Below are 53,946 nucleotides of genomic sequence, written 5' to 3'. Positions count from 1 at the left end.
GATGTTGGGTTGCTCCGCAACCCTCTTGAAGACGTTGAGAGTTGAACGTTACTCTCTGTTGTCTTTGTCCCGTGGTCTCGGGTGCCGGCCTCGGGTGGGTCACCGTGTCGGCGGGGTGTGGCTCCCGGCCTGGGGGGCGGGCCTGATCTTCTATTTTCCCTGGTCAGAGGCTTAATACCTCTGGTTTGAGGGGGTTTGCGTCTCTGGTCCGGGTGGGTCCGGGGCGCCCTCCGGGCTTCCCTGCCCCGGTCCATTGTGGTTACAGTATGGCAGCAACGAGGGGAGGTTGGCAACTGGTGCCGCATCGTTGCTGTCTGACGGTACATCAGATAATCGCCCATCGCTTGGTTCTGGATGGACTAGACCTCTCTGGAATTGGTACGTATTCCGTTACGGGTTGCATGGCATCAGAAACGGATTCCGTTTGAATTGAGGGGGCGTCAGTCCCAAGGGAATCCCATTAGAGGTTTGTTACGGGTTCCGGAAAGGATGCGTAACACGTAACGGAGTTGCGGGGAGAGAAAGACAACCCGTAACAGGGTAGGGCACGGAAAGGAATTAGGGAATTGAGCGCCACGAATTCAGCAACCGCCGTAGTCGACGGTACGCGCGGGACGGGTGAGGAGCGGGCGGCGGGAGGTGCCGCTGCTGCGGACGGGATCGGTGCGGCGGTCGCGGCGGCTGAGGTCCGGAGGTACGAGCGCTGGAGCGACGTTCCCGCCGGGCTGGTCACCCGGACCCGGCTGGCCGACGCCGACCCGCCCCGGCGTCCCGGCGGTCCCGTCCGCGCCCGCGTCCGCGACTACAACTGGCGAGGCAAGCTGCAGACGTTCGACCTGTACGCCATCGCCGAGTCCGTCCCCACCGCGGCCACCGGCCGCCAGCTGGCCGCCGCGGCGCAGCGGCGGGCGGTCGGGCGGGGGTGTGAGGGGTGCGGGGCCGTGGGTCAGCTGCCGCTGCTCGATCATGACGGGCGGCGGGTGTGCGCGGCGTGCCGGCATGTGGCGCGGCTGGCCGAGACACAGGAGGCGCTGCGGGTGCGCAGGGCTGAACTGGGCCGGTGGGCTGGGGTGTTGCTGTCGGAGCGGCTGGCGGTGGTGTGGGTGGAGCTGACCGCGGCTGAGCTGACGGGGGCGGGGAGGGCGCGGCCGCCGCTGGCCGGGCGGGTCCAGGTCGCGGATGAGACGGGCCTCGTCCTGGAGGACGTCCTGGTCCGTCTCGCCGGGCCGCGGACGGGCGGGGCGCCGGCGGAGGCGGTCTCGGCGGGTGAGGGGGCGGGGCGGATCACGCGGGCGCTGCAGGGACGCCGGCGGCTGGTGTGGGGGCCGCTTGGGGACGTTGTGGCGCGGCTGGCGGTGCTGGGGCATCCCGCGGACCTCGACCGCGCCTTGGCCGTGCCCTCCGGTCACGGGATCCTCTGGCCGGACGATGCCGCCTCGCGGTACGCGCAGTGGTGCGGTGAACTCGACCCCGCCACGGGGAAGTTGCGTACGCCGTGGCCGCCGGGGAGCGCCGACCGGCTCTGGTACGTCCTCGCCCAGATGGCCGGCACCAACGAAGCGGGGGCCGTGGACGAGGCGGCGCAGCCCGGCGGGTGAGGGCCGGGCGCCCGCGGCGGGGTGCAGGGCGGGCGTGACCTTTCGGGGCGCGGCTCGTTGTGGGGGTTGGGGTGGCCTGTGCCTTCGTGGGGGCCGGCTTGGTGCTCGGGGTGCGCGTCGGCCCGGGCGCGGCGGTCGCGTCCGCGCTGGCAGGGATTCAGATAATCACCCGGTTCGGACATCCGGGCCCTCGGACCGGCATACATGTACGGGAAGTACATGTCCTGTCGGTTCACGGCCGTGCGGTGGCGCAGGTAATCGCGCAGACGCCTCACCCTGCGGGAAACTCAGCCCTCCAACACCGCACACCCGGACCCGGCAGACACCCCATCAGACCCGCCCCGAGGCCACACCCAGCTCTCCCGCACCAACGCCCGCCCTGTCGGAGGCCGCGTGCGGGGCGGGTCCGGGTCTCTTCCGGGACCCTGGTCGGTCGGGCACAGGACAGGGGGCCGGCTACGCCCCTCGCAGCAGGTGGGCCCCCGGCACCGTCTTCCCGGTGCAGGGGCCCACATGTGTTTCCGGTGTCGCCCGTGGTTTCGGCCGGCCGGGTGTCAGGTGCGTCAGCGCGGGATGCGCGTCCGGTGCACGAGCGGGATGCCGAGGCGGGCGGCCACGGTTTTCTCCACGGCGGAGACGACGTGGTCTGGGGTGGCGTCACGGAGCGGGATCACCCAGTACTCGACCCACTCGTCCCGCTTCGACGTGCTGCGGTTGATGTGCTGGCTGAGCCTGGTCGCGGCGGCCCCCCGGTTCAGGGCCCGGGTGGGGCGGGTCTTTCCGCAGTAGCAGGCGTTGCCGTTGCGGTTGACCGCGATGTAGACGGCCTTGCCACTGGCCCGCGAGCCGGGCGAGCATGTCGTACCGGTCGTCGGTGATGGCAACGACGCCGGTCCAGGTGGTGTCGGTCATCAGCGCGGCTCGGCCTCGGAGATGCCGCCGAGGTCGCTGCCCATGTAGCGGAGCTGCTTGACGGACGGCTCCACGGCGATCCAGGGGAGTTTGGTGTCGGTGCCGTTCTCCTTGCGCAGGGCGATCAGGTCGTCGAGTTCGGCGGCGGCCGTGGTGAGGGAGCCCTGGAAGGCCGTGAGGGCCTTGTCCTCGAGTTCGGTGGCGGTGGGGTCGTTCTGGTAGCCCTCGGGGGCGAATCCGTGGTTGGCGGCGCGGCGCAGGTGGGCGTTGAAGTCGCTGCCCTTCCAGCCGTCGCGCTCGACGAGGTGGCCGTCGGCCCACCACCGCGGGCTCTGGTTGGCCCGGATCCGCTTGATTGCGTCGGCGAGTACCTGTCGGCCCTCCTTAGTGTCGAGGATGGTCTTGATGACCGTGCCAACGCCGGCGCGCATAACCTTGATGTTGCCGACGATCTGCTCGGCGGAGCCGCCGGGGGCGAGGAGGTAGCCGCTGGTGACGAGGGTGACCATGGCGATTACGCCGAGGAGCAGCCGGGCGGGGATGTCGCCGTTGTCGGCGCGCTGAAGGAGGTCGTCCACGGCCTGGTTGTTGTCGATGTTCTCGACGGTCCACTCGTGGTCGGTGAGGGCCTGCCACAGGCAGCCGGTGTCCAGCGCGGTGCGTACGGGCGCCAGCTTCTCCTTGGGGAGGCTGGAGTAGGAGCGCAGGCCGAGTTCGACGATCGGGCCGCTGCGGTGGGTGACCTGGAGGCGACGCTTGTCGAGCTTCGCGGCCATGATCGTCCTCAGCCGGGGTTCCTTGCGGGTGAGCTGCTGGACGACGAACGTGAACCTCAGGTCGCGGAAGGCGGGGTTGAGGCTGAGGGACTTCATGGCGTCGGTGACATCTGCGCGGCCGAGGAGGACGTCCCGCACGGTCTGGGCGTCGTCGCCGAGCTCGCCAGCGTCGAACAGGGCGGTGACGATCTCCTCGGCGGTGACGCCGTTCTGCGAGGACGGCTCGAACGACTTCACCCCGACGTTCATGCGCATCAGCAGCGAGCGGACCGCGACGGGGAAGCGTCCCATGCCCATGGACGGGTTGTCGTCGGTGTAGCCGACGATGACCTGCACCGGGACGGTCATCGCATTGAGGAGCCTGGCGGCCTGGTCGCGCTTGGCACGGGCCGCCCTGCTCGTGCCGGTGGCGGCGTTGATGTCGCGGTGGGCGTTCTTGACGATCTCCCGGACGAGATCCCGCCGCTCGGCGAGGGGAAGCCGCATGAGGTGGGACGGAAGCAGACTGTCGGGGTCCTTGGCGTTGGTGGGGCGGATCGAGCTGGCCGGGACCGTGATGCCGGCGGTGCAGGACGCCCAGCGGCTGTTGCCGTCGACGATGCTCAGGTCGTCGCTGGGGTGGCGTCCGGGGTTGAGGAAGGTGACGGGGACGGCCGTCAGGGGCCGTTCCACGATGCGCCGGCCGACTTCCTGCGGGTTGTTCTTCCTCACGCCCTTGGACGCCCGGTCGATGGCGGCGAGGAGGTCGTCCATGGCGTCGGCGTAGACGAGGGCGGCGTCGGTGTCGTGCGCGGTGGGCATGGCCAGGACCCGCTGCTGGTCGTTGGTGTCCGGGTCGGCCGCGTAGTGGGCCTCGTCCAGGAGCCGGTCGTTCTCGATCGCGGGGGACAGCATCAGCGTGTACGCGCGGTAGGTGATGACGCTCAGCCAGCCGGTCTCGACGCGGTGGCGCTCCAGGCGGGCGCCTTCGAGGAGGCCGGGCTCGACCGCTCCGAACGCGATCCGGCGGACCGCGGCGGGGGAGATTTGGAGGTCGGGGTGGTTCTTCTCGAGGAACTTGATCGCCTTGGTGGTCTTGCTGACCGGCTCGACGCGGTGCTCGAACGGCGTCGAGCGGTTGCCGGAGCGGATGTCGATGACCTCGATGCCGTCGATGTCGTCGTGCTCGTCGGGGATGTCGATGGTGCTCATTAGAGGACCATCCCTTCTGCAACCCTCTTCGGTAGGGCTGTGACCTCTCGGTCCCGGCGGGTGCATGGCTTGTGGCGCGAGCCATTCGATGGCCACTGTGAGTTGTGCCAGCCCCGCCGGGCCGAGGCCGTCTGATCGGCATCAGGGACACGCCCCGCAGAGGGCCGATTAATGAGCTCCCGGCAGACGTCCTCACCACCGGGCAGGTGCTCCGCGCACGACACAGGAGTACTTTTTCCGTGTACATCGGATGGGACTGGGCGACCGAGACCCACGACGTGACGGTCATGGACAACACCGGTGCCCGGGTGGCCCGTTGGGAGTTCACGCACACCGAGGAAGGCATCGCCAGGACGCTGGCCAAGCTCGCGAAGTACGGCAGCCCGGCGGACCTGCCGGTGGCTATCGAGACCACCCGCGGCCTGGTCGTGGACCGGCTGCTCCAGGCCGGCCACCCGGTCGTGCCGGTGCACCCGAACGCCTTCCACGCGATGCGGCCACGCTGGGGCGCCTCCAAGGCCAAGACCGATGCGGGTGACAGCCTCAAGCTCGCCGACTACCTGCGCACCGACGGGCACTTCCTGCCCCGTCTGGAGCCGACCGAGCAGGCCACAATGGAGCTGCAGGCCCTGACCCGGCAGCGGGCCGACCATGTCGCGGCCCGCATCGCGGCTGTCAACCAGCTCGCTGCCCTGCTGGACATGCACTGGCCCGGAGGCAAGGCCGTCTTCGCCAGCCTCGACAGCGACATCGCCCTGGCCTTCCTGGACCGCTACCCGACGCCGGCCTCGGCCGCCAAGCTCACCGCCGGTCGGCTGGAAACCTGGTGCAAGCGCCACAGCTACACCGGCAAGCGGCCTGGCAGCGTCCTGATCGAACGCCTTCGCTCCGCTCCCCGGCCCGCCTCTCGGCTCGGCGAGAGCGTGATCGAGCAGCTCGTCGGGGTCCAGGTCCAGCTGGTCAGGAGCATCAGGGCGACGATCCGGGTGCTGGATGCGGCCATCGCCGATGCCGTCGCCTCGCACCCCTACGCGCCGCTCCTCGCGACCATGCCCCGGATCGGCACGACCAACCTCGGGCAGATCATCGGCGAGATCGGCCCGATCCTGGAACGCTCTCGCACCAGCGAGCAGTTCATCGCCGAGACCGGCGTCGTTCCCGTGACCCGGGCGTCGGGCAAGTCCCGCGTGGTGAGCTTCCGCCACGCGGCCAACCGTCGTGCCCGGCTGGCCATCGTCGGCTACGCCGACGAGCCGGCACGCCAGCGACTGGGCAGCGAAGATCTACAACGACGCGCGAGCGGACCGCAAACGCCATCCCCACGCCGCCCGCATCCTCGCCCGCGCCTGGCTGCGCGTGATGTGGGCCTGCTGGCGCGACGGAACCTGCTACGACCCCGACACCCACCGAGCCAACAACAAGATCAAACCCGATCCCGAGGCGACTCTGGCGGCATAGAGGTTGACTCAGGGAACTCACAGGGCCTCATTCGCATGGGCCGGCGCGAGGCGGGCTCGCGGCCGGTGGTCGGCGTACGCGAGCAGAGCGCCATTGGAGCGCAACGCACCCGTGCCCGCTCGGTGAGGACCGCGGTCCGTCACGGGGCTGACCCGGCGTCGCTTCGGTGACCTGCGGGCGGATCCGGGTACCCGCCCCGTGATGTGCAGGCGGCGTACTCAGGTCTTGCCGGTGGATACCGCGGTGTCCACCGGCTGCGCGACAGGCCGCCCTCGGCGGCGGCGATGACACGAGGGTACGGCCATCCGGGCGGGCCCAGCACGCGAGTTGACGGTCCGTCCGATCTGATCGGCTGTGACCTGCACGATCTCGCCCGACGGCCCGTCAGTGGGCTGGGGGGCATGCCGTGCGGCCTGGCCACCTCGACGTCCGCTCCGCCGGGACGCAGCGGACGACACCCTCGTACGGCCTCGCCGCGGCGCGGTACAGCGCGCGGCGGGTGACGAGCAGCAGGCCGGACCCGTTCCACGACGTCCCGGGACCCACGCGTCCCCCGGCTCCGGGAGCGCGGCGCCGTACGGCGCTCGCGTCCGACCTGAAGGCCTCCAACCGCTCCGGCCGGTCACCCATACCCCGATTTCGACCAAAAAAGCAGGTCAACCACCGTACGGGGCGGGGCAGTTGCCTCATGGAGGGCGGGGCGGGGCAGACGTGGGCAGGGCGGGTACAGAGCGCATGCCGACCGGCAGGGCCGGCCGGGGGGCGTGCCCCCTGTCGGGGGCAGCGCGGTGGTGGGGGCCGGGTCCCTTTCAGGACCCGGGTGTCGGTCGGGCGCGGGACCGGGGCCGTTGGCCCCGGCGGTGAACGGGGGGGTGGCGGGGGCGAGTTGTTCGCGGGGGCGGGGCGGTGGTGTCACGGGGCCGCTTCGCGGTACTGACAACAGGCCCTGGTCAGGGCGTTGTTGGTACGGACGTCCCATTGTCAGACCCAGCCGGTAGCGTCGTTGATGTCACGGGCCCACAACACGCCGAAGAGCCCCTGAAAACACGGTCCTTGCTTGGCGGCTGGCCGTGTCCCAGGAGCTCCCCGGCGTCGTGGTCCCCCAACCCCCTCGTACCGGCAGCAGGAGGAACCTTGACTGACACCTGTGAAGCTACAGCACGGCACCGACAAGCACTCCGACCAGCACAAACAGGCGGCGCGGGCGGCGGGTGGCATACGGGAGCCCCTCGCCCCGACGCCGCGGTCCAGGAGGAGCTCACCGTCCGATGACCGAACTCTCCATCACCCCCGGCCTACTGCTCACCCTCATGGTGTCGGCGGCCGTGGCCGTCGCCGTCTACCTCGACACCAAGAAGGGCAGCAGCGCGGTCCCGGCCCGCGGGGACCTGTCCATGGCGATCACCGCGGCCGCAGCCGTCGCGACCGTCCTGATGGGCCTCGGCCTCGCGTCCGTACCGCCGCCGGCCGCGCAGACATCCGTCGTCGCCCCGGCACCGTCCTGCCCGTCCCCGCCGGGCAGCTGCTGAGCCACCCCAGGAATCCCTGCGGGGAAGAGCCGGCCACACCGCCAGTTCCTCTCCGGGCAGCACCGGCCAGCCGGGGAGCGGCCAGGCGGCCAGCGGCGCAGCCGTGTATCCGCGGCGCCACGGGGCCGACCGGGGAGATGGGGTGCGCCGCCGACGACATTGACAGGACCGTCCACGAGCAGCAGGACGTCCCGCGTACGAGAGCCCGGCCAGGCACCGAGCCTTCGCCCGCACCTGCCCCGGCCTTCGTTGTCGTCCTCGCACCCCTCATCCCTCGTCGCCTTGGACGCACATCAGGCCGGCACCGAGGGCGGTGCCGGCCTGATGTGTCGGCGGGCGCGGGCCAACGCGCCTTCCGGAGGTCCTGGAACGGGTTCGGGTTTGCGACCAGTAGCCGTCAGGAGGACACCGGCGGACTTGCCACCGGTGTCGTGCTGGGACCACCGTCTTGCTGAAGGGGCCTAGACCGCAAATCGTCTGGAACAAACGATGGGCCGCCACGAGGGTGGCAGGCACTCAACCCGTCGTCGCCAAGCCGGTGTTCGCGTGCCGGGCGCGCGGCCGATTTTATGGCAGCGCGGGGAACACCGGCGAGGCCAGGAAATCGCATAACAGACATAAGGCGCGCTAGGGCGGGGTGGGGGATGCCGGGGCGTGGAAGGCTGTGAGCCGCGCCGCCCGCTGCACGGCAGGGCCAACTGCCTTGCGGAACGCGCGACTTTGCGACCAGTAGCCCCTAGGCCCCGGCAGTTTCGCCGGGCCCCGTCAGGAACGAGTCCTGCACGCGATGAGCGACCTTGCCCTTCCCCGCCCGGCCGACCCGCCGGCGCCTGCCTGCACCTGCGCCCCGGGCGCGGCCGAACCGCCCGGTTCCGCCGGGCGGTTCGGGCCCACCCACGCGCTGATCCTGCTGATCGTCTTCCTTGGACTCGGCTGCGGCCTGTTCCTCGCCGGCACCGAGCTTCAGACCGTCTTCACCCTGCTGGGCGGCCTGGGGGCGATCGGCGCGGCCACCCTCGCCGCCGCCGGCGGCGGACGCCGCCTGATCACGATCCTCGCCGAGGCCGCCGTGCGCTCCGGCGCGGGCAAGTAGGGCGGCGGCCATGACCCGTTCCCCCGCCGGCAGTGTCTCGGACCGCCCCTTCGCCCACCTCGCCGAGCACCTCACCGCCCTGCGCCGGGCCGCCCGGCTGCCCCAGCGCGCCCTGGCCGACACCGCCAACATCTCCCGCGGTGCCGTCCAGCGCGCCGAGTCCGGCACTGCGGCCCCCTCCCCCACCGTCCTCGACGCCTACCTGCGCGCCTGCGGCGCCGGCCCGGCCTCCACGGCCCGCGCCCTCCTCCTGCGCAGCCGCGGCCGCGCCGCCCACCGCGACAAGCTCCGCGAGCTCAGGGCGCCAGCCCCCGCCTTCATCCACGACAAGCGCGACCTCGCCCTCGCCCTGGCCGAAGCGTACGAACGGGCGGGCGCCCCCTCCCTCGGCGACGCCCGCCTCGCCCCCGGGCGCAAACCGCTGCCGCGCACCACCGCCTGGCGGATCGTCAACCGCAAAGGTCTGCCCGCCACCACCGAGCAGCTGGTCACGTTCCTGACCGCCTGCGGCATCCGCCCCGCCGAACAGCGCCCATACCTTGACGCCTACCAGCGCATCACCACCGACCGCGGCACACGCCCCACACCCCCACGCACACAACGCATCGCCCGCCGCATCCACCGGACACCCCTGGCGTACGGCGGGACCGACACCGAGGTGAGCTACGAACTCACCGCCACGACCGCCGCCCTCGCCCGGCTGGTGCCCGCCCGCGTCCTCGAAGAGGCCTTCACCACCGCCCTGCAGCAGTACGCCGACCGCGAAGCACACCGCAACGGCACCACCCCACCCGACTGGATCACCACCACCCACATCCTCGACCGACTCGCCGCCACCCCCTTCATCGCCCGCGCCCCCGACCACGCCAACGACAGCGGCGCCGACCTCGTCCTCCACACCAGCGATGGCAGCACCATGATCATCCAGGCCAAACGCCACTCACGACCCACCCGGCCCGACGCCCTCGCCCCAACACCTGCCCCGACCGACCGCGCCGCCTGACCACCACAGGGACAAGCAACAGCTGCGCGGATACGACGCCTGCAAAGGCCGGCGGCATGGGTGTTCGAGTCCTTTCTCAGGCGCCGAGGCCGACGTAGGAGACGTAGGTGTAGGCGCCCCAGTCGGAGTCGAGCTCGGTGATGATGTCGTCCCAGATTTCCTCGAGTTTGCCTTCGTCGCCGGCTTCCATGGCGTCGACCGCGTCGTCCCAGATGTAGCGCACCGCGGGCAGGCTGCGGTGCGCCTGCTCGCCTTCGAGGTTGGGGCGGCGGGCGTGTTCGTCGACCAGGGACTGGTCGACGGGGTGGATCTCGACCGCGGTGCCCTTGCCCTGGTTGTTGAGGTGCTGTTTGAAGGCGCCGAGGTTGTCCAGGATGCGCCGGGTGCGCAGGTTCCAGTACGCGGTGTCGACCAGTTCGAGGTTCGCGGCGCTGGGCTTCTGCTTGCCGGCGAACCAGTTCTTCAGGGCACGGGACTTGACGGTGATCCCGGCCTCCCGCATGGCCTCGACGCCGGCGTCGCTGTTGAGGTACTTCAGGCGCGCTTTGAGGCCGCGGGGGGAGGTGACGGGGGACTTGATGCCGCCGTCGATGATCTGACGTTCCAGGGCCTCTTCCAGGGCGCGGCCGAGGGCTTTGCCGCCGCGGACGTTTTCGAGGGAGCGGTTCGCGCCGTAGGTGCCGAAATTCTTCCAGCCGCTGTCGTCGTACGGCATCGGTTAATTCCCCCCGAGGGTGTAAAGGCGCTTCACCTTCATCTGGGTGGGCTTGCGGCCCTCTTCCCAGACTGTTTTCCAGTCGCCTCCGGCGACGTGGAGTTCGTCGACGCCGGATGCCTGGACCAGGATAAGGCCCCCTTGATGGGCTTTCCATCCTTTCAGCCAGAGGCTTGCGAAGGCTTGGGAGCGGATGGTGTGTACCCACTCGGGTCGGCGGAGTTCGCGGTTCTTTCCTGATTCGCCGATCGTGGAGGTGAAACGGGAGTACATGGCCTTGACGTATTCCTCGGTGGCCGAGTCCTCGTTTTCGATCGCGGTCTGACGGGCCTGCTGCAGGACGCGGCGGAATTTCTCCAGGAGTGCTTCGGAGGCGCCGGAGGTCCACGATTCCAGGATCCGGGGCGCCTCGCTGAGTTTGAGGTCATGGCAGCGGATCAGGAGGCGGACGGTGGCCTCGTCCAGGAGGTAGGGGCCGGGTTCCTTGCGGTTGCCGATCGGGTTGGGCAGGTGGGCGTGGGGCCATACGAAGTGGTCGACGCGGTGGATCCCGGCGCGGCGGCGGTCGTAGCCCCCGTTGGGGTCGTGTTTGAGTGCGCCGATGGGCAAGTGTGTCTTGAAGGCGGACAGGTAGGCCGCGTTGGTGTCCAGGCCGACCACGTCCAGCGGGTGGTGTTCCCCCTTCTTGATGGCCTCGTAGAGGGGGGCGTTGCGCCATTTATGGCGGCCTTCCCAGATTCCGTCGGCCTCGCCCTGTCCGGGTTTGGAGAGGAAATCCAGAGCGGGCGGATAAACGGTGTGGACGTAGCTCGCGCCGACCCGGGTGAGTTTGAACAGGGCCATGGAGTCCGGCACGGCTTTCTTCTGCAGCATCTTGACCGCGGCCTCGATGTCACCGTGCGTCTCGTCGAGGGCCTGGTCGACCGCGGCGCTGATCTTGTTGAGGAAGTAGGTGTAGTTCCGGCCGCCGGTGCCGGGAGTGTCCTCGGGCGGAGGCGTGTCGTCGCTGAACGAGGCCGACGGCGCCTCCATGACCACCCCCTCGACCACACGCCGGGCCAGGTCGGCCGCCTGGGCGCCCTCGGCGGTACCGGGCGCGGCACCGGAGTCCTCGGCGGCCGCCGTGGACCCGGAGACGAGGGCGGTCCCTGCCTCCGGCGTGCCGGTGGCAGGGACCGGCGCCGGGGCCGGGGCGCTGGTGGGGGTATCGCGGTGAGTGGCAGTGAACGCGGCAAGCGCGGCGCCGAGCCGCTCCCCTTCCGGTGTGGCCGGCACCGGCGGGCGGCGGGCGGCGAGGCCGTCCAGGGCCTGGCGTAGCCCGGGCAGTTCATCCTCCCGGGCGGGCGCGGCAGCGGCCTCGCGCAGCGCGGCAAGCGCGCCGGCCAGGCGGGCAGACAGGCCGCTCCGGGCGCCGGAAGTGAACGGCAGTGCAGCGTCGAGGAGTTCGGCCTCCACGGCCGCGAACCCCTCCCCCACGGCCGCCGAGACGGCCGGCGCGGGACCGGCCTGCAGGGCGACGCCCAGAGCGGCCTCGACGGCCGGGCCGGCGGTGGCCTTCTCGCCCTTGCCGCAGCCGAACGTGTGCGCGGCCTTCGGGTCCCGCGGGCGGGCGGGCGCGTCGGTGAAGCGGGCGCACGCGGCATCGAAGCGCAAAGGCACGGTCGTCAGCTCGCCGAAGTCGCGTTCGGCCACCGTCACCTGGGCGTCGTTGCCGGTGCGGGTCAGGGTCAGGGTGAGGTGGGCGGCGTCCAGCGCGGCCAAGGCGTCGGGGTCTGCGGTGTCGAGCACGGCCACCACCGGCACGTTCCGGGCGCGAGCCAGGTGCGCCAGCACCCGGGCCGCCTCCGGCAACGCGGGGCCGGACAGCGGGATGAACGGATCAGCCGCGTGCTGGAAGCGGTCGACGACGACCAGCGCCAGGTCCTCGACGTAGGGGGCGGTCTCCGCGATCAACTCAGCACTCAGGCCGGTGCCGTCGTCGACGTGCAGGTCGGCAGCGGCCAGCCGGGCCTGGACCGCGGACGCGGCCTCTTGCTCGTCCGGGGTGAGAGCGCCGGTGCGCAGCCGCCGGTAGTCGAGCCCGGCCTCGCCGGCGATCACCCGCAGCGCCACAGCCGTCCGCGACGGGCCCGACGCCGCGTACAGCACAGGGAGTTGGCGGGTGATGGCGGTATACCGGGCAGCATGCACGGCCAGAAGCGAGCCGCCGGCGTGCGGCTCGGCCGCCACCACCGTCAGCACCCCCGACGACAGGCTCCCCAGCGCGGCATCCAAGGCGTGCAGACCGAACCCGAACCGCGGCACAGTCGGCGGCGCGACGGCCTCGGTCAGGGCCAAACCGGCGACCTCCCCCAGACCATGCAGCCGGTGCAGCCCACCACCCGCGGCCGGGACGGGCGGTGGGGCCTCGGCCGTACCCGCTGACGGCGCCGTACCGTCCACACCCCGATCGGCGACGGTGTCCCGGCCGCCGACAGCTTCCTCAGCGGCAGCGTGGCCGGCCGGCGCAGCCCCGGCGTCCCAGCCGGCCACGGCGGTGTCGGGCCCGACGGAATCCGGGCCGGCACCCTGCAGATCCGCGGTGCGGTCGGCGGCGGCCAGCGGCGCAAGTACAGGCGCAGCACCGGAACCCGCCGAGGCCGCGACCGCGGCCTCGGTAACACCTTCGCCAGCGGGCGGGACGGCGGGGTCGGCAGCCGCGGACACATCGGCTGACGTGGCGTCCGCGACGTCGCCGGCAGGTTCGGCGGAGGCCTCGGGCGCAGCGAAGACCTGGCGGGCAGCGGGCAGGCCCTTTCCAACGGCCGCATGGGCCTGGGGCGCTGCGGACGCGCCCGACGGGAGATTCGCGGCGTCCGCCCACGCTGCGGCCGGTGCCGGCGCGCCGCCGGCTGGAACGGCAACCAGTGCATCGCCGTGCGGGACCAGGGCAGCGTCTACCAGGACCGCAAGCGGCGTCGTCCGGTCCAGCAGCACCTGCGGCACACCTGGCACACCCGGTCGGCCAGCCGCGTCGATCACCCGGTCTCCCAGCTTCGGACGCGCTGCCGTCCGCGCCCACGACGGCCACCCCACCAGCCTCTCCCGCGAGGCGCCATCCAGCCGGCCCACCGGAATCAGCGCCGCACGGTAGGTACGGTGCGTTTTCCCGTCACGCTTGACCACCACCGTCATCCGGCCCTCGTCCCGCGCCGCGTCCACCAGCTCATACAGCCGGTTCCGCGCCTCGGTCACCCCCAACACCTCCGGCTCCTCGACCGGCATCGGCGCAGCAGCGGACGGATCGGCGGCACCGCTGGCCCCTTCCGCCGCGGGCTCGGCTGCGGACGGATCGGGGACAGCGGAGTGGGCAGACATCAGGATCTCCAGACACGAGAAGCGGGACGGCCCGGGCACGGCCCCGGGCTCACCGGCAAACCACCGGGCGCTGAACACGACCACGCCCCCGCCTTCACGAACCAGCAGCGGGCAAGGGCGGACTCGGTCAAGACGGGCAGGGCGCAGCCACAGACACAACACACCTACAGCGCACCCGAGTTGCCCCGGGCCACCAGCAGCAAGCTCCACCCTACCCAACACGTAACGTAACCCGCCACACAACCCGGGCGTCGACACGTAACAAAAAGAAGAGGAAAGCTGCTGGCGACGTGATGGGTGCAGGTGAGAATGCGTAACGCAAGGCCGAGGGGGCGCGGGGCGGGCCAGGCCGACGCCGATGTCCGGCAGACGACTCGGGCGAACTGCAGGCTGCAGCGAGCCGCCGATTACCTTGTGGGTCATGCCGGAACACCGGCGCCGAGCCTGGCAGCAGCCCGACCCGGGGCGCGTCTCGGCCATCACAATTACCTTCTTCAGGGTCCCGCATGGGGCTCCAAGAACAGGAAACGGCACAGGGGAGAGCTGTGGCAGCAGGGGCGTTGCGGACCATGTTGCTGGCCGGGGAACTGACCGCGTCGCTGATCAGCCGGGTCGCAGCCCGCTACGGTCCGGCGGCCGGGAATGTGCTGCGGCTGTGGACGTGCCGTAACTTTCCTGCGCGGCACGACGGCGGCGTGCGGGCCGATGCGGAGGTCGTGCTCAACGATGCGGGGCGGCGTGTGGCGGGGCGGCGTGTGCTCGCCGAGCTGTGCAGGGTGGAGCCAGCGGTGCTGGCGCGCGCTTTGCTGGCACTCACCGTGGACGACCCCAAGATCAGCACCGACAGAGAGGCCGCCGTGGCGCAGGCGCGGTGGTGGCGCCGGCCGCGTTCGGCTGTCGGCTGTGCACCGCGCGGCGCACCGGGCAGGCGGTACGTGCGGTGCGGTACGTGCCGCGCTGGCGGCGGGTCTGCCTCAGGCACGGGCGCTGGCTGCTGGACGCGGACGCCGACCAGCCCCTGGAGCACCTCGATCTGCGCGGCGTTGCGGAGGTGGCGGCCGCGCAGCGGCGATGGCTTTCGGTGGCGCGGCGTGCGGTACACCGCCTCCGCATCACCCAGTTGCTCGACGAGAGCCGGGAGCAGCTGGCGCAGCTGCGCGGCGTGCAAAGCGGCACCACCGCCGAGGTGGCCCGCGCGCTGCTGGAGCACCTCAGCCACAGTGCCGAGCTGATCGACCGGGCCGTGCTGCATGCCGCCGCCACGGCCGTCGCTGCCGGGGTGGCTCTTCAGGACGTGGCCCGGTGGTCCCGCCTGCCCGCCGAGGAGCTGGCAGAGGTTCTTGCCGAGGGCCAGGTCGACGGCTGACACCCCGAGGGCTGGCGCCGTGGGGCTGTGAAGGGCGGTCTACTCGGACATCAGTTGCCCAATGGGGTGGCTTTCTCCAGATCGAGCTCGATGGCGTTCTCGTGATCGGGGTCGAAGCGGGCGTTGAAGTGGAGAACTACCGGGCGAGTGCCTTCCGCTTCGTACGTGTAGTCGTTGACAAGGGAGACCGAGAAGTCGGAGTCCTCGTCGTGGTCGGAGACGTGGAGGAAGCCCTCCACGTGGGCTTCGGCCTCGGCGGTGACGGTGGCGAGGAGCTGAACCGGCTCGGCATCGGGGTCGGTTCCGTAGACAGCGGCTCGTACGGTGTCCGGGTGCACGTCGATCGCCGCGAGGCGTGGGTCGGCGAGTGGGAGACGGAGTTCGTCGAAGTCCAGGCCGGCTCCGTACGGCTCGACCCGGTCGACGTCGTCGATCTCCCTGCCGGCCAGCTCGTCACACGCATCTTTGACTGCCTGTTGCAGGCGGGTGCGCAGGTGAACATCCGTCGCCAGCCGGTCCTGGAACGTCAGCTCGGCGGCGTCCTGTGCGCTCTTCGGCAGGATCTGGGCGAGGTTCGCGAGCTTGTCCAGGCGCTGTACGGCCGGGATCTTGCCGTCCAGGGGCTGGAAGCCCATGGCGTACACCTGTTTGTCCTGCGGGGGCTGTCCGGTGAGGTCCGCGAGGAGGGCACGGGCGACCGTGTCGGTCTTCTGGTCTTCGCAGAAGTCGCTGTGTTTGTTGGTGATGAAATACAGAGTGTCCTCGGGGCCGAGGTGTTCGGCTCCGTGCTCGGCGATGCTCGCCCAGATGAGTATGTCGCGGTACCCGTCCGAGCCCTTCTTCCCTCCGCCGCCCTTGGCGCGGAAAGGCCTCTCCTCACGCAGCATGCGCCCCAGGATCTCTTTGTGGGACATGCGCGGGAGGGGCAGGGTGACCGCGCCGACCCTGTCCAGCCGCGCTCGAAGCCACTTCTCGTAGCCGCTCTGAAGAGCGGCGACTTCGTCGTGCCGTCGCTCGACGGAGGACTGGCTGTCCCGGTCCCAGGCCAGTTCGTACAGGGCGTTGTCGGCGTCGCTCAGCTTCCTCACATGGTCGTCGAGGTGGCCCCGGTAATGCCGTGTTGTCTCTTGGATCACGACCTCCGGGACCCACAGCTTGGCGTGTCCCTTCAGGGCCCAGACACGCATCAGCGACCACGCGCTTTTCGAGAGGGTGAGGTCGGTGAAGAACTCTGTGGTGTCCACTGCGACCACAGGGATGCGCGTTGGCGGCATCGGCGGCACGCCTTCCTTCCAGGTGGCTGAAGATGCCTCATTGTGCAGCGGAGAGCCGCCCCGCGTGGCGCGCATATTGCTCGCGGGGCGGGCGGGAAGGTACAGAGGCCGCACTGACACTGGCGGCGCCAGAGGGCACCGTAGGGTCGCACGCTCGTGACGAGGGCTGGGAGCTGAGAAGCTCGTGTCTTGGTTACCGCCCAGTTCGCCTGTGCGGCACGACCGGTGTGCCCCTGTCTGGAGTACGTGATCATCGACAGCAGCCAGGACGGCCCGCCGACCGGCCTACCCGCTGTCGCGGGCGGCGTCTACCGGGTACCGGAACCGGGCGCGGTGGAGGCGGAGTTCACCGGGGTGGACGGCACGCTCGTGCAGCGCTGGGTTGAGGCCACTGTGCGCGGGGTGGGGCAGGTCGAGGGCGCAACGACGTTCGGAGCTCAGCGAACGGTGTCGAGGAGATCGAGTACGGCAAGCCTGATCGGCCTTGGTGCCATGAGGGGGTTGTCGTGCAGGACGCTGTCGCTGTCAGTGAGCGGCGCCAGGGCCGCTGCGACGTCAGCGGGCAGCCCGGTGGCGGTGGCCAGAATGCCGGCCAGGAGGATCTGCTGGTGGGCCAGTTGGCTGGGTGCAGCAGTGTAGGTACGCCCCTTGAGCTGCCACGGGGCGGCGCTGGTGTCCATGGTGTCGGGGCTGGTGATGGCGTCGATCATGGCTTGTTCGGCTTGAGGGTCACGGCGGACGCGGTGGGCTGTTGCCTTGAGGAGTGCGGGCGCGGCGAAGCCGGCATCGCGGCGCTGGAGCCGTTCGGCCATGCGCAGGGTGAGGTCGGGTACCTGGACGGCCGGGGCGAGGTTGATTGTCACGGCGATGGCTTCGGGCCAGGTCCAGTCGATCCGGTAGGCGCCGGCCAGGTGTTGTTGCAGGGCGCGGTAGAGGCTGTGCGTGTGCGGGTCGTCCGGTAGAAGGCGGGCCAAGGCGATGCGACACCAGCCGGTGACGGCCATGTCGATGTCGTCGTCACTGATCAGTTGTGGTGACGGCTTTCTGCCCGGGGGGCGGATCAGGAGTTCCAGCAGTTCACGCTTATGGGCGTCGAGCGGGTGGAGTTTGCCCGCCACGTGGAGCACGGGTTGGGGGTCGTTGTCGGCCTGGGCCGCCTGGGCTGCTTGGTGGAGCAGGTCTGGATCGTCCGGGTTGGTTTCGGCGTACCAGGCAAACACATTCTTGTCGCGCAGGAGTTCGAGGTCGGCGCGCACGGCATCGCTCAGTGCGCGGTCGAGTTCGGGGTGCCGGGCAGCAACAGTCGCCAGCGTGGCCCATACGGTGGTGAGCTCCGGAGGGGTGCGGCTGAGCCGCCCGGCCAGGCGCTCGGGCAGCCGGTTGCCGCACTGTTGTTGAAGCGCGGTCCAGTGGGTTGCGACCAGCTCGGTCAGCTGAGGGTCAGGGCCGGAGAGGGGATCGTCGAATTCGACGGAGGCGGGTCGGCCGTTGTTGCGCTCGACGACGCCTTCCAGAAGGGCGACGTCACCGAGCAGGAGCATGATCACCCAGGCGGTGCGTCGGCGGTCGTCGCCCGAGTCCAGATCGTGAGCGAGCAGTTCCTGGCGGCATTCGGCGCGCAGCCTCTCCCGTGCCTGCTGCCAGTTGGGGTGTGCTGTGGTGACTTCCGGTGTCGCGCCGTCGCTGCCGGACGCCGTGACGGGAGTGACGGCCAGGGCACGGGCCAGTGATGTCGCGGCGGCCCGGCGCACTGGGCTCGAGGTGTCGTGGCGCCATTCCTTGAGCAGCTCGGTCACGGTGTCGGTGTCGATGCCGCGCCGTGTGAGCTGCTGGGCGATCAGCATGCGCAGAGCTGGCGGGAGCGGATTGAGCAGGGCCGTTGCTTCGGTGATGATCTGTGCGGCTTGCGGGCTGTTGAGCGGGCCATAGCCGATGAGGACCGGGCCGACCTCGGGCTCGGCGCCGGTCAGGCATTGGCGGGCGTAGGTCAGGACTTCGGGGACTTCGGGCCATGCTCCGATGATCCAGCCGCGCGCGGTGCCGAATTTCCCTCTTGGCACCGCATCAAGGCAGACGCGGGCAAGTGCCTGTGCGTCGTGGTGTTCCAGAGCGTGTTCGGCCTGATCGGACAGGACGGGAGAGGGTTCGCCACGTACGGCGTTCTTGCAGTCGATCCAGAGGCTGGCGAGGGCGGAGATGGCATGCTGGACGCCCTCCCGGGGGCGCTGCTGGATCATCTGGAGCAGGCGTTCGATGCCGTCGGTTGGTCCCAGGACCGCGGCCACGACCTCGACGAAGGACACGGCCTCATCAGCAGAACCGTTGATCTTGCGCAGCAGGGCTTCTCGAGCAACGGGGTCATCGCCGAAGTGCTCTTGGAGGGCCCGGGCAGCTACGGCTGTACCGAAGGACGCGTCGAGGGCACTGATCAGGTGATCACGGACCTGGCCGGTGCGGGCCAGCCGGGCCAGATGGAAGGTGTTGTCTGCCGGGTGGAAGGATTCGTGCAGGAGGCGGGTCTGAGCGGCGTCGCGGATGGCAGGCTCATCGGCCCAGGTGGCCGGCGCGTGGGCCAGGGAATAGGGCAAGTAGTCGTCGGAAGCGATCGTGCGTGCCGCCCACTGGACGACTTTCGAATCGTGCGGAAATGCCGTGAGCACCACCCACCAGGCGAGCTCTCTCCAACCGGGCGTGCCCGGCCGGCCGGGAGTGCCCGACAAGATGGCAAGGCAGAGGTCTCGCACGGACTCGTCGTCCTGCGCTGCGTCGCTGACCATGTCCGCGGTGACCCGGTCCAGGGTGTCCCCCACCGAGTCCCGTTCGAGCAGGCTGAGCAGCCACTGGCGGTCGTTCTCGTCGTAGGGCTCTGTGCCCTGGGGGGTATCGCGTTGCAGGGCCCGGTGCGCGCGCAGTGCGACGGCCCGGATGCCGATCGCGCCCTGGCGCATGCCCCAGGAGATCAGTTCCGTCGTCCGGATATGCCCGGGCCAGCCGGTGACCAGCGCTTCGAGCGCGGCGGCCTGGATGGTGGTGTCGCTTCCTTCGCGTGTCAGGACGGCCAGGGCCTGTGCCACTTCGTCGGTGCCCGCCATGCGCTGGGCGAGGGCGTGGGCCGCGGCGTGCTTGGCAGCGTCAGATGGGTGGCGCAGTGCCTGCAGGAGGATCGTCTCGGCGTCCGGTACGGCGATGTCTGTGCGGCGCAGCGACCAGTAGGCGTTCGGCTCGTCGGTGGTGGCGATGGTCTTGCGGGCGAACCACGGCAGCAAGATCCGGCGGGCCGTGGTCTCGGCCAGGGCGCCAGTGAGGGCGGCGAGCAGACGTGCCCGGTGAGGCATCCAGGGGTGGTGCTCGACGCGGGCGCACAGCAGCTGGGCGAAGCGGGTGACCTCCCGATGGGGCATGCGCACTCCGGCGGCCAGGGCCTCCGCGGCCAGATCGTGGCCGCCCAATTCCGCAGTCGAGTTCTTCGGGCCTGCATCGAGGGCCGTCTGCAGGAGCTCGGCGGCGTCGCTCGGGCGGTCCTGCCCGGCTAGCAACGCCAGCAGCACGTCCCGCCAGGAACGGCTTCCCACTCTGGAGCGGACGACGGCCCGCTGGTCGGAAAGGGGCAGGGTCATGAGGTGCTCGGCGCATAGCTGCTCGGCGACAGCACGGTGGGCGAAACCGAGGGTGCCGGCTCCCTGGGCGAGCAGGATGCCGAGATCGCCTTCGGCCACCTCCATGATCTGCGGGGCCAGACGACGGGCCTCCGTACTGTCGTAGCCGAACAGGTCGTCATCGCACAGTGCCCGGACCACGCCGACGCGCCATACCCGGGTGCTGGCGGCAGGTCCTGTGTCGGCCTGTCTCAGCTCGTAGGCGACAGCGGCCAGCACCTGGCGGATGTCCCGGGCGTCCAGTCCGCCCGCGGGCCGGCGCACGTCGCGTCGCCGGATGGCCGGATGTTGCTCGAGCAGTACGTCAACCAGCCGCCGGTAGGCCTCCATGCGTCGCGTGGGCAGCGGGCCGCTGGACCACATCCCGGCCAGCATCAGCAGGAACAGCGGAACGGCGGCCAGCGCCTTGAGGTCGGGCACGGCCTTGACTTCGTCCAGGAAGCGGTCGGCGGTCTCGCCCATGAGGCGCTGCGCGACAGTGCTCGCCTTCCGCTCGCCCGCGGGAGTGGCCGGCTCGGCGGTCACGGCCCTGGCGAAGGCGGCCCGTGTCATGCTCTGCTGCTGTGCCGCAGACAGCGGCGCCAGGTTTCCCACCCGCCATCCCGCCAGCGGCATCAGACGGCGCAGAGCGTAGGGGCGGCTGGAGACGATGGCGGCGACGTTGCGGCTGCGGACGAAGTTCTCCAGGAGGGTCAGGGCAGGGCGGGCGCTGTCCTCGTCGGTCCACTCGTCCAGACCGTCCACGACCAGCAGCAGCCGGTCATCGGCCAGGGCCCGCGCCACCAGATCGTGCAGGTGCTGCGCGGAGTAGCGGGTGAGCCAGGCCCGGACAGCGGACTCCACCGACCGCTCGGCGTCCCCTTTGAGGTATTCGCACAGAAACGAAAACGGCAACCACACCGGCAGATGCGAGCCGAACTTCGCGGCCAGGGCTGCCGAACGGGGCCTGTCGTCCAGGAGGTCGGACACCACAAAGCGCAACAGACTCGATTTTCCCGCCCCTGGCCCGCCGGCCACGACCGAAAGATCACCGTCGGCCAGCCACTCGTCGCAGGCGCTGCGGGTCACCTCCAGGCCGCCCAGCTCGTCCTCGACCCGGCCGCGCTCCAGCAAACGGTCCACGGCGGGTACGGCGTCACGGTAGGACCAGGGGCCGTACCCGCCGACGACCTCTTCCATCTCCGCTGTTCCTGCCGCACCCGGTGCTGTTGCGCTGGGCAGACCGTGACCGTCCCGGCGCTCGTCCGCCCTGTCGGGCTGCTCGCCCGCGGTGCCCGGCAGGCCCGCTAGGAACTCACCGCCGCTGTCGGTGATGTCCAGCAGGACGTACTCAAGCGGCTTCGGTGGGTGTGCGGACACGGCCGGAGCCAGCAGGGCCGCCCCTGTGTCCTGAAGAGCGAAGGACGCCCGGTACAGGCTGCGCAGGCCCGCGCGCAATGCCTCCACATCCTGGCCCGGCAGCCGGCCCGCCAGAGCCTGTGCGGCCTCGGGACCGCAGAACTCGGCCACCCAGGCGCGGCCGAAGAAGTCGTCGACGATCTCGGGCAGGTGCCGCAGCCGCTCGCTCACCGACTCGCATCCCCAGCGCTCGAGCCGGATCCCCGCCTTCTCCAGTCTGTCCGCCTGGCGCTCAAGTTCCTCAGCCAGCGTGGTGGGGCGCAGGGCATGGGTGGTGGCGTAGATGAAGACTTCCGACCGGTCGGCCCAGGAACCGGCCAGGAACTTGTCGACCGCCTTGATGATGTCCGCCGGTGTCAGCGTCGCCACACGCTTTGACTGCAAGGTGGTGTAGCGGCGGCCGGGATCAGTGCTGGCGGACGCGGCCGGACCGCGGGTGTTGCGGACGAACAGGTCGATGCCTTCCTGGCCTTGCCCTGCTGTGCCGTACAACTCGGCGTACTCGGCTTGGCCGTCGAGCTCGGTCAGCCGCAGAAACAGCCGCTCCGCGTCCGGCCACGGCAGTTGATCCAGCGGCAGATAGTCGGCCTTGGTGGCAATCGGTGGCGCAACTTTGCCCGAAGGAGGAACACGCAGGCTCGTCGGCACCTCCCCCGACGACCGCACCACCGCACCGCTCCGCCTCGCCACGACCCGTATCGTCGCACGGCACTCCTGCGTTTTCTCGGCAAGTCCCCGACGAGGGATGAATCTGCTGGCTGTGCGACGCCGTGGGGTGATTCAACCGCGACGTGGGACTGCTGTGCCCATTGATGCGTCCAGGCCACGCCCTCACTCGCGGGTGGTCGTCTCCCCCGCATCGGCCTCTTCCGTGTCCTTCTCGGGTTGCATGGCCGGGCGTACATCGCCGAAGAGGTTGATCGTGGTGATCCGGGGGCGCTGTCCGACACCGTTCAGCGCGATGATCGACACCAGCCCCCAGACGACGGCCACCAGGCCGGCCGCGGTGCCCCGGGCGGCCTGTCCGGTCCCAAACCACGTCATCGCAACGGTGCCCACCCCCCAAAGCATCCACGTCAGCCGCGCCGCGAAGGCTCGAACGACGGTGGAGAGCACCAGCGCCAGGATGCCGAGGCCGATCCACAGGGCGTGCGCCGCCCCGGGGGTGAGCGGCAGGCCAGCGGTATGGGCGTGAAGGAACCGGGTGACCGGTTCGTCGACGGTGCGCACCGCCAAGTGGGCGTGGTGGCCGAGGTCGAGAGCTCCGACGGCCTGGGCGAGGCCGACCCCGATGCCGTACAGGCCGGGTAAGACGATCGGGCTCAGGCAGATCCACATCCATGCAGGAGCCTCGCGCCACTTGCCGGACAGTACGGTGTGGAGTTCGTCGGCGCGGCGGTCGATCCACTGCGCGTCCATCACACGCAGCCACGGCTGCTTCTTGGCGGGTTCGGCGGCATGGTTCGGGGACAGGTTCGGTGCGCGAAGGTCGGCGGCGAGGTCGGCCAGGGCTGCGCGGGCGGTGCGCCGCAGAGCCGGGTCGTAGCCCACGACCGTGATCGAGAAGAACAGCATCGTCCAGGGGGCCGTGAGCAGCCACCACCACGGGCCCCAGGAAAGGCCGGCCTGCACGCTCGCCACCGCGCCTGCGGCGGCGAGGGCCGCGGTCAGGCAGCGCAGCGCGCGGGGGGCGAGCGTGGCATAGGTGATCGGCAGCGGTCGAGGCAGCGGTTCGCGGCGTGCCGCCGCGCGCAACCACGGCCACAAGCCCGCGATCAAGTGCCAGGGTTCGGCGACCAGGACGAGCCCGGACAGGGCGACCGGATCGGTGATCACGATCCAGCCGGGGGCGTGCGCGGCAAGGGCGACCAGGTGGAGCGAGGCGCCGGCGGCGGCGATCAGGCAGCCGAGCGTGCGGCCGAGCAGCGTCGTGGCGGCGTGCCAGCGCTCGCTGCGCCGCACCGTGATGTCGGTGGCGGCGGTGGAGGCCGCCAGGCCCATCTGGCCGGCCACTTCGGTACGCAGTGCGTGGCCCTGGTCGAGCAGGATGCGAGCGGTACGCAGGGCTTGGGCCGGGTCGGCCAGGAACGCCGCCTGGTCCAAGTCCGGCTCGGGCTGCTCCGGTTTAGGTGCGGTGTCCTCTTCCGTGGCGGGGCCAACCAGGCGGAGGACGGCGAGTTCTTCTTCCAGCTCCAGGCAGCGGCGTCGGGCGGTTGCGGCAAGTTTCTCCGCCTCGTTGCGGGCCTGGCGGGCTTCGGCGAGGTCCTGTTCGGTCTGCTTGAGCTGCTCGATGGCGCGGGCGAGCTTCTCTTGGGCCTGCTCGGCGTTCTCGCTCTCCGGCGAGACGGCGGCGAGCTGTTCGATCTGGACCCTCAGCTGGGCGTTGAGTGCGGTGAGCAGGACCACGAGTTCCTGGGCGGTGGCCAGGTCGTGTGCCAGGCGGTGGCTGTGGGCGTCGGCCTGGGCCAGGCGTCCGCGGCCCTCGGCGATGAACCGCGCGGCTGCCGGCGCTGCCCCAGAGGGCGGACGGCGTACGGCCAGGTCTCCGGCGGGCGGGTTGGTCGCCCGTTCCCACAGCCGGACCGCCCGGGTTTTCATCGCCTCGAGCTGGCCGGCCGGGGCGGTGGCCTCGACCAGTTTCAGCACCACGTCCATCGTCGGCACCGTGCCGGACAGGTGGTTGCCGATGCTGGAGCGGGACCAACTGAGTTCCTTGGCCAGGTCGTCGTAGGTCTTGCCGGACTTCTCGCGCAGTTCCCTGAGGAACTCGGCTAACGCCCGCGCCTGCGGCGTCTCCGCCCGGATCGGGGCCGGTTTGCGGCCCCGCTTTCCCCCACCCGCCATCCACGCCCCCAGCAGCGCCTTCGCTTTGTCCTGGACATACCCAGCAATGTCCAGAGTCGACCTGCGCGAACCCTCCGTGGGTGGTGTGGACAATTCCCGGCCGCCGCACGCTCAAGGTGTACCGCTCAACCCAACCGCCGTTACCGGGAGCTGACTTATGCGCACCGCCGCTACTGCGAGCCGCCGTTCCTCCGCCGTCCGCCACCCCGCCCGCGCCGTCCCCGATGCCCGCCACCGGCGCCCCAGGCACGGGGACATAGCCGTGGACACCACCACGGGCCTGCTCGTCGACCTTCGCCAGGCGCCGGACAGCGTCCGCGTTCTGCCGCGCGGGCGCGCTTCCGACCGCTACATCTGCCTGGCGTGCGGGCGGGCGCTGGAGCTGTGCGGGCCCCGCGACCACGCCGACTTCACCGCCCGCTTCCGTCACACCCGGCACGAGATCGACCGTTGCCCGGCCAGCCCCGAGCATCTGGCCCGTGTGCGGGCCGCCGTCGCCGACACCCAGGCGCTCGCCGAGCACCTCGTTGCCGCCGCGCCCGCAGTGCACATCCGGGTGGCGGTGACCGCCACCGCCGAACCGGAGGTGATGCCGGTGCTGGCGCTGCGGCTGGAGGCCCCCTCCGGCGCCGGCGTCATCCACCTCCCCCACGGCGAGCTGAGCGACCACCAGGTCGACCGGATCCTGGCCGACCGGGACACCGCGACGCGGCAGTGGGTCCTGTTCGACCGCCACGACGGCACCCATTACCGCCCGGCTGGCCAAGTCCGGGTCCGTACCCGCCGGCAGGACCAGCGCATCGACAAAATCAGCCCCGCCTCCGGCCAGCGGCGTTTGGCGCAGGCCCAGTTCGCCGTGGCCTGGCGCGACGGCGGTGGCACGCTGCTGCTGCCCTTCGGCGGCCACCCGATTACCTACCCGCCCCGGGCCGGAGAGGACTGGAGCGGATCGGCCGCCTCGTGGCAGCGGGACTGGAAGATCAGCCACCCCAGGCCCGCTGATGGCGCCGCCTGGTGGGGCCTGCTGCCCCTGCCCCTGCGCGCCCTGGCTGCCCCCGCCCTGCTGGGCGCCGCGGTCACCGCGATGGCCGACCTGGAAGCAGCGCAGTCCGGCCGCGAAGCATACCGGCGCGGCAAGGCCCGCGAACGCTACGCCCAGCAGCAGCCCCGGCTCGCCCCCGTCCGGCCGCAGCAACTCGCCCTCCCGCTTCCCGCCGACACCGCCCCCTCCCCCGGCAGCACCATTTCCGTCGCGGACCAGGCTCCCCATCTCGCCCCCCAGACCCGGGCAGCTGCCGGTCCGGCGCCTGGTCCCGAACCCGCCGCCCGGGAATTCCAACCGCGCCGGTGGCGGCGCTGGCGCAGGCTCCTGGCCCGGCTGCGCCACCGCTGAAGCGCCGAGCCAGCATCCCGGGCGCAGTAGCGAACCGGAGGTTGCCCGGGCGGAACACCGCACGATGTGGCCGAACTACCGTGCCAGTGCTTGCAGGCCGCTGGCCAGATCAGCCTGTGCCAGTTCTTCGCGCTCGTCCGGTGTGAGCCAGCGGGCGGATGACCCGGCAGCGGTTCGCTCCACCAACAGGGGTCTTCGAAGTTGAGCGGTGCGCTGGTTCGGCTTGCTGACACGGCGTCACGCTCCGTGTTGGGTCGGGCTGCTTGGCCCTGGACGCAAGATGCCCGTGGCCCTGCGTGATCATTTCTGTTCTCTACGCAGAACGATCATGCAGGAGCCACGGGCTTGCTCAACGATACGACGTTGCTGCTCGACCTCGACGGGGTGTCCGTCGTCCGGGTCGAGCGGCTGGCGGGCGGGATACGCCGGGTCCACCTGGCCACGGCCGATGACAGGGCCCGGGCGTGCCCGGCCTGCGGGGTGTTCGCCACCAGAGTGAAGGGCTCGGCGGTGACCCGGCCCCGCGATCTGCCGTACGGCGAGAGCGGACTGGAGTTCCGCTGGCACAAGCGCCGCTGGTGGTGCCGGGAGGCCGGCTGTCCGCGCCGGTCCTTCACCGAGCAGATCCCGCAGCTACCGGCCGGCGCACGGATCACCATGCGACTGCGCGGTGCCGCCGGACGGCGAATACGCGACGCCGCCTCCACCGTCATCCAGGCCGCCCGGGATCTGCGTCTGTCCTGGCCGACCGTGATGGACGCCTTCCGCGCCGTCGCAAACGAGGTCACCGACGCCCCGCTGCCCGAGGTGAAGGTGCTGGGCATCGACGAGACCCGGCGCGGACGGCCGCGCTGGGAACAGGACCCCGCCACGGGCAAGTGGATGCTGACGCGCGACCGGTGGCATACGGGGTTCGTCGACGCGCTCGGCACCGGCGGCCTGCTCGGACAGGTCGAGGGCCGCACCGTCGCCGATGTGCTCGCCTGGCTCACCGCCACCCCGCTGACCTGGAGAAAGAGCATCGAGTACGTGACCATCGACATGTCGGCCACCTACCGCGCCGCCGTCCGCACCGGTCTCCCGCAAGCCACCGTCGTGGTCGACCACTTCCACGTCGTCCAGCTCGCCAACAAGATGCTGTCCATGGTCCGGCGCCGCACCACCGCCGAGACGCGCGGCCGACGCGGGCGCGCCAGTGACCCGGAATGGAAAGCCAGGCGGCGCCTGCTGCGCAACCGCGAGGACCTCACCGACGAGCAGTTCGCCACGATGTGGAACACGCTGCTGGGCGAGGGGAGGATCGGCCAGACCCTGCTGACGGCATGGATCGCCAAGGAGAACCTGCGCAACCTCCTCGCCTTGGCGAGAACCGGCGCCGACCGTCACCAAGTCGGCCACGCCCGCTGGAAGTTCCTCACATGGTGCGCGGACTCCGACATCCCCGAGGTGCGGCAGCTCTCCGTCACCGTCGACCGCTGGTGGGCCGAGATCGCCGCATTCATCGACACCGGGCACAGCAACGCCAAGAGCGAAGGCATCAACCGCGTGATCAAGCTCGTCGCCCGCAACGCGTTCGGCCTTCGCAATGCCGACAACCAGCGGCTACGGACACGCTGCGTCACCACCCGCCGAGCCCGCGGACACCTCCGCACCGCTCAACTTTGAAGACCCACCAACAGCACGTCGTCGACGGCCTCGGCGACGGCGTGCAGGTGGCTGATCACCATGACAAGGCGGGTCGCTGCCGGCCCGGGTGCGCAGCACCTCGAGGGCCGAGTCCAGTGCGGTGGTGTCGAGGGCTGCGAAGCCCTTGACAAGGAACAGGGAGCCGAGAGCCGGCCGCTGCGGGAATGCAGTTCGGCAAGCGCCAGAGTGAACCGCCCCGGGTTCGGTAGAGATCTCAGATCGTGGTGATGACCTGGGGTTTCTTGAGTTCGGTGTAGTAGTTGGCTTCGTATTCGACGGGCGGGATGTGCCCTATCTCACCGTGGAGTCGGGTAAGGTCGGCCCGGGGCGCGGTACTGGCCTTTCGACCAGCCCGTTTCCCCGGACCGCCTTCCGAACCCGCCGTGCGCCTCGTCAACGCAACGGGCTCTCCACAAGCCCCAGTTCGGGCCCGCGTCCGGTCCTCATGCTATCGCCAGCGGCCAGGGGGACGGAATTCGTGATCCTCGGTAGCGGTAACGCGTAGTGCGCACCTTTGCCGGGTCAAATAGATCCCGTTCCTGCCCTCTGGGCCACCATTCGCCACCGCAGTAACGGCGACGCAGTTCCTTCCAGTTCATTCGGCGGTGCTTGCTACGAATCCATTTGATGACCCGACGCCATGCGTAGGCGCTCAGGTATTGGAAGGTAGCGCTAGACACCCCCGGCCGGAAGAACATGGTCCAACCTCGCAACACCGAGTTGAGTCGGCGTAGGAGTTCGTCCAATGGTTGGTTTGTGTTGACCTGTCGGCAGATCGTCTTGACCTTGGCCATGACGGCGTGAAGTGCCTTCTTGGCTGGGTAGGTGTAGACGTACCATCGGTCCGTGCCCTTCTTGCGATGGCGTTGGATGCGCCACCCCAGGAAGTCCACGCCCTCATTGATGTGGGTGATTAGGGTCTTCTCCTCTGACAGGTGCAGCCCCATTCTGCTGAGCACCTGTGCTGCCTCTTCCTTGAGGGTGTAGGCGTCTTCCTTCGTGCCAGTAACCGCAATCACCCAGTCGTCCGCGTACCGGCAGAGCCGGTAATTAGGCAGACCGCGGCGACGGCGCTTCGCTCGCTCGTTAGGTGTAGACGCTGGCCCTCCTGGCGCCTGGGCGAAGTGCTCGTCCAGGACGGCGAGGGCGACGTTGCTGAGCAACGGCGACAGGATCGAACCTTGCGGAGTACCGGATCTACTCTCCTTCAACGAGCCGTGTTCCGTGAGGATGCCCGCTTTCAGAAAGGCTTTCACCAGCACCAGGACGCGTCTGTCCCCGATCCGAAGGCGCACCCGGTCCATAAGGGCCGGATGGGCAATCTCGTCGAAGCAGGCCCGGATGTCACCCTCAACCACCCATTCGTAAGAGTGGGAAGTCAAGTGTCTTACCTCGGACACCGCGTCGTGGACCCGATAGTTGGGGCGGAATCCGTACGAGCACGGAAGAAAATCTGCCTCAAAGATTGGTTCCATCACCAGCTTCAGGGATGCTTGCACCACCCGATCGCGGATCGTACTGATTCCCAGGCGTCGACGCTTTGTCGACCCCGGTTTCGGAATCAGTCGCTCCCGTGCCGGAAGCGGCAGGAAACTGCGATCCTTCAGAGAGGAACGCAGCGCGCCGAGAAAACCCTCGACGCCCTGCTGCAGCGAAATGGACGCAGCCGTACGGCCGTCCACCCCAGCGGTTTTGGCTCCCCTGTTACTCCGAACCCGGTCCCATGCGACAAGCAAGAACGCGGGGTCGGTCACGAGGTTGTACAGGTCGTCAAACCGCCGATGAGGATCATCTACGGCCCAACGGTGCAGCTTGGTCTGGATCTCCAGTACCCGGCGCTCGGCCTTCATCAAGGCCCACTCCAGTTCGTCGGTATTCACCAACGCCCTCCCGGCATTCCAGTTCCCTCCCTGCTGACTTGCTGGCCCCCTTCGCCGTGTACGCGCCTTTCGCGCGCTCGGACTACTACGGGGCCTCCGCCCCACTCCACGGCCAACAGCCAGGGCTGTTGCAAAGTCTTTTGATCTTGCGTGGGAGCGCTGGTCAGGCAAGGCCGAGGAGGTCCAGTGGTCGGCGGAAGCCGTCGTAGGACATCTCGCGGAGTCCGGCCGCGATGTTCGCGTGGCCGGAGGCTCGCAGTGTGTTGATCGCGAAGCTGCGGAGGGTGGCCATGTTGTCCGGGCCGTGTCCGGTTCGGACCGTGGAGGCGTCCTCGGCGAAGGCGGTGTCTCGGACGAAGTGGAGACGGTTCTCGATGATCCACTGCGAGCGGACGATCTTCGCGATGCGCTCGGGGGAGGCTTCGCGGCTGGCCAGGTCCGTGATGACGTAGACCGTCTCGCGGCTGCGTTTGCCGGTCTTGCGCTGAGTGCGGTGCCGGACGATCTTCGCGACCTGGACCGCGTGGGGGAAGTCGACGCCGAGGTCGGTGATGGTCAGGGCCTGCACGACGCGGGTCTCCAGGCGTCCGTGGGCATCGGTGCGGTCGTAGAACTTCGCACTCGCCTTCTCCCAGGGCAGGGTGGCGAGTTGGCGGTGCAGGTTCTTCTGGTTGCGCTTCACGGTGAAGGCGTAGTGCGCCTTCTTCTCCTCGACGAGGAACCGGGCGTGATCGCGCTGGCAGTGCAGGGCATCCGCGGAGACCGTGACGCCGGTCAGGTCGTAGGGCGCCAGCAAGGCGTCAAAGCAGGTGATTTCGTTCGTCTTGCCGGGGACCCGCAGTTGGGTGACGGTCAGGCCGGCGCCGGTGATCGCGGCCAGCAGATGGGCGGCCGGGATCTCGCCGTGGCGCGAGCCGCGGGCGCTCTTGCCGTCCACCGCGAGGGTGTCCGCCCCGGCCGGATCGGATCCGAGCAGGTCGGCGAGCCCGCCGGGGCAGGCGGCGTTCAGGACGCGGCGGATGGTCGCCGCACTCGGCGCGATGCGCACGTTCAAGACCGTCGTGGCGCGGGCGCCGAGCCGGGCGAGCGTGTCCTGCGGGGCGCTCGCTGCCCACTGGCCGATCGCGGCGAAGGAACGGGCTCCGGTCAGCACCGCCGAGCAGGCCACCAGCAGCACGCTCACGAACGAGTGACGCTTCCCGCGCCGATGCCGGGGGTCGGCCAAGGTCCGCAGCCGCAGGGCCAGCGGTCCGATCAACCGGTGCTGACGGGTGGGCGACTTGATCAGACAGACGGTGGCAGACTGACGGCACATCGAAGCTCCGGGCGGTGCGGGCGACTTGATCGGTCACCGGCATCAACCGGAGCTTCGTTGCGTACGGACCGGGCCGACCGCGCATCGTCATACCGTCGCGACCTGCGCACTCACGTGATCACCGGGACTTTGAAACCGCCCTGGGCCAACAGCCGACAACGGGCCTGCCCATCACCGCACCGGATGTCCGGCGAGAGGGCGACCGGGAGTGGTTCCCACGTTCACTAGGAGTCGTTCGGCCAGGTCGGCGTCCAGCTCTATCCCGGCAGCATCGCCACGCCTACACCGCAGGTATTCAGCGTGGCCTCTGAGCCGTTTCACCGCGGGCGGCTTCAGAGTCGGCCCATCTCCTTGGAGGACGGGTCGCGTACTGCAACCCCGGCCCATATCCGCCAGGTTGGAGCCGGGAGGTACTGTTACGGGACTTCGGACGCTGATTCACTTTCGTTACGCCTTCTGGCCTTGCTAGCCGGACCCGAGCCGTCTGGCAGTGCCGACTCGTCCCGACGTTGTCGAGGCTGCTTCCCGCCCTCCTCAGCGTTCCCTGAGTTGGACTGCCTCCAGCTTCAACCGGGCCTCTACGGCGGTCCGGCGGTGGGGATTCGCACCCGCACACGATCTCCTAGCGCCTCGTGGCGCACGCGGTGGTTGTACCAGTCGATCCACTCGGCGGTGGCCAGCTCGACCTGGGAGAGCGTCTTCCAGGGGCGCTGGGGTTTGATCAGCTCGGTTTTGTACAGGCCGATCGTGGACTCCATCAGGGCGTTGTCGTACGCGTCACCGACGGATCCGATGCTCGCCGCGATGCCGGCGGCGTCCAGGTGCTCGGCGAGGCGGAAGCTCGTGTACTGCGACCCGGCGTCCGAATGGTGTACCAACTCGCCTGGCTGTATGGGGTGTTGGTCCCGGTCGCGCTGCCAGATCGCCATCTCCAGGGCGTCCAGCACGAACACCGTCTCCTTCACCGTGGCGGCCGACCAGCCCACGATCCGGCGCGAGAAGGTGTCCACGACGAACGCGACATAGACGACGCCGGCGAAGGTCTTCACGTGCGTGAAGTCGGCTACCCAGCAGCGGTTCGGGGCGCCGGCGACGAACTCGCGGTCGACAAGGTCGGGGGCCCGCTCGGCCTGCCCGCCGGGGATCGTGGTGATGACGCGTTTGCCGCGCACCGCGCCCTGGATGCCGAGCTCGCGCATCAGGCGCTCGACGGTGCAGCGGGCCACCGCATGCCCCTGCCGGTTCAGCTCGCGCCAGATCTTCCTCGCTCCGTAGACACGGTAGTTGGACGTGTAGACCTCGTGGATCCTCTCCTTGAGCTCCTCGTCACGCACGGAACGGGCAGAGGGGGTTTCGAGGCGTTTCTTATGGGCGTAGTACGTGGAAGGGGCGATCTGGCAGTCGTGTGCGGTGAGCGTTCTGCAGATCGGCTCGACCCCGCCGAAGCGGTCCCGGTGCTCGTCGATGAACGCTACGAGCGCGTGTGTGGCCGGTCGAGCTCGGCCGCGAAGAAACTCGCCGCGGCCTTCAGGATCTCGTTCGCCCGCTTCAGCTCAGCGTTCTCCTTCTTCAACGCCTTGAGCTGGGCGGACTCCTCCGTCGTCGTCCCTGGACGCTGCCCCGCGTCGATCTCGTACTGCTTCACCCAGTTCCGCAGCGTCTCGCGGGAACCAATGTCGAGCTTGTCCGCCACCGCCTGCAGGGCGGCCGTCTCGTTCGGGTAGTCGCCGCGCACTTCGGCAACCATGCGCACCGCGCGACGGCGCAGCTCAAGCGGGTAACGGGAGGGTCGTGCCATGACTCAATCCTTTCACGGAATCGAGTCTCTACCTGACACGGGGCGGTTCAGGCCAGAACACTGTCAACTCAGTGATCAACAACGTATTTGTCACAGGCGATGTCCTTGCGGACCGTCTCGACGTCGCCGGCAGGACGGACGGATCGCAGCAGCTTGGCGGCCAGGTCCGCGGACAGCTGGGTCGGGGCGCCTCCGGGCAGCAGATCACGCAGCAGCGCGTGGAGCTGGTTGACCGTACGGACCCGGGCCTGGGCCAGGTTGACCCGTCGTTCGTCCAGGGGGGCCAGCGCGGTGGTGTGATCCTCGGGTTCGACGTCGCGTCCGTCTCCCTGCAGACAGGCCACGGTGGCTGCGGCCGCGGCGTCGATCTGGTCGTTCTTGCGCCGCCCGCCCCGGGAGAGCTCACGCACTCGGCTGGTCGCTGCGGCAGGCACGTCGACGACGCTCTCGCCTCGGGCGATGAGCCACTGGGCGAGATGCCGGCCCTGCCCGTTGGCGTTCTCCACCGCCCACTTCCGCTGCGGCCACCGCTTGGCCCAGGCAAGCAGTCGCCGGTAATCCGTCAGGCTCGCCTCGATCCGCATCGTCCCGACCTGCTGGTTTGATTCCGGCTCGACGGCGGTGGCGGTGTGGGTGGACTTATGAGGGTCGACACCGAGCAATATCACGGGACAGTGTTCCTCACGGTCGGACGACAGGGCATCCACGGCCGACACGCCGACTTCCGGAACCAACTGGCCGGGACACGCCTCTGTTGAGTCAGACCGCGAACGGACACCGGACCGGCGACATACCCCGGGAGAGCCAGCCCCTGAGGGCGGCAGACGGTTCACGAGTCACCCGGCACGGTGTCCTACGGCACGCTACGAGCGGCCAACCCGACCGCGTCCCGCTACCCCCATACAAGTCGGCGGTTCACTCTGAGCGTCAACACGAGCCGCCGACGCCTCAGCCGTCGGCGGCGAGGCGGCCCAGCCATTCCCTCAGCAGGTGTTGTTCCGCGCTGCTGAGGGTCGTCTGTTCGGGCAGCGCTGCGCGCAAGGCGCGGGCGGCGCCCGCCGGCCCCGCGTCCTGCACGGACGGCCGTTGACTGGTCACGGCGGCGACCATGGACTCCCGCAGAGTGGTCAATAGGGCCGGGTTGCGCTGGTGCTCCGGCAGGGACAGCCAGGTGAGCACTGCGCCGCGCGCTGTGGCATGGATGACCTGGGCCGCGAGTTCCTCGTCGACGCGGAGCCAACCGCTGGCGGCGAGGCGCCGGATACGGCTCATCAAGATCTCCATACCGGCCTTGAAGGCGGCCGAGGTGGTCCTGGAGGGCTCGCTGTACATCAGTGTGTACAGCGCGGGATTGGCCAGGCCGAACTCAACCGCGACGTCCCAGCCGGCTCTCAGATCCTCGACGGGGTCCCGCGGGTCGGGGTCGACGTGCTTGGTGGCGAGAAATGCGGTGAAGCCGTGCTCGGCCACCGCGTCGAGCAGCCCGTCCTTGTCGCCGAACAGCCGGTAGATGGCCGGCGGCTGCAGGCCCGCCGCTTCCGCGACCGCGCGGGTGGTGACCGCGTCGCGACCCCCTCGCGTCAGCAGGTCGATGGCGGCCTCGATGACCCGCTGTCGGGCCTGTTCGCGACTGATGGCCGCAGCGTCGGAAGCACTGCTCCCGCTAAGTGGACGTGGCGACATGGACCAACGATACCTCTTGTACGATTCCGCCGTTAGTATCGATGGTACGCATATAGTGATTCCACTGGAAACTGGATGCAGGGGAGCTTTGCATGTCTGACCGATTGCGGATCGTCGCATTGGAAGAGCACGTCGTCCTGCCCGCGATCATGGAGGCGTGGTCGCGGTCCGGGGTGCCGGAACTACCGAACCTGGGGTTCGGCGACGGCCCCGTCGCCCAGCGACTACGCGACACCGCGGATATGAGGCTTGCGCACATGGACGACCAGGGAGTCGACGTGGCGGTACTGTCGATCTCGTCACCGGGCGTACAGAACCTGCCTGACTCGGATGCGGTCGCCGTGGCGCGCGACACCAACGACCAGCTCGCGGCGATTGTGGCCGACAACCCCGACCGATTCCAGGCGTTCGCCGCGATCCCGACACAGTCGCCGTCGGCCGCGTCCGCGGAGCTGGAGCGGGCGGTCACCGAGCTGGGCTTCCCGGGCGCCATGCTCTACGGGCGTACCGGATCCAAGCTCGCCGACGACCCCGAGTACGACGAGCTGTACGCCGCTGCGGAGCGGCTGCAGGTCCCTCTCCACTTCCATCCGCAGATGCCTGTGCAGGCGGTGATGGACGCCTACTACTCCAACATCGGCCCCATCGGGACCGCGTTGGCAGGGCCTGCGATCGGCTGGTACTACGACCTGGGCGTGCAGTACCTGCGGATGATCTTCTCCGGTGTCTTCGACCGATACCCCGATCTCCAGGTGATCGCCGGCCATTGGGGAGAGGTCGTGCTCTTCTATCTCGACCACACCGGGTTCTTCGCCGATGCCGGTGGCCTCGCCCGCCCGCTCGCCGACTACTTCAAGCAGAACTTCTGGGTCGCCGGCAGCGGCACCGTCAGCTCCCGCTACCTCCGCTGGACAGCCGAAGTCGTGGGGACCGAACGGATGCTGTACTCCACCGACTACCCCTTCACCTATGGATTCCGCCCTGGTGGCTTCCCCTACGTGGACACCAGCGCCGGCGTCGCCCGGTCCTTCCTGGAGGACGCCCCCTTCACCGACGAGCAGAAGGCCGACATCGCGCACCGCAACTGGGAGCGCCTCACGCCCCGCGCCACAAACCCCACCCGACGACCTGGGCAAGGCCTGCCACACGCCTGACCAAGCCTTGCCATCACGAGGATCGCCGCACCCGACGGCGGAAATGGCGTTTCGTACGACTCTCGGACCAGGTTGCGGCGAGCATCCACCAACGCTGCGCGGTCGAGGGTCGTGTCCCTCGTCGTGGTGTAGGGGATCAACTGACCGTTGTGTTGGTGGTGTTGGGTAGTGCGGGGGCGCTTTCGGGGAGTTCTCGGTAGAGCTCGTCCATGCTGCCTTCGGGTAGGTAGCGGCGAGGGAAGGCGACCCATTCGTCGTGCGTCTCGCAGAGCACGGCGGTGACCAGCCGCAGCAGGGCGTCGTCGTTGGGGAAGACCTGGACGACGTCGGTGCGGCGTTTGATCTCGCGGTTGATCCGTTCCAGCGGGTTCGTGGACTGGATCTTCTTCCAGTGCCGGGGCGGGAAGTCCGCGAACGCGGTCAGGTCCTCCTTCGCGTCCAGCAGCATGGCTTTGACCTTGGGGAACTGGGTGCCGAGCATGTCGGCGACGGTGTCCAGCTGGGTGCGCACGAGCTCCGCGCTGGGCTGGGTGAAGATGGTGCGGATCGTCGCGGCGACCATCTCGCCGGAGTCCCGGTCGATCACGCTGAAGACGTTGCGCAGGAAGTAGAGGGCCTGGTCGATGCGGCGTCGGCGTTCCAGCAGGCTGGGGAAGAAGCTGCCGGTACGGACCTTGGGGATCGCCAGGTCCAGGTCGCCGGCGAGCGTGGTGAGCACCTTCTCGCGGTGCCCGTTGCGGATGTTGGTCCGCGTCGGCGTGTGCTCGTTCCACTCGGCGCCGATGTGGGCACTCGCTTCGGCCTCGATCAGCTCCTGCACCATCCGCTCGGCGATGGCGCGGATCAGCTCGATTCCGTCGGTCGAGCGTAGTGACTCCAGTAGCCGTATCAGCTCAGACTGGGACAGGGCCATCGTGTACTCCTCGTGGTTGAACTGGCTGTTCACCAAGGAGAGTTACGCGGTAGCCCGCCTCCTGTTCAGGGAGCGGTACTCACCCGTGGAAGTGCGCCCCGGGCAGACGCCCGCGCACTCCCAGCCGCTGATCCCGAACACCACGACGAGGGACACGATCCCGTCGAGGAGACTGCCGTCTGCGCCCGCCGGTCGGGAGAGGGTGACGTTCGCGGTGGGTGTGGAGGCGCTGCGGGTAATCCCTCAAGGTCGGCAGATATATATCGGAGCTCGATATATGCTCGACTCATGACACGGCAGAACCCGTCCTTGACGGAACCGCAATACTTCACCCTTGCTGCGCTCATGGACGGTCCGTTGCACGGGTACGGCATCATCAAGGCTGTCGAGCAGACCACCGACGGGCGACTCCGGATCGCTGTCGGCACTCTCTATGGCGCACTGGAGCGGTTGGAGCGGGCAGGACTGGTGGCTGCCGACCATGAGGAGATCGTGGACGGGCGGGCGCGGCGCTACTACCGGCTCACCGAGGACGGCACCGCGACGCTCAGCCGGGAGGCACTGCGGATGCAGCAGGCGGCGGCCGTCGTCATCGGACGCTCGCGGGATGTCGGAGCAGCCCCGGCATGAACCGTTTGCTGCTTGCGGCCTATCCCGAGCCCTACCGTTCCCGGCAGGGAGAGGAGTTGCTGGCCTGCCTGGCCGAGGCCTATCCCGGCCGCTCCTGGCCCCCGCCGCGAGAAGTTGTCGCCTTGGCTCGTGCCGGGGTGCAGGCCCGCGCCCGCGCCGTCGTCGACGACACGGCCCGGCCGTGGTGGCTGGACGGCATCCATCTGACCGCTCTCGTCCTCGCCGCGCTGGCGCTGGTGCCGTACCTGCAGGATGTGTGGCACTGGGCACTGCACATCGATCCCGGCCGACATGCCATCGCCTTCCACTTCTCTGGCTGGTACCCGTGGGCGCAAGGTCCCGGCACGCGGACACGGCTCTTGCCCTACGGGCTGCTTCCGCTGATCTGCCTGATCGCCCTGCTGCGCGCTAAGCCATGGATCGCGCTGCCCGCCGCAGCAACGATGATCTACGCCGGTGCCACGTTCAACAACAACACGTTCTTCGGCGACGAGGGCAAGATGGGCCTGGGCTACTACGGACTGGGCGCCCCGATAACCGCCCGTGACCTGGTGCTGTCGGGGGCACTGTGCACCGCATGCGCGGTGCTGGCGGTCTGCCGTCCTGGCCGGCTGCGGCGCCACTCGCACCGCTGGCTGATCCCCGTCGCGCTCGCCATGTTCGTGACCGGGGGCCTGCACATCATCTCCATCAGCCCGGCCTTCCAACGCGGCCTGTTCGCCCTCGAAGTCACCGCGCTGATCGCCGCGTGGATGGCGACGGCCGCCACCGGGGATTACCGGTGGCTGATCCCCATCGCAGCGGTCGCGCTCATCCGCACGCAGACGATCGTCATCCAGCCGAACAGCTCTATCCAGTCCCTGCCGGACCTGGTCGTCTTCCTCCTCCTGATCGCGCCCCTCCCGGTCCTGGCGATCGCCGCCCAGCGCCGACAGAGCCGGGCCCTCCTCAAATAGGCGCGGATCCCCGACGGCCGGCCGAGCCTGCCCGCCCACCGCGTGCCAGGGGAGGCACGTGAACGAGCTGCCGCTGCTAGGTACAGACCGACAGGGAGAAACGATGTCCCAGCAAGATCCCTCGACCCTGTCCACACCCCCGGACCCCTCCGGCCAGGCCCGGGAGCCACGCCCGAACCCAGACCCGCGCGGACGACACGGCCACGGATCTCAGCTCCGCTGTACCTCCTGGGGTTCCTGGCGGTGTGCCTGATCGCGGTCGGCAACCCGTTCGGGCAGCGGGAAGAGAATTCCCTCTTCTCGGCTGCCGTCGGCGCCAAACCGGCATGGATCCACGACTGGTCGGGGGCGGCCTACGGTTCATCGCGTATGCCACCGCTGGACCAGAGCGCCACACCGACCCTGATCGTGGGTATGGCGGTCATCATGGCTGCCACCCTGGCCCGAAGGGGCTGGTGGCAAGGCTTCGCGGCAGCCGGAGTCGTCATGGTCACGGTCGCAGGCAGGCAAGCAAGCAAGATGTTCCTGCCCCGCCCCGACCTGATCGGCGCGCCTGTCAACCGCGTCGACCCGAGCTTCCCCAGCGGGCACGTGGGCACCGCCGCCGCGCTTCCCCTCGGCCTCGGCCTCGTCGCTTCTCCTCGCATCCGCCCCTACGTCATAGTGACCGGCATGCTGTGGTTCGCCGTCACCACTGGCGCCGTCCTGGCCACCTGCCAGCATCGCCCCAGCGATGTGCTGGGTGCCACCCCTGCTGGCCTGCGCCTGTTACAGCCTCGCGGCCCGGTTACTGCCACCGGCGGCCGACGCACCAGGCACCGTACGGACCGCTCGTGCACTGCCGACCATTGCCCTGGCCCTGGCAGCGGTCGGCGCGCTCGTCGCCGGCACGCGGGACGACTCCATCACGCACACGCTGGTCTACGCGGTGACGGCCTTCCTATGCGCGGCCCTGTTCTGGTTCACCGCAGCGGACGGGCCCGCACACACCGTACGCCGCACACGCCCTCTCCAGGCCAGCCGCACGGCGCGCGATCCACGCGGCAGTGCAGGCATTCCGGATGCTGAGCGTGTTCCGGATCACGTACGGTTTCGGGCCGTGGCGGCCACAGCGCTCACCACGGGCCGCCAGCGGTCCAGTCCCGGTACGCGCAGACCGACGACCTTGCCCGCATCATCGGCGCGGCGGCGGGCCAACGCCGCGGCGATGTCAGGGTCGGTTTTGAAGGCGGCCGCTTGCCGCGGTACATGGCCCTGCCGTGGCAGGCCAGGGTCCGGGTACTCTCCGGCGAGAGCGTGAGGTCCGGGTCAGGCGCCGCGAGGTAGCGCTTGGCTGGGATGTGGAGGGTGACGCGGTGGGCGACCCGCTGCCCGAGCAGGGTGGCGACGGCCGCGGCGGCGTGTTCGCCGTGGGCGGCCTCGTCACCCGGCTGCAGGCGGTGCCCGATGTCGTGGACGAGCCCGGCGACCTGGAGTTCCTCATCGTCCGGGTGGCGCGGCCAGGACAGCGGCGACCTGGAGGCCGTGGTCGAGGATGTCCACCGGATCGCCGCTACGGTCCCGGGTGTCCCAGGCATCCTTGCAGTCGGCCAGCAGGGACATGAGCCCGTCGACGGACTCGAGGGGCATGGGGCGATTCAGGTTCACGCCGCCAGGCTGCCGCATCCGGCCGAACGGCCGGTGTACGGAGGCCGTCTTCGCAGGGGTCGGGACGTCTGACCCGCCGGTCGGCGTCGGCCAGGTCCGTGTTTCGATCACCCGTCTGGTCACCCTCGACCTCAAGTGATCAATCCGGCAGAGCTCCTGAACGATACTGTCCTGCCTGCTTCACGGTCCTGATCACGGGTGCCGTCTCGACGTGCGCAACGGCCGGCAGCGCGGCCACCCGGGTGGTCAGGTACCGGTACAGCTCCCGCTGGTTCGCACACACCACGCTCGCGTACAGGTTGGTAGGCCCGGTCGTGGCGGCGGCGAACGCGATCTCCGGATGCTCGGCCAATGCCTGGCCGACCTCTACCAGATGCGCGGGAGCGACCGAGAGCCAGAGCAGGGTTCGGCTGCCCATGTCGAACATGCGCCAGTCGACGTCGAGGTCCAGGTACAGCACTCCTCGTTCGCGCAACTCAGTCATCCGGCGTCGGACCGTCGTCGCCGACCAACCGATCACCGCAGCCAACTGTTCGAATCCGGTCCGGCCGTCGGTGGCGAGCGTCGCGATCAGTCGGCGGTCACCGTCGTCGAGCCGCACCGGTCCTGGCCGGTGTGACATCGGGGACGGGCGCAGCCGCTCGATCGCCTCCTCGTCCAGCGATCCGAGCTTGCCGATCAGGTTGTCCGGGCCTCCGTAGAAGGCATGCATCACCGAATGCGCGGTCACCCCCTCCACGCGGGGAGTACGGGGGAGCTTGGCCAGCAGCAACTCCTCGCTGTCGGCCTCACTCTCGGCGCGGACCACGCAGGTGATCTCGGTGCCGCCGGAGCTGAGGCTGACCCAGGAGGTGTCGGGACGTCTGGCCAGCGCTTCGGCGACCGGGACCGACGCGGTGGGTGCGCATCGCACCCGCAGGAACCACAGCATCCCGCCCCACGCGGTCGGGTCGATGCCGCCGAGCACCCGCACCGCCCCGGTTGACCGTAGCCGGGCGTACCGGCGGGCGATGGTGCGATCCGACACGCCGAGAACCTCGGCGATGGTGCTGAACGGGGCCCGGCCGTCGATCTGCAGGGCGTGCACGAGTCGACGATCCAGCTCATCGGAGTCAGATTCCACCGATGCGAAGCTAATCAATGTCGGATGCCAACGCAACTCACCCGGTTTCTGGCTCTGGTGGCGCGGCAGGTGGACCGTTGCTCCGGTCCTGACCGGCACAACCAGAGGAGAAACCATGGACACCGACGTCCTCATCGTCGGCGCGGGCCCGACCGGAATGACACTGGCCAACGAGCTGCTGGTGGCGGGGGTGTCGACCGTGCTGGCCGACAAGCTCCCGCAGCGCAGCGAGTTGTCCAAGGCAGGTGGCATGCAGTCCCGCACACTGGAGGCACTCGACCAACGCGGGCTGCTGGAACCGTTGCTGGCCACCGGGGACTACCCGGTCACCGACGGCCACTTCGCCGGCATACCGCTCCCGGCGCACCTTGCTCGGCACCGCTTGCCGTGGCGGTCCGTGCCGCAAGTGGCGATCGAGGGGTTCTTCGAAGAGCACCTCGCTGCACAAGGCATCCACGTCCGACGAGACCACGAATTGGTCGCCCTTGCCCAGGACGCGGACACGGTCACCGCGACCTTCGCCCACGGCGACACCCTCCGCCGCACGTATCGACCAAGCAGCAGAGTGCCGAGCGGCAGGTCTCACCGCATCAGCAACTGTCCCTTTTCATCCGTACGAGGCTGGGGACGTTCACGTGTACGCCGACACCAAGTCCCGCGCATATTCGAACCACCCTGGGCGCGCTGCGCGACGCCCGCCGCGCCTGGCGCACCGAACAGGTCCGCGTCCACGCCGGGCTGCCCGAGCACGACCCGGACACCACCCTCGTCGTCGGCCACTGGACCTACCTCGGCACCGGCTACAGCCCCGGCGGCGCACTCCTCGCCGCCGCCGTCTGGCACCGCAGAGAACTCACACGGCAGTTCGCGGCCGAAGGGGGCTGCGGATGACCACGGCCTCCGAACGGGCGCCGGAGAAACTGCTGACGGTGCCGCAGGTCATGGCCCGCCTCCAGCTCGGCCGCTACGCCGTCTACGACCTGCTTCGCACCCGGCAGCTCGCCTCGATCACCCTCGGCCGCGCCCGCCGCATCCCCTCCCACTCCCTCACCGACTTCATCTGCGCCCGCCTCGAACAGGAAGCTGCCTGATGGCCACGCCCCGCGACACCCCAGCATCCCGCCGAACCCGCGCCAACGGCGACGGAACCGTCTACCAGCGCAAGGACCGCCGCTGGGAAGCCGCCGGATACGTCCTCGCCCCCGGCAACACCCGCCGCCGCGTCCGCGTCTACGGCACCACCCGCAAGGAAGCCCTCGCCAAACTCACCGAGAAGATCGCCACCAGCAATCGTGGCCTGCCCGTGCCCTCCGCACAGGGCAGCGTCGGCGCGTACCTGACGTACTGGCTCGATGCCGTTGCCGTCCACCAGCTCCGCGAGAACACCCACACCCGCTACACCGCCTGCGTCGACCGGTACCTTGTCCCCGGCCTGGGCAAGAAGAAGCTCGCCAAGCTCTCCGCCAAGGACGTCCGCACCTGGCTCAACCAGCTCCGCACCACCTGCCAGTGCTGCGCGCGAGGCATCGATGCGGGGCGTGACGAGCCCCGTTGCTGCGCCGTCGGTTCGTGCTGCCACAAGCTGCTCTCTCCGCTGACGCTGACCTACATCCACTCTGTGCTCAAGTCCGCCCTGGAGCACGCCGTGCGCGAGGAAGAAATCCCGCGCAACGTCGCCCGAAACGCCCGCACCGGCACACCCCGCCCCCGCCGCTTCGAACCCCTCACCGCCGACGAAGCCCGCCAGTTCCTCACAGCCGCGCGCGGACACCGGCTCCATGCCCTGTTCGAACTGGCGCTCCACACCGGACTCCGCAAAGGCGAACTCCTCGGCCTCCGCTGGGAAGACCTCGACTTCGACCGGGCGCGGCTGCCGTCCGCCGCACCTTGCAGCGCACCAGCACGGGCGGACTCACCACATTGCCCACCAAGACCCGGGCCTCCGAGCGCCGCATCGCCCTTCCCGCCCGCTGCCTCCAGTCACTCAAGCACCACCACGAGGAGCAACAGCGTGAACGGCACATGGCAGGCGCCGAGTGGCAGCACAACGGGTACGTGTTCACCACTCCCCAGGGCAGGCCGATCGACCCGACCAACCTCACCCGCACCTTCACCACGCTCCTCCGCAAGGCCGGCCTTCGACGCATCCGCTTCCACGACCTCCGGCACTCGACCGCCACCCTGCTCCTGGAACAGGGCGTCGACCTCGTCGTCATCAAGGAACTCCTCGGACACGCCCACATCGGCGTCACCGCCGGCGTCTACGCCCACGTCCGGCTCCGCCTGCAACGCCAAGCCATCGACACGCTGAGCAACGCGCTCAGGGACGGTCACCCCCCGTCGACTGCTTGATGCGACAACCACGAGCGCGCTGGAGCCCCCGACACCTCGGTCGGGGGCTCCTTCATCCGCTGGCGTTGCCGTCACCACTGCCGTCAAAGCAGCCCCTGCGGCATCACGGATTCTTCAACTACGGCCGGTCGAATGTCTCAACCTTAGTGCGGTATTTCAGCTCGCCATGGACATCGGCGAAGATCTCCAAAATGAAGTCTGGAAGGGCATCCGCAGATGGATTTCCATCACCTCCACGACTACCAGGCTCCGCTTGCCAATCCACCAGATGGACGACCGCGGCATACCTACCGCTGTCGAGTGGGATCTCTACCTTATCCGCACCAGCGTAACTTCCTACGGCTTCAAGCCCGCCGAGTTCCAATGCTCCATCTGAGACGAGGAGATAGGGCTCGGAAGAGACGAGGAGATAAGTCCGCTCGCGTTCACTCAGATTTCCTGGAGCTTCCACGCCGCGCATGGCGACCTGGAATGCCCCATTGCCTCCGATGTTGATCGGCACGAAGGCACCGGCTGCGATCTGGCGTTCGAGGGCAGAGTCTTCCGCTACCTCATCCTCCCACTGATCCAGATCGCTGACGTGGTCGAATGCGCTCGCGCGCCAGACGCCAAACAGGCCAGCACTGGTCACCACGGCGTGAGAGACGTCCAAGTCACGCAACTGCATGGCTCTGCCCCACCTAACATGTTCTGACTGTGATCGAGATGCTGCACACCAGGGCGCCTGGTTGCAGCCCTTACTTCTTCAGTTGTGCCGATATTTGGGACCCGAGACTTCGGTTCACCGAACTATCGAGTGGCCACATATTGCTGACATCATCAAGTCCGCCGAGTTGCAGGTCGATCTTATGGTCGATGTCAGTTCTAGGAACTGTCTGATTTCCAGCTCGACGCCAGACATCGGCAGCGCTTCCCGAACGCTGAACCTTTGTCACAATGAGCTGCGGAGCCGCATTCAGAGCAGCGACCTTTTCGTCAGCCGCCGCAATCTGCTCCGGCGACCAGTCGGGCTTGTAGGTCAGCTCAAGTTTCGCCCCATTGCAATTGTGGACCAGGACCGGCGTAGCCCCCGCCAGCACATAGTACGTGTGCTCGCCGGGCGGCCGTCACCTGCATTTTCGCTGGTCAGCGAATTCCGGCCTGTCCGTAGGTGTACGTGGAAGTGCCGTGCTGTGCGCCCCTGTTGCCGTCGGCGTTGCCGTCAGACGGCTGCGCGCGTGAGGGCGGTGGAGTGGGCTTTGGCCGGTGTCCTGCCCGGGTTGGGGTCGGGCATGGTCAGGGGGCCGTACGCTGGCCCGGCAACTCGGGCAGGTCGTGATCCTGCCCGGAATTTGAACGAGTGGCCCCCTGGCCTTGCCCGACGCGGGCCCCGGCCCGGGGAGGTGGGTAAAGCCCACGGAACCGACCGGCCCCACCTCCGGGCCTACGCCCCGACCAACTCCCCGCCGTCGCCTCGCCGTCGGCCTGGCGTTCGCTGTTCGGGCGCGTCCGGCTCTCCCTGCGCTTCCGGTCGTCCGCTGTGCTGTCTCTGCGCGGCCTGGTCGCTGGCCGGCCCGCGGTGGCGGAGCCGAGAGCGGGCCGGGTGGGCGACCGCGCCGCGCGCGACCCGCATCAGCGGGTCGCCTTGAAGACGTAGAGAAAGTTTGGACGCATCCCGCTTCGACGGTACGCCGTGGCTGTCGGTTGAGCGTTCGGCTGGGCTGCTGGCCTGGTGCGATGGCCTGCGGGTTGTGGGTCCTGTTCCGGCTGGCGGTGGTGGTTCTACTCGGCTCGGGTGACCTCGGCATGGTCGGTGAAGACGCGCCTGAACAGGTCGTGGCCGGTGCGTCCGGTGTGGCGGAGTGCCCAGTCCTGTGCGGCTTCCTGCTCGGGGTGGGGTCCGGATTCGGCTCCGCAGCCGCCGGTGACGCAGAACGCCTCGTAGGTGATGCCCCCTTCGGGCGCGTGGCGGATGGTGTGAACGACGTGCCGGTAGATAGCGCGGGTGCTCACTGGTGCCCCTCCGGGTGGCGTCGCATGTAGACGTTGCAGTCGGTCACGGTGGTCATGTCGCCGACCACGCGGGCCCGGTCGCGTACGCTGGCCAGCTCGGCACAGCCCGCGCAGCCTGCAACGGGAGTCGGCTCCAGTTCCAGGCGCAAGGGGAGTTCGACCGGCGGGGTGGAGTATCTGGTCGGCTCCGTCATGCACATCGCCACCTCTCGAACGTCACATGGTCGACCTCTTGACAGGTTGGTGCTCTAGTTCAGTATTCGAGTGGCCGAAGCGCTCCCGCTACGGTTCGTAGTGCACTAGTGTGCCTCCACTGACAACACGTCAACTCAACGGAGGGGCAAGCCTTATGCCCAGTCCCAAGACGTTCACGAAGATCGCGGATCACTTCCGGGAGCGCATCCTGTCGGGAGAGCTTGAGCCGGGCGCCAAGCTGCCGACGAATCGGGAGATCGCCGGGCAGTGGCAGGCCGCGGCGGCTACTGTCTCCCGAGCTTTGCAGGCCCTTCAGGTGGAGAACTTCATCCGCACCACCCCCCGGGGCACCTACGTCGCCGATGACCCGCGCTGGACCTTGTCGGCGCGGGACCGGCTGGCCAGAGTCCAGCGGGTGAAGTCGTTCCTGGCGGAGGGCGAAACGAGCCGGGTGACAGCCGCCGAACTGATCATTCCGCCACTGTACGTGGCGGAGATCTTCGACCTGGAAGCCGGGGATCAGGTGGTGCGGCGCGAGTGGCTGGCCGGACGGGGCAAGACCCGGACCGTGTTCGCCGTGACCTGGTACCCGGCCCCGTTCGCCGCCCTCGTGCCGGACCTGCTGAACACCGCCCCGGGCCGCAATCACGGACTGTCCGCCCGGGTTCTGGAAGCCACCGGGCGCACGATCACCCACGCCCGCGACGACATGCACGCCCGTCCCGCCGATGCCCGAGAGGCGAGCGCGCTGGGGCTGCCGGTCGGCTCCCCGATCCTGGCCGGCGCCCACCGCTGGTCGGACGCGGAGGGGATCATCGAGTACGGGGAATGGTGCCTGCCGCCTCGATTCACCATCGGCTACGAGTACCAGCCCTGACCGATCCACGCGAAGCGTCCCCGAAAGCCAGCCTGCGGCCTTCGGGGACGCCGTCGTTCACGTACCCGCCTCAGTTGGTGTCGCGGCCTTCGAGGCGTTCGACACGCTCCTCCAGCTCCTCGATCCGCTCCAGGGCTCGTTCCAGCTTGTAGGCGAGATCCGCCACTCCGGCCACCGCCGGGAACTCGTTCCGCGGGGCAGCCGACGCTTCGTCCGGCTTGTCCACCGGCTGCACCGCTACCGGTACCTCAGTGCCGAACTCGCCCCCCACGACGACATACGCCATCGAGCCGTTGCGCTGGTGGGCCTTCTTCATCCTGCCCTCCAGGGCGAGGAAGGTCAGGGCCTGGTCTGCGGATTCCGGGTCGCCGCCGATCGTGTCGACCACCTCGTCCACGGTGACCGTGGCGCCCCTGGCCAGTGATCCGTCCCTGATCTTGCGGACCAGGCGGCCGTGGATGAGCTGGGTGGCGAAGCCGTGGTCGTCCCAGTCGCGTACGTAGACCTCGTCGCCAGGCAGCTCGCCGGGGAAGCGCAGGAGGAAGTTGCCGGCCAGCAGGGCGATGGCGTTGGTGACCACGTTGAGCGGCACCGCGTAGTGCTCCGCCAGGACCTCGCGCGCAGGCAACCTGGCACCGGGGGCCAGAGAGCCGGAGTAGATCTGCTGCTGGAGATCGCCGGCGACCTTCTCGAAGGCGTCCTCGAAGTCGGCCGAGCGCGTGACGAAAGTGCCGCGCCCTTGGCGGGCGATGACCCAGCCTTCGTTCCTGAGCAGCCGGATCGCCTTCTGCACGGTCAGGCTCGATGCCTTGTAGGTCTGCATGAGCTGGCTCTGGGTCGGCAGGAGCTGGCCGGGCCGCAGTTCGCCGTCCCGGATCTGCTGCCGGAGGTCGTCCGCGATGCGTTCGAACGTCAAGCGTGCTTCGTCAGCAGCAGCCATGTCCATCCCTGGTCCCAGTCCGATTCCACCCACCCCGGGCCGCTCGCTGCCTGTCGCGTTTCACCAGTTCAGCGGCCCCAGGGGTCAGGGTAGCCGCCGTATGGATGGACCACCCCACGAACGAATGGAACGCAATAGGGATGGACTTTGGATGGAATGAATGTAGGGTTGCGGCACGCGATCACCCACACGGGTGACTTGCACCCCTTCTACCTGGAGGTTTGCCGTGAAGACCATGCCCATCGACCAGTCCCAGGCCATGCTGATCCTGGCTTCCGAGTCCCGGCCGCACTTCAAGGACCGCGACGGCCAGCAGCCCGCGATCGACCGGGCTACCGGCGCCCACCTGCACCTGGTGGACGTGATGTTCGCCTTCAACGGCCGCGCCGAAGTGATCACCGTGAAAGTCCCGGAGCCGGGTCTCGGCAAGGGCCTGAAGGTCGGCCTGCCGGTCGTCTTCACCGGACTTGTCGCGTCGGCCTGGGAAAACGAGATCAACGGCAAGGACCGGCACGGCATCTCCCTGCGCGCCGACGCCGTCACCGCCAAGGCAGGCGCCTGATGACCGGCAATCGCCTTGGGCTCGCGCTTCTCGCCGTCGCTGTGCTGGTCGCGCTTGGGCTGCTGGGCTGGGCCGGGTACTGCTTCGCCCGCTGGTACCGGGCCGATGCCGAGACCCGGGTCAGTCTGCGGCAGGCGCGGCGGATGCGGTGGGGCTGGAAGCGGCTCGCCCCGATGCTGGGCCTGTCGGTCAAGGACGCCACCCCCACCGTGCTCCAGCAGTACGGCCCGCAGGACCAACCGACCAAGCCGCGTGTGCTGGTGCCGCGCCTGCATACCCGCGCCGACGCCTTCGGCGTCACCGTCACCGCCGATGCCCTGCCGCAGGTCGGGCTCAGCGCCTGGCAGGACGCCGGCGAGGGCCTGTGCGACGCGTGGGGGATGCGGCGCATCCGGATCAGCCAGCCCAAGCCCGGAGTGATCGTCGCGCGCGGCTTCCGCCGTGAGCCGCTGGAGGCGGTGATCCGCTCACCACTGCTCGGCCCGGACGGCTCCCCCGTCTGCCGGCCGGGGCAGTTCGTCTCCACCGATGATGTGCTGCTCGGCTGGGACGAGGACGGCACCCCCATCGTGCTCAACCTCGCCTACTCCGCCCACGCCCTCGTCGCCGGCCTCACCCGCTCCGGAAAATCGATCACCGTCAACACCCTGCTCGCCTACGCCTCGCTCATGCGGGACGTGCGTCTGATCGTGATCGACCCCAACCTCGGTGCGGTCGCGCCCTGGTGGCGTACCGCCTACAAGGTCTCCGACGCCATCCACCCCGACGAGCCGACCGAGATCCTGCGCTGGGTGCGCGAGGAGATGCAGCGCCGGGAGCGGCTGTTCTGGTCCGGCCGTACCGACCGCATCACCGACTTCAGTCGCGAGCTGCCGCTTCTGTTGGTGGTGATCGACGAGGTGGCGAACTACACCCGCCACCCCGACCGCAAGGCCCGCGAACGCTTCGAGGCCGAATTGCTGGCCATCGCCAGCCAGGGCGCCAAGTTCGGTATCCGGCTGTGGCTGCTCACTCAGAAGCCCTCCGCCGACGTGCTCACCACCGCCGTACGAACCAACCTGTCCGCCCGGATCTGCCACCGCGTCGACACCGTCGAGGACTTCCTGCACCTCTTCCCCGACGGCCGGGAACTGGACATCACCGCCGCCGACCGCACCATGCCCCAGGGCGTGTCCATCGCCTCCGTCGGCGACATGTGCACCCCCGTCCGCCTGCGCTCGGTCTACCTGCCCACCGAAGCCTGCTGGCAGATCAACGACCTCATGTGCGCCGAAGGGCTAAAGGTCCGCGAGCTGCCCGCCTCTATCGACCTGGACAAGGTCGCGTGACTGCCGCCTCTTGGTTCCGCTTCGCAGTGATCCCCGGCAAGGGCGTGTAGTCGCCAAACCCTCGCCCCTGCCGGGGCCTCCCTCCCATCCATCCACGGCACACGCGTGTGCCGCAGTGCAGAGAGGTCCCGCCAGCATGCCACCGCACGACCGCACCACCACAATCCCCCGCCCCGAACCGGCCACGGCCGCGCTGCCCACGTTCACCGGGTACCGCGACCTGCTCGGCCTGGTACGGCAACTGTCCTCGCTCGGCGGCTGCTCCCAGCCGATCCGGCTCGAAGGCCAGCGCACCGAGATCGACGCCTTCACCGGCGAGATCCTGCGCGAACTGAAGTCCAAGGAACTTCCCGCCGGACACCTCCTGGTCCGCTGCGGCAACCGCCGCACCACTCGCTGCCCCTCCTGCGCCGAGCTCTACCGCCAGGACACCTACCAGCTCATCGCCGCCGGCCTGCGCGGCGGCAAGAACATCCCCGACCAGGTCGCCACCCACCCCCGCGTCTTCGCCACCCTCACCGCGCCCTCGTACGGCCCCGTCCACAGGCGGCGCATCAACGGCTCCGCCCGCTGCCGCTGCGGACGCACCCACACCAACGGCGACCCGCTCCTCGGCACCCCACTCGACCCGGAGCGCTACGACTACACCGGCGCCGTGCTGTGGAACGCCCATGCCCCGGCCCTGTGGGCGCGCTTCATGCTCCACCTGCGTCGCACCATCGCCGCCGCAGCCGGTCTCCCGCAGCGCCTGCTGCACAAGGCCGTCCGCGTCTCGTACGCCAAGGTCGCCGAGTACCAGCAGCGCGGACTGATCCACTTCCACGCCGTGATCCGCCTCGACGGCCCCGCAGGCCCCTACACCCCGCCGCCCGCCTGGGCCACCCCCGAACTCCTCGCCGATGCCATCCAGACCGCGGCCACCCACACCCACATCGACGGACCCACGCTCAAGAATCGCGCCCACTCCTTCGCCTTCGGCGAACAAATCGACACTAGGATCATCCGGTCCACGGCCTTCCAGGGCAGGACCACGATCACCGAGGGCAAGGTCGCCGGGTACGTCGCCAAGTACGCCACCAAGGGCACCGAAGCCGCAACCGGCACCCTCGACCACCGGCTGAAGAGGATCACCGACCTCTGGTGCGAGTCCGTACCCGAGCACGCCGCCCGCATGATCCGCACCGCCTGGACCCTCGGCGCCCGCGACGACCTCAAGCACCTGAACCTGCGCAAGTGGGCCCACATGCTCGGCTTCCGCGGCCACTTCTCCACCAAGACCCGCGCCTACTCCAGCACCCTCGGCGCCCTCCGGGCCGCCCGAGCCGCCTGGCACCGCCGCCACACCCCTATACCCTCCTCGACCACCCTCGTCATCGCCCACTGGGCCTACGACGGCACCGGCCTCACCCCCGACCTCGAACGCCTCGCCACCCTCATCGGCAGCGGCCCAACGCGCGAACAGGCGGTGGCAGCCGATGCGTGACGACGAACTCCTCACCGTCCCCGAGGCGATGGCCCGCCTCAAGATCGGCCGCTCCGCCCTCTACGACCTCCTGCGCACCCGTCGCCTGGCCTCGCTGACCATCGGCCGTGCCCGCCGTATCCCCGCCCACGCCCTCGCTGACTACGTTCAGCGCCACCTGGAAGAGGCCGCCTAATGATCGCCCCCAAGCGCAAGAAGGCCCGCGCCAACGGCGAAGGCACCATCTACCAGCGCAAGGACGGCCGCTGGGAAGCCGCCGGCTATGTCCTCGCCGCCGACGGCAGCCGCAAACGTGTCCGGGTCTACGGCAGCACGCGGAGGGAAGCCGCCGACAAGATCGCCGAGAAGATCGCGAACAGCAACCGCGGGCTGCCCGTCGCCACCGCAGACAGCACCGTCGGCGACTACCTCACGTACTGGCTCGGCAGCGTCGCCGTCCACCGACTTCGCGAGAACACCCACACCCGCTACGCCGCCTGTGTCCGCCTCCACCTCGTCCCCGGCCTCGGCGCCAAGAAGATCGCACGTCTCACCGCCAAGGACGTCCGCACCTTCCTCGACCGGCTCCGCACCACCTGCCAGTGCTGCACCCAGGGCCTGGACACCGAACGGAAGGAGTGCTGCGCCATCGGCGAATGCTGCCAGAAGCAGCTGTCCCCTTCGACCGTGACCTACGTGCACTCGGTCCTCAAGTCCGCCCTCGAACACGCCGTCCGCGAAGACGAGCTGCCGCGCAACGTCGCCCGGAACGTCAAAGCCGCCGCACCCCGGCCCAGGCGCTTCCAGCCCCTCACCGCAGCCGAGGCTCGCCAGTTCCTCGACGCAGCCCGCGCCGACCGGCTCCACGCGCTGTACGAACTCGCGCTGCGCACCGGGCTCCGCAAGGGCGAACTCCTCGGCCTCCACTGGGAAGACCTCGACCTCACCACCGGAACGGCCAGCATCCGGCACTCACTCCAGCGCACCCGCACCGGCGGCCTCACGCACCTGCCCACCAAGACCCGCGCGTCCGAACGCCGAATCGCCCTCCCCACCGAATGCCTCCACTCCCTCAAGAAGCAACAGGAACGGCAGGACAAGGAGCGAGAGACAGCAGGGTCTGCCTGGCGGGACAGCAGCCTCGTCTTCACCACGCCAACTGGACGGCCCCTCGACCCGGCCAACCTCACCCGCCGCTTCCGCAGCTTCCTCAACCGGGCCGGACTCCGCCGCATCCGCTTCCACGACCTCCGCCACTCGACCGCCACCCTGCTCCTGGAACAAGGTGTCGACCTCGTCGTGATCAAGGAACTCCTCGGGCACGCTCACATCGGCGTCACCGCCGGCGTCTACGCCCATGTCCGACTCCGGCTCCAACGCCAAGCCATCAACGCCCTGGGGGATGCACTACAGGGGAAGCGCCTCGACCATCCGCCCCACACAGCAACAGATGACTGATCCACTCTACGAACGTCGGTGCCCCCCACGAGACCTCGTGGGGGGCACCGACGTCCGGCCCTGTTGCCGTCAGCGTTGCCGTCACACGCCGATGCAGGTCCTTTCTACGCGTCTCCGCCTGCATCAGAAATCGGCAGGTTGAAGAACTGATATACGGCTACTCTCTGGGCTTCCACAGAAGTCACCTGCGATGGTTCAGCCGCAGCAAAGATGTCGACAATCTCTTTCTCTTCGGCAGATCGGGAGAGGACTGCGGCAAAGCGGCCATTATCCATCTGCTGTTGCATTCCGGAGGGAAAGACGTCCGGTCGCGCCCCTTGGCAGCAAAGCAGAAGATCTTCCTTCTCCAAGTCGATTCGAGCACTCAGGAGACACTTGAACAGATTCGACTCAGTGAAGGGCTGCCAGTCTCGACCTGAGAACTTCATTCTCAAGCCCGCCCCTTCGCTATCAAGGATCTCGAATGAGACTGGAACGACTGAGGATCCTCGCCCTACAGCCAGCAGTTCAAGCGATTCCATGCCTCACTCCCGATAGTTCGGATTTGGGATCCACTCTCCTGTTGTTTCATGCCAGCACCCACGTATGTGACACGAATCAATGGTACGCGGAACAGCTATCTCTGCCTCGTTTGCGTGAACATTTCCGGGGATCCTCTTGTTCACGTCAATCCCTCCAGATGCACCTCTGGAGTCGATTACGTAAGTGTGGCCCTTCCGGCTCAACGCGTGAGACTTCGAGGTGGTCGTCGACACGAATCCAGAGTCGGGGGTATAGACCCCGGAGACACCCGCTACGTGCTCTTCTAGATTCATATTGTCTCCCTTGGGCGCGAATCCTCCATCGAAGATTTCGCTGGGATCCCGGGTATCGCTGCGATACACGTCCCCACAGTTGTGAACGAGTACCGGTGTCGCCCCCGCCAGCACATAGTACGTGTGGAGGGTGCCGACGGTGAGGTCGTAGGTCGTCTTGTGCTGGTGGAAGTTGTGGGCTGCGGTGACGGTGACGTTGGTGCCGTCGGGGCGGCGGAGTTGGGTGCCGGGGGTGAGGTTGTGGGCGTCGGTCCAGCGGTGGCGGGTGGTGTCCCAGAAGGGGTGGTGCCAAGTGGTGGTGAGGGTGTGGCGCTGCTGTTTGCCGGTGTGGGGCGGTCCGCGGACCGGGGTGGTGTCCAGGGTGAGGGTGGTGAAGTCGTGGTCGGTGTGGGTGACGATGACCTTCTGGACTTTTTCCGGTGCGGTGACGCCGGTTTGCGGGTCCGTGGCGAGAACGGTGTCGCCGGTCTTGATGTGGCTGATGGGTTTGGATGAGCCGTCGGCCAGGCGGACTCCTGTACTGGCGGTGAAGCTGTGTACGGCGCAGCTGGCGGCTTCGGTGCCGGCGCTTTCGGTCTTCTCCAGTTCCAGGTAGGCGCGTTCGGCGTCCAGGGCGTCGTCGGCTATTTTCGCGGCTTCTTCGGCGTCCTTGACTGCGGTGTAGGCGCGGTCGAGTGCGCGCCAGACTTTGAAGGCTTCGATGCCGACCTTGATGGCTTTGAAGATCTTACCCCAGGGGACGGCGGTCAGGGCGGTGTTGATGCAGCCCATGACGTCGCCCTTGGTGAAGCAGTTGTAGGCGTCGGTGACGCCGATGACGTCCGCGACCAGGCTGAGCAGTTGGTGTTTGAATCCCGACGCTTGTTTTTTCGCGGCGGCGACCGCGGCGTTGGCTGTGGCCTTCTGGCGTGCGAGTGCGCGTTCTTCCGCCCGGGCGTGGGAGGCGGTGTTGCTGACGTCGGCCTTGTAGTGCCTGCCGTAGGCCTTGGTGTTGTTCGGGGTGCTGCCCGAGCCCGGGTGGTCGTGCAGTGCGGGTGAGTGGGGATCGGTGTCGGTGGGAGTGCGGTTGAGGCAGTAGGGGCAGTTGCGGGTCGGGCAGTCGACGAACGGGCAGGCGCCGGAGGGGTCGGAGGTGGTGACGGGGGTGTCGTCGGCGTAGTCGTAGGCGTTCCAGGACTGCGGGGAGCCGGGGGCGAGGATTGGGTCGGGGCTGAGGAACCGGCCGATGGTGGGGTCGTATTCGCGGGCGCCGAGGTTGGTCAGGCCGGTGTTGTCGTCCTGGGTGCCGCCGACGTATCCGCGTTGGCCTGCGGTCCAGGTGCCGGTCTGGTCGCGTTGCTCGCCGAAGGGTTTGTACTGGCGGCGGGTGGTTTTCTGGGTCTGGGCGTCGACGGCGAGGGTGCTGGTGCCCTGGTGGTCGGGGACCAGGTAGGTGAAGTGGCCGTCGGAGGAGTGGGTGGCGACCGTTTGGCCGGCGATGGAGATGTAGCGCAGGCCGTCGCAGGTGGTGGCGTCTTTCTTGAGGGTGATTTCCTCGTCGCCGGTGTAGAGGGTGGTGGTGTCCGGGCTGTGGCGGATCAGCAGGTTGCCGTCGGCGGCGTAGAGGTACTTGGTGTT

The 53,946-nt window shown here is 69.0% G+C and carries 38 protein-coding genes and 4 pseudogenes (1 of these 42 cut by a window edge); 20 read left to right on the top strand and 22 right to left on the bottom strand.

The annotated features are described in order from the left end of the window. The first annotated feature begins 566 nt into the window (after positions 1-566). Entirely contained in the window at positions 567-1,598 is a 1,032-nt protein-coding gene (locus LK06_RS32425) for a hypothetical protein (protein ID WP_086083623.1), read from the top strand. Positions 1,599-2,161: 563 nt separating this feature from the next. Here the strand turns inward: LK06_RS32425 and LK06_RS32420 are convergent. Together LK06_RS32420 and LK06_RS32415 are read right to left on the bottom strand one after the other, a co-directional pair. Further along, complete coding sequence (locus tag LK06_RS32420; protein WP_234367285.1) at positions 2,162-2,482, bottom strand: hypothetical protein; 321 nt, start codon at positions 2,480-2,482, stop codon at positions 2,162-2,164. A 27-nt stretch (positions 2,483-2,509) separates the two neighbouring features. Next, a complete protein-coding gene (locus tag LK06_RS32415; protein ID WP_043432632.1) occupies positions 2,510-4,477 on the bottom strand; it encodes a hypothetical protein in 1,968 nt (655 codons plus the stop codon). Positions 4,478-4,716: 239 nt separating this feature from the next. On the opposite strand from LK06_RS32415, the gene LK06_RS32410 reads away from it, so the two are divergent. From LK06_RS32410 to LK06_RS32395, 4 genes are all read left to right on the top strand, one after another. Next, positions 4,717-6,105: an IS110 family RNA-guided transposase gene (locus tag LK06_RS32410; RefSeq protein ID WP_199838651.1), complete on the top strand. Its 1,389-nt coding sequence runs from the start codon at positions 4,717-4,719 to the stop codon at positions 6,103-6,105. A gap of 1,098 nt (positions 6,106-7,203) precedes the next feature. Further along, positions 7,204-7,464, top strand: a complete 261-nt coding sequence (locus tag LK06_RS32405) for a hypothetical protein (RefSeq protein ID WP_043432633.1) — start codon at positions 7,204-7,206, stop codon at positions 7,462-7,464. Between the two features lie 787 nt (positions 7,465-8,251). After that, complete coding sequence (locus LK06_RS32400) at positions 8,252-8,557, top strand: hypothetical protein (protein WP_043432635.1); 306 nt, start codon at positions 8,252-8,254, stop codon at positions 8,555-8,557. Positions 8,558-8,567: 10 nt separating this feature from the next. After that, positions 8,568-9,560 (top strand): helix-turn-helix domain-containing protein, encoded by a 993-nt coding sequence (locus LK06_RS32395; RefSeq protein ID WP_043432650.1) that lies wholly within the window; start codon positions 8,568-8,570, stop codon positions 9,558-9,560. 76 nt (positions 9,561-9,636) lie between these two features. Here the strand turns inward: LK06_RS32395 and LK06_RS32390 are convergent, their stop codons facing one another. Further along, positions 9,637-10,275 carry a hypothetical protein gene (locus tag LK06_RS32390; RefSeq protein WP_043432637.1) on the bottom strand — a complete coding sequence of 213 codons (639 nt, stop codon included), beginning with the start codon at positions 10,273-10,275 and terminating at the stop codon, positions 9,637-9,639. Between the two features lie 3 nt (positions 10,276-10,278). Beyond that, positions 10,279-13,632, bottom strand: a complete 3,354-nt coding sequence (locus LK06_RS32385; RefSeq protein WP_159025246.1) for a DnaB-like helicase C-terminal domain-containing protein — start codon at positions 13,630-13,632, stop codon at positions 10,279-10,281. Positions 13,633-14,506: 874 nt separating this feature from the next. On the opposite strand from LK06_RS32385, the gene LK06_RS34815 reads away from it, so the two are divergent. Continuing rightward, positions 14,507-14,998 (top strand): hypothetical protein, encoded by a 492-nt coding sequence (locus LK06_RS34815; protein ID WP_043432639.1) that lies wholly within the window; start codon positions 14,507-14,509, stop codon positions 14,996-14,998. Positions 14,999-15,048: 50 nt separating this feature from the next. Here the strand turns inward: LK06_RS34815 and LK06_RS32375 are convergent, their stop codons facing one another. The 3 genes from LK06_RS32375 to LK06_RS32360 form a co-directional block, all read right to left on the bottom strand. Further along, on the bottom strand, positions 15,049-16,272 hold the full coding sequence (locus LK06_RS32375; RefSeq protein WP_159025247.1) for a PIN domain-containing protein: 1,224 nt from the start codon (positions 16,270-16,272) through the stop codon (positions 15,049-15,051). 437 nt (positions 16,273-16,709) lie between these two features. After that, a complete protein-coding gene (locus tag LK06_RS32365) occupies positions 16,710-22,016 on the bottom strand; it encodes an NACHT domain-containing protein (RefSeq protein WP_159025248.1) in 5,307 nt (1,768 codons plus the stop codon). Between the two features lie 141 nt (positions 22,017-22,157). Then, positions 22,158-24,170, bottom strand: coding sequence for a helix-turn-helix domain-containing protein (locus LK06_RS32360; protein WP_052318859.1), 2,013 nt, complete (start codon positions 24,168-24,170; stop codon positions 22,158-22,160). Between the two features lie 157 nt (positions 24,171-24,327). Here LK06_RS32360 and LK06_RS32355 point away from each other — a divergent pair, with 157 nt between their 5' ends. After that, positions 24,328-25,563, top strand: a complete 1,236-nt coding sequence (locus LK06_RS32355; protein WP_159025249.1) for a hypothetical protein — start codon at positions 24,328-24,330, stop codon at positions 25,561-25,563. A gap of 345 nt (positions 25,564-25,908) precedes the next feature. Continuing rightward, positions 25,909-27,228 (top strand): ISL3 family transposase, encoded by a 1,320-nt coding sequence (locus LK06_RS32350; RefSeq protein ID WP_043432648.1) that lies wholly within the window; start codon positions 25,909-25,911, stop codon positions 27,226-27,228. 464 nt (positions 27,229-27,692) lie between these two features. Here LK06_RS32350 and ltrA read toward each other — a convergent pair whose 3' ends face one another. From ltrA to LK06_RS32320, 5 genes are all read right to left on the bottom strand, one after another. After that, a complete protein-coding gene (ltrA, locus tag LK06_RS32340) occupies positions 27,693-29,129 on the bottom strand; it encodes a group II intron reverse transcriptase/maturase (protein WP_086082975.1) in 1,437 nt (478 codons plus the stop codon). Between the two features lie 163 nt (positions 29,130-29,292). Then, the gene (locus LK06_RS32335) at positions 29,293-30,444 is read right to left on the bottom strand and encodes an ISAs1 family transposase (RefSeq protein WP_234367286.1); all 1,152 of its coding nucleotides are present in this window, start codon (positions 30,442-30,444) and stop codon (positions 29,293-29,295) included. A 578-nt stretch (positions 30,445-31,022) separates the two neighbouring features. Continuing rightward, positions 31,023-32,242, bottom strand: a protein-coding gene (locus LK06_RS32330; protein WP_411572763.1) for an IS3 family transposase whose coding sequence is annotated in 2 segments (ribosomal slippage) — positions 31,023-31,960 and positions 31,960-32,242 — 1,221 coding nt in all. Because the reading frame shifts where the segments join, the coding sequence is not laid out codon by codon here. A 68-nt stretch (positions 32,243-32,310) separates the two neighbouring features. Beyond that, the gene (locus LK06_RS32325) at positions 32,311-32,910 is read right to left on the bottom strand and encodes an IS110 family transposase (RefSeq protein ID WP_174673966.1); all 600 of its coding nucleotides are present in this window, start codon (positions 32,908-32,910) and stop codon (positions 32,311-32,313) included. A gap of 280 nt (positions 32,911-33,190) precedes the next feature. Further along, positions 33,191-33,925: a TetR/AcrR family transcriptional regulator gene (locus LK06_RS32320; RefSeq protein ID WP_052318817.1), complete on the bottom strand. Its 735-nt coding sequence runs from the start codon at positions 33,923-33,925 to the stop codon at positions 33,191-33,193. A 92-nt stretch (positions 33,926-34,017) separates the two neighbouring features. Between LK06_RS32320 and LK06_RS32315 the strand changes: the two genes are divergently transcribed. Then, positions 34,018-35,079, top strand: coding sequence for an amidohydrolase family protein (locus tag LK06_RS32315; protein ID WP_043409872.1), 1,062 nt, complete (start codon positions 34,018-34,020; stop codon positions 35,077-35,079). 136 nt (positions 35,080-35,215) lie between these two features. Here LK06_RS32315 and LK06_RS35435 read toward each other — a convergent pair. Together LK06_RS35435 and LK06_RS35430 are read right to left on the bottom strand one after the other, a co-directional pair. Then, positions 35,216-35,677: pseudogene (locus tag LK06_RS35435) on the bottom strand (transposase); the annotation flags it as partial. A gap of 9 nt (positions 35,678-35,686) precedes the next feature. Beyond that, positions 35,687-35,992 (bottom strand): annotated as a pseudogene (locus LK06_RS35430) (transposase); the annotation flags it as partial. Between the two features lie 288 nt (positions 35,993-36,280). Between LK06_RS35430 and LK06_RS32300 the strand changes: the two are divergent. Then, positions 36,281-36,622: a PadR family transcriptional regulator gene (locus LK06_RS32300; protein WP_043409876.1), complete on the top strand. Its 342-nt coding sequence runs from the start codon at positions 36,281-36,283 to the stop codon at positions 36,620-36,622. Beyond that, positions 36,619-37,578 carry a hypothetical protein gene (locus tag LK06_RS32295; RefSeq protein WP_043431958.1) on the top strand — a complete coding sequence of 320 codons (960 nt, stop codon included), beginning with the start codon at positions 36,619-36,621 and terminating at the stop codon, positions 37,576-37,578. Before LK06_RS32300 ends, LK06_RS32295 begins: the two co-directional genes overlap by 4 nt. A 1,479-nt stretch (positions 37,579-39,057) precedes the next feature. Here LK06_RS32295 and LK06_RS34810 read toward each other — a convergent pair. Together LK06_RS34810 and LK06_RS32280 are read right to left on the bottom strand one after the other, a co-directional pair. Continuing rightward, positions 39,058-39,207, bottom strand: coding sequence for a hypothetical protein (locus LK06_RS34810; RefSeq protein WP_245081028.1), 150 nt, complete (start codon positions 39,205-39,207; stop codon positions 39,058-39,060). A gap of 157 nt (positions 39,208-39,364) precedes the next feature. Beyond that, positions 39,365-40,348 (bottom strand): Lrp/AsnC family transcriptional regulator, encoded by a 984-nt coding sequence (locus tag LK06_RS32280; protein ID WP_043431956.1) that lies wholly within the window; start codon positions 40,346-40,348, stop codon positions 39,365-39,367. Here LK06_RS32280 and LK06_RS35140 point away from each other — a divergent pair. The 3 genes and pseudogenes from LK06_RS35140 to LK06_RS32260 form a co-directional block, all read left to right on the top strand. Then, positions 40,236-40,865: pseudogene (locus tag LK06_RS35140) on the top strand (FAD-dependent monooxygenase); the annotation flags it as partial. The gene LK06_RS32280 and the pseudogene LK06_RS35140 sit on opposite strands and share 113 nt — an antisense overlap. A 370-nt stretch (positions 40,866-41,235) precedes the next feature. Continuing rightward, complete coding sequence (locus LK06_RS32265) at positions 41,236-41,439, top strand: helix-turn-helix domain-containing protein (RefSeq protein WP_043409943.1); 204 nt, start codon at positions 41,236-41,238, stop codon at positions 41,437-41,439. Then, positions 41,439-42,700 (top strand): annotated as a pseudogene (locus LK06_RS32260) (tyrosine-type recombinase/integrase). Before LK06_RS32265 ends, LK06_RS32260 begins: the two are co-directional and overlap by 1 nt. Before the next feature lie 118 nt (positions 42,701-42,818). Here LK06_RS32260 and LK06_RS33590 read toward each other — a convergent pair. The 3 genes from LK06_RS33590 to LK06_RS32240 form a co-directional block, all read right to left on the bottom strand. Beyond that, a complete protein-coding gene (locus tag LK06_RS33590) occupies positions 42,819-43,367 on the bottom strand; it encodes a hypothetical protein (RefSeq protein WP_159025363.1) in 549 nt (182 codons plus the stop codon). 1,094 nt (positions 43,368-44,461) lie between these two features. After that, complete coding sequence (locus LK06_RS32245; protein WP_043409948.1) at positions 44,462-44,692, bottom strand: DUF7848 domain-containing protein; 231 nt, start codon at positions 44,690-44,692, stop codon at positions 44,462-44,464. After that, positions 44,689-44,886: a hypothetical protein gene (locus LK06_RS32240; RefSeq protein WP_043409949.1), complete on the bottom strand. Its 198-nt coding sequence runs from the start codon at positions 44,884-44,886 to the stop codon at positions 44,689-44,691. Before LK06_RS32240 ends, LK06_RS32245 begins: the two co-directional genes overlap by 4 nt. Positions 44,887-45,041: 155 nt before the next feature. Between LK06_RS32240 and LK06_RS32235 the strand changes: the two genes are divergently transcribed. Then, entirely contained in the window at positions 45,042-45,764 is a 723-nt protein-coding gene (locus tag LK06_RS32235) for a GntR family transcriptional regulator (RefSeq protein ID WP_043409952.1), read from the top strand. Between the two features lie 70 nt (positions 45,765-45,834). On the opposite strand, the gene LK06_RS32230 is transcribed toward LK06_RS32235, so the two are convergent. Next, positions 45,835-46,680 carry a GntR family transcriptional regulator gene (locus LK06_RS32230; protein ID WP_053049866.1) on the bottom strand — a complete coding sequence of 282 codons (846 nt, stop codon included), beginning with the start codon at positions 46,678-46,680 and terminating at the stop codon, positions 45,835-45,837. Between the two features lie 259 nt (positions 46,681-46,939). On the opposite strand from LK06_RS32230, the gene LK06_RS32225 reads away from it, so the two are divergent. The 5 genes from LK06_RS32225 to LK06_RS32205 all read left to right on the top strand — a co-directional run bounded on the left by LK06_RS32225 (position 46,940) and on the right by LK06_RS32205 (position 51,514). Further along, the gene (locus tag LK06_RS32225) at positions 46,940-47,266 is read left to right on the top strand and encodes an SCO3933 family regulatory protein (RefSeq protein ID WP_234367647.1); all 327 of its coding nucleotides are present in this window, start codon (positions 46,940-46,942) and stop codon (positions 47,264-47,266) included. Next, on the top strand, positions 47,266-48,594 hold the full coding sequence (locus tag LK06_RS32220) for an FtsK/SpoIIIE domain-containing protein (RefSeq protein WP_052319039.1): 1,329 nt from the start codon (positions 47,266-47,268) through the stop codon (positions 48,592-48,594). Before LK06_RS32225 ends, LK06_RS32220 begins: the two co-directional genes overlap by 1 nt. 136 nt (positions 48,595-48,730) lie before the next feature. After that, positions 48,731-50,077 carry a replication initiator gene (locus LK06_RS32215; protein WP_043435184.1) on the top strand — a complete coding sequence of 449 codons (1,347 nt, stop codon included), beginning with the start codon at positions 48,731-48,733 and terminating at the stop codon, positions 50,075-50,077. Continuing rightward, positions 50,070-50,252, top strand: coding sequence for a helix-turn-helix domain-containing protein (locus tag LK06_RS32210; protein WP_043409963.1), 183 nt, complete (start codon positions 50,070-50,072; stop codon positions 50,250-50,252). The genes LK06_RS32215 and LK06_RS32210 overlap by 8 nt, the downstream gene beginning before the upstream one ends. Next, on the top strand, positions 50,252-51,514 hold the full coding sequence (locus LK06_RS32205; protein WP_043409968.1) for a tyrosine-type recombinase/integrase: 1,263 nt from the start codon (positions 50,252-50,254) through the stop codon (positions 51,512-51,514). Before LK06_RS32210 ends, LK06_RS32205 begins: the two co-directional genes overlap by 1 nt. Before the next feature lie 104 nt (positions 51,515-51,618). Here the strand turns inward: LK06_RS32205 and LK06_RS33585 are convergent, their stop codons facing one another. Next, positions 51,619-52,035 carry a hypothetical protein gene (locus LK06_RS33585; protein WP_159025362.1) on the bottom strand — a complete coding sequence of 139 codons (417 nt, stop codon included), beginning with the start codon at positions 52,033-52,035 and terminating at the stop codon, positions 51,619-51,621. Positions 52,036-52,038: 3 nt separating this feature from the next. Then, positions 52,039-53,946, bottom strand: the end of a protein-coding gene (locus tag LK06_RS34990; RefSeq protein ID WP_159025361.1) for an RHS repeat-associated core domain-containing protein. 5,064 nt of this gene lie beyond the right edge of the window; only the last 1,908 of its 6,972 coding nucleotides appear in the window; the start codon falls outside the window, past its right edge; its stop codon occupies positions 52,039-52,041.

The sequence above is a fragment of the Streptomyces pluripotens genome (assembly GCF_000802245.2).
GTDB lineage: Bacteria > Actinomycetota > Actinomycetes > Streptomycetales > Streptomycetaceae > Streptomyces > Streptomyces pluripotens.
The sequence above is the reverse complement of the archived record's forward strand: the minus strand, read 5'-3'. Positions and strand labels throughout refer to the sequence as shown.

Coding starts and splice junctions, on each gene's coding strand:
- LK06_RS32405 (WP_043432633.1), top strand. CDS start 7,204: ATGACCGAACTCTCCATCACCCCCGGCCTACTGCTCACCCTCATGGTG.
- LK06_RS32315 (WP_043409872.1), top strand. CDS start 34,018: ATGTCTGACCGATTGCGGATCGTCGCATTGGAAGAGCACGTCGTCCTG.
- LK06_RS32210 (WP_043409963.1), top strand. CDS start 50,070: ATGCGTGACGACGAACTCCTCACCGTCCCCGAGGCGATGGCCCGCCTC.
- LK06_RS32360 (WP_052318859.1), bottom strand. CDS start 24,170: ATGGCGGGTGGGGGAAAGCGGGGCCGCAAACCGGCCCCGATCCGGGCG.
- LK06_RS32300 (WP_043409876.1), top strand. CDS start 36,281: ATGACACGGCAGAACCCGTCCTTGACGGAACCGCAATACTTCACCCTT.
- LK06_RS32335 (WP_234367286.1), bottom strand. CDS start 30,444: ATGTGCCGTCAGTCTGCCACCGTCTGTCTGATCAAGTCGCCCACCCGT.
- LK06_RS33585 (WP_159025362.1), bottom strand. CDS start 52,035: ATGGAATCGCTTGAACTGCTGGCTGTAGGGCGAGGATCCTCAGTCGTT.
- LK06_RS32355 (WP_159025249.1), top strand. CDS start 24,328: ATGCGCACCGCCGCTACTGCGAGCCGCCGTTCCTCCGCCGTCCGCCAC.
- LK06_RS32240 (WP_043409949.1), bottom strand. CDS start 44,886: ATGACGGAGCCGACCAGATACTCCACCCCGCCGGTCGAACTCCCCTTG.
- LK06_RS32320 (WP_052318817.1), bottom strand. CDS start 33,925: ATGTCGCCACGTCCACTTAGCGGGAGCAGTGCTTCCGACGCTGCGGCC.
- LK06_RS32395 (WP_043432650.1), top strand. CDS start 8,568: ATGACCCGTTCCCCCGCCGGCAGTGTCTCGGACCGCCCCTTCGCCCAC.
- LK06_RS32390 (WP_043432637.1), bottom strand. CDS start 10,275: ATGCCGTACGACGACAGCGGCTGGAAGAATTTCGGCACCTACGGCGCG.
- LK06_RS34810 (WP_245081028.1), bottom strand. CDS start 39,207: ATGCCCCTCGAGTCCGTCGACGGGCTCATGTCCCTGCTGGCCGACTGC.
- LK06_RS32235 (WP_043409952.1), top strand. CDS start 45,042: ATGCCCAGTCCCAAGACGTTCACGAAGATCGCGGATCACTTCCGGGAG.
- LK06_RS32385 (WP_159025246.1), bottom strand. CDS start 13,632: ATGTCTGCCCACTCCGCTGTCCCCGATCCGTCCGCAGCCGAGCCCGCG.
- LK06_RS33590 (WP_159025363.1), bottom strand. CDS start 43,367: ATGCAGTTGCGTGACTTGGACGTCTCTCACGCCGTGGTGACCAGTGCT.
- LK06_RS32205 (WP_043409968.1), top strand. CDS start 50,252: ATGATCGCCCCCAAGCGCAAGAAGGCCCGCGCCAACGGCGAAGGCACC.
- LK06_RS32220 (WP_052319039.1), top strand. CDS start 47,266: ATGACCGGCAATCGCCTTGGGCTCGCGCTTCTCGCCGTCGCTGTGCTG.
- LK06_RS32295 (WP_043431958.1), top strand. CDS start 36,619: ATGAACCGTTTGCTGCTTGCGGCCTATCCCGAGCCCTACCGTTCCCGG.
- LK06_RS32375 (WP_159025247.1), bottom strand. CDS start 16,272: ATGCCGCCAACGCGCATCCCTGTGGTCGCAGTGGACACCACAGAGTTC.
- LK06_RS32225 (WP_234367647.1), top strand. CDS start 46,940: ATGCCCATCGACCAGTCCCAGGCCATGCTGATCCTGGCTTCCGAGTCC.
- LK06_RS32215 (WP_043435184.1), top strand. CDS start 48,731: ATGCCACCGCACGACCGCACCACCACAATCCCCCGCCCCGAACCGGCC.
- LK06_RS32265 (WP_043409943.1), top strand. CDS start 41,236: ATGACCACGGCCTCCGAACGGGCGCCGGAGAAACTGCTGACGGTGCCG.
- LK06_RS32400 (WP_043432635.1), top strand. CDS start 8,252: ATGAGCGACCTTGCCCTTCCCCGCCCGGCCGACCCGCCGGCGCCTGCC.
- LK06_RS32415 (WP_043432632.1), bottom strand. CDS start 4,477: ATGAGCACCATCGACATCCCCGACGAGCACGACGACATCGACGGCATC.